The organism is Mameliella sp. MMSF_3455, from assembly GCF_030733205.1.
Lineage (GTDB): Bacteria > Pseudomonadota > Alphaproteobacteria > Rhodobacterales > Rhodobacteraceae > Antarctobacter.
Window position 1 is genome coordinate 110021 of sequence record NZ_JASHJL010000004.1, and the last position, 56717, is coordinate 166737.

Annotated in this window: 57 protein-coding genes (2 of these 57 running past the window's edge); 28 read left to right on the top strand and 29 right to left on the bottom strand. The window is 65.3% G+C overall.

Annotated features, from left to right (window positions below):
* Positions 1-247, top strand: the end of a protein-coding gene (gene lipA / locus RBB42_RS03885; protein ID WP_305968198.1) for a lipoyl synthase. 701 nt of this gene lie to the left of the window's left edge; 247 of the gene's 948 nt are visible here — the last part of the coding sequence; its start codon lies off the left edge, out of view; it ends in the stop codon at positions 245-247.
* A gap of 153 nt (positions 248-400) precedes the next feature.
* Here the strand turns inward: lipA and RBB42_RS03890 are convergent, their stop codons facing one another.
* Positions 401-1279 (bottom strand): cytochrome c, encoded by an 879-nt coding sequence (locus RBB42_RS03890; protein WP_305968199.1) that lies wholly within the window; start codon positions 1277-1279, stop codon positions 401-403.
* Positions 1280-1285: 6 nt separating this feature from the next.
* Complete coding sequence (locus RBB42_RS03895; RefSeq protein ID WP_305968200.1) at positions 1286-1738, bottom strand: c-type cytochrome; 453 nt, start codon at positions 1736-1738, stop codon at positions 1286-1288.
* Positions 1739-1937: 199 nt separating this feature from the next.
* Here RBB42_RS03895 and RBB42_RS03900 point away from each other — a divergent pair, with 199 nt between their 5' ends.
* Positions 1938-2882: a tetratricopeptide repeat protein gene (locus RBB42_RS03900; RefSeq protein WP_305968201.1), complete on the top strand. Its 945-nt coding sequence runs from the start codon at positions 1938-1940 to the stop codon at positions 2880-2882.
* A 24-nt stretch (positions 2883-2906) separates the two neighbouring features.
* On the opposite strand, the gene hpt is transcribed toward RBB42_RS03900, so the two are convergent.
* Positions 2907-3446, bottom strand: coding sequence for a hypoxanthine phosphoribosyltransferase (gene hpt, locus RBB42_RS03905; RefSeq protein WP_305968202.1), 540 nt, complete (start codon positions 3444-3446; stop codon positions 2907-2909).
* A gap of 70 nt (positions 3447-3516) precedes the next feature.
* On the opposite strand from hpt, the gene RBB42_RS03910 reads away from it, so the two are divergent.
* The 3 genes from RBB42_RS03910 (at position 3517) to RBB42_RS03920 (ending at position 5972) form a co-directional block, all read left to right on the top strand.
* Positions 3517-3960 (top strand): type II toxin-antitoxin system RatA family toxin, encoded by a 444-nt coding sequence (locus tag RBB42_RS03910; protein ID WP_305968203.1) that lies wholly within the window; start codon positions 3517-3519, stop codon positions 3958-3960.
* Positions 3961-4123: 163 nt separating this feature from the next.
* Positions 4124-4642, top strand: a complete 519-nt coding sequence (locus tag RBB42_RS03915; RefSeq protein WP_305968204.1) for a hypothetical protein — start codon at positions 4124-4126, stop codon at positions 4640-4642.
* A gap of 58 nt (positions 4643-4700) precedes the next feature.
* On the top strand, positions 4701-5972 hold the full coding sequence (locus RBB42_RS03920; RefSeq protein ID WP_305968205.1) for an MmgE/PrpD family protein: 1272 nt from the start codon (positions 4701-4703) through the stop codon (positions 5970-5972).
* An 89-nt stretch (positions 5973-6061) separates the two neighbouring features.
* Here RBB42_RS03920 and RBB42_RS03925 read toward each other — a convergent pair whose 3' ends face one another.
* From RBB42_RS03925 to RBB42_RS03940, 4 genes are all read right to left on the bottom strand, one after another.
* Positions 6062-7240: an ammonium transporter gene (locus tag RBB42_RS03925; protein WP_305968206.1), complete on the bottom strand. Its 1179-nt coding sequence runs from the start codon at positions 7238-7240 to the stop codon at positions 6062-6064.
* Between the two features lie 391 nt (positions 7241-7631).
* Positions 7632-8096 carry a CinA family protein gene (locus tag RBB42_RS03930; protein WP_306043600.1) on the bottom strand — a complete coding sequence of 155 codons (465 nt, stop codon included), beginning with the start codon at positions 8094-8096 and terminating at the stop codon, positions 7632-7634.
* The gene (locus tag RBB42_RS03935) at positions 8093-8578 is read right to left on the bottom strand and encodes a phosphatidylglycerophosphatase A family protein (protein WP_305968208.1); all 486 of its coding nucleotides are present in this window, start codon (positions 8576-8578) and stop codon (positions 8093-8095) included. Before RBB42_RS03935 ends, RBB42_RS03930 begins: the two co-directional genes overlap by 4 nt.
* The gene (locus tag RBB42_RS03940) at positions 8575-9705 is read right to left on the bottom strand and encodes a bifunctional 2-C-methyl-D-erythritol 4-phosphate cytidylyltransferase/2-C-methyl-D-erythritol 2,4-cyclodiphosphate synthase (protein ID WP_305968302.1); all 1131 of its coding nucleotides are present in this window, start codon (positions 9703-9705) and stop codon (positions 8575-8577) included. The genes RBB42_RS03935 and RBB42_RS03940 overlap by 4 nt, the downstream gene beginning before the upstream one ends.
* Positions 9706-9901: 196 nt before the next feature.
* Between RBB42_RS03940 and dusB the strand changes: the two genes are divergently transcribed.
* The 11 genes from dusB to RBB42_RS03995 all read left to right on the top strand — a co-directional run bounded on the left by dusB (position 9902) and on the right by RBB42_RS03995 (position 23279).
* The gene (gene dusB, locus RBB42_RS03945) at positions 9902-10882 is read left to right on the top strand and encodes a tRNA dihydrouridine synthase DusB (protein ID WP_305968209.1); all 981 of its coding nucleotides are present in this window, start codon (positions 9902-9904) and stop codon (positions 10880-10882) included.
* Positions 10882-11964, top strand: coding sequence for a two-component system sensor histidine kinase NtrB (locus RBB42_RS03950; RefSeq protein ID WP_305968210.1), 1083 nt, complete (start codon positions 10882-10884; stop codon positions 11962-11964). The genes dusB and RBB42_RS03950 overlap by 1 nt, the downstream gene beginning before the upstream one ends.
* Complete coding sequence (locus RBB42_RS03955; RefSeq protein WP_305968211.1) at positions 11965-13335, top strand: response regulator; 1371 nt, start codon at positions 11965-11967, stop codon at positions 13333-13335. It abuts the gene before it with no gap.
* 110 nt (positions 13336-13445) lie between these two features.
* Positions 13446-15719 (top strand): sensor histidine kinase NtrY-like, encoded by a 2274-nt coding sequence (locus tag RBB42_RS03960; RefSeq protein WP_500862272.1) that lies wholly within the window; start codon positions 13446-13448, stop codon positions 15717-15719.
* Between the two features lie 27 nt (positions 15720-15746).
* Positions 15747-17162 (top strand): nitrogen assimilation response regulator NtrX, encoded by a 1416-nt coding sequence (ntrX, locus tag RBB42_RS03965; RefSeq protein WP_305968212.1) that lies wholly within the window; start codon positions 15747-15749, stop codon positions 17160-17162.
* 13 nt (positions 17163-17175) lie between these two features.
* A complete protein-coding gene (locus RBB42_RS03970; protein ID WP_305968213.1) occupies positions 17176-17781 on the top strand; it encodes a hypothetical protein in 606 nt (201 codons plus the stop codon).
* Positions 17782-17998: 217 nt separating this feature from the next.
* Positions 17999-19375 (top strand): Trk system potassium transporter TrkA, encoded by a 1377-nt coding sequence (gene trkA, locus RBB42_RS03975; RefSeq protein ID WP_305968214.1) that lies wholly within the window; start codon positions 17999-18001, stop codon positions 19373-19375.
* 66 nt (positions 19376-19441) lie between these two features.
* Positions 19442-20944, top strand: a complete 1503-nt coding sequence (locus RBB42_RS03980) for a TrkH family potassium uptake protein (RefSeq protein WP_305968215.1) — start codon at positions 19442-19444, stop codon at positions 20942-20944.
* A 136-nt stretch (positions 20945-21080) separates the two neighbouring features.
* Complete coding sequence (gene hfq, locus RBB42_RS03985; RefSeq protein WP_023849333.1) at positions 21081-21320, top strand: RNA chaperone Hfq; 240 nt, start codon at positions 21081-21083, stop codon at positions 21318-21320.
* Positions 21321-21337: 17 nt separating this feature from the next.
* Positions 21338-22594, top strand: coding sequence for a GTPase HflX (gene hflX / locus RBB42_RS03990; RefSeq protein WP_305968304.1), 1257 nt, complete (start codon positions 21338-21340; stop codon positions 22592-22594).
* 193 nt (positions 22595-22787) lie between these two features.
* The gene (locus tag RBB42_RS03995) at positions 22788-23279 is read left to right on the top strand and encodes a P-loop nucleotide/nucleoside kinase family protein (RefSeq protein WP_305968216.1); all 492 of its coding nucleotides are present in this window, start codon (positions 22788-22790) and stop codon (positions 23277-23279) included.
* Positions 23280-23289: 10 nt separating this feature from the next.
* On the opposite strand, the gene RBB42_RS04000 is transcribed toward RBB42_RS03995, so the two are convergent.
* The gene (locus RBB42_RS04000) at positions 23290-24168 is read right to left on the bottom strand and encodes an aminoglycoside phosphotransferase family protein (RefSeq protein ID WP_305968217.1); all 879 of its coding nucleotides are present in this window, start codon (positions 24166-24168) and stop codon (positions 23290-23292) included.
* Positions 24165-26630 (bottom strand): penicillin acylase family protein, encoded by a 2466-nt coding sequence (locus RBB42_RS04005; RefSeq protein WP_305968218.1) that lies wholly within the window; start codon positions 26628-26630, stop codon positions 24165-24167. The genes RBB42_RS04000 and RBB42_RS04005 overlap by 4 nt, the downstream gene beginning before the upstream one ends.
* Positions 26631-26733: 103 nt before the next feature.
* On the opposite strand from RBB42_RS04005, the gene RBB42_RS04010 reads away from it, so the two are divergent.
* Both RBB42_RS04010 and RBB42_RS04015 read left to right on the top strand, forming a co-directional pair.
* Positions 26734-27606, top strand: a complete 873-nt coding sequence (locus tag RBB42_RS04010; protein WP_305968219.1) for an NAD(P)-dependent oxidoreductase — start codon at positions 26734-26736, stop codon at positions 27604-27606.
* A gap of 795 nt (positions 27607-28401) precedes the next feature.
* Positions 28402-31680: an Rne/Rng family ribonuclease gene (locus tag RBB42_RS04015; RefSeq protein ID WP_305968220.1), complete on the top strand. Its 3279-nt coding sequence runs from the start codon at positions 28402-28404 to the stop codon at positions 31678-31680.
* Between the two features lie 72 nt (positions 31681-31752).
* Here the strand turns inward: RBB42_RS04015 and RBB42_RS04020 are convergent, their stop codons facing one another.
* Positions 31753-32634, bottom strand: a complete 882-nt coding sequence (locus RBB42_RS04020; protein ID WP_305968221.1) for a Hint domain-containing protein — start codon at positions 32632-32634, stop codon at positions 31753-31755.
* Between the two features lie 139 nt (positions 32635-32773).
* On the bottom strand, positions 32774-32995 hold the full coding sequence (locus RBB42_RS04025) for a sulfurtransferase TusA family protein (RefSeq protein WP_305968222.1): 222 nt from the start codon (positions 32993-32995) through the stop codon (positions 32774-32776).
* Positions 32996-33105: 110 nt separating this feature from the next.
* Between RBB42_RS04025 and RBB42_RS04030 the strand changes: the two genes are divergently transcribed.
* The 5 genes from RBB42_RS04030 (at position 33106) to RBB42_RS04050 (ending at position 38327) form a co-directional block, all read left to right on the top strand.
* The gene (locus RBB42_RS04030; RefSeq protein WP_305968305.1) at positions 33106-33861 is read left to right on the top strand and encodes a cytochrome c biogenesis CcdA family protein; all 756 of its coding nucleotides are present in this window, start codon (positions 33106-33108) and stop codon (positions 33859-33861) included.
* Positions 33862-33928: 67 nt separating this feature from the next.
* On the top strand, positions 33929-35170 hold the full coding sequence (locus tag RBB42_RS04035; protein WP_305968223.1) for a hypothetical protein: 1242 nt from the start codon (positions 33929-33931) through the stop codon (positions 35168-35170).
* Positions 35167-36516 (top strand): cytochrome P450, encoded by a 1350-nt coding sequence (locus RBB42_RS04040; RefSeq protein WP_305968224.1) that lies wholly within the window; start codon positions 35167-35169, stop codon positions 36514-36516. The genes RBB42_RS04035 and RBB42_RS04040 overlap by 4 nt, the downstream gene beginning before the upstream one ends.
* Before the next feature lie 131 nt (positions 36517-36647).
* Complete coding sequence (locus RBB42_RS04045; RefSeq protein WP_305968225.1) at positions 36648-37550, top strand: fructose bisphosphate aldolase; 903 nt, start codon at positions 36648-36650, stop codon at positions 37548-37550.
* Positions 37551-37814: 264 nt separating this feature from the next.
* A complete protein-coding gene (locus RBB42_RS04050) occupies positions 37815-38327 on the top strand; it encodes a hypothetical protein (protein ID WP_305968226.1) in 513 nt (170 codons plus the stop codon).
* A gap of 103 nt (positions 38328-38430) precedes the next feature.
* Here the strand turns inward: RBB42_RS04050 and RBB42_RS04055 are convergent, their stop codons facing one another.
* Positions 38431-39093 carry a helix-turn-helix transcriptional regulator gene (locus RBB42_RS04055; protein WP_305968227.1) on the bottom strand — a complete coding sequence of 221 codons (663 nt, stop codon included), beginning with the start codon at positions 39091-39093 and terminating at the stop codon, positions 38431-38433.
* A 258-nt stretch (positions 39094-39351) separates the two neighbouring features.
* Here RBB42_RS04055 and tatA point away from each other — a divergent pair, with 258 nt between their 5' ends.
* Genes tatA through RBB42_RS04075 form a run of 4 tightly spaced genes read left to right on the top strand, consistent with a single transcriptional unit; the run spans position 39352 to position 41896 of the window.
* Positions 39352-39579 carry a twin-arginine translocase TatA/TatE family subunit gene (tatA, locus tag RBB42_RS04060; RefSeq protein WP_305968228.1) on the top strand — a complete coding sequence of 76 codons (228 nt, stop codon included), beginning with the start codon at positions 39352-39354 and terminating at the stop codon, positions 39577-39579.
* Positions 39580-39585: 6 nt separating this feature from the next.
* Positions 39586-40068: a Sec-independent protein translocase protein TatB gene (gene tatB, locus RBB42_RS04065; protein WP_305968229.1), complete on the top strand. Its 483-nt coding sequence runs from the start codon at positions 39586-39588 to the stop codon at positions 40066-40068.
* Positions 40065-41039, top strand: a complete 975-nt coding sequence (tatC, locus tag RBB42_RS04070) for a twin-arginine translocase subunit TatC (protein ID WP_305968230.1) — start codon at positions 40065-40067, stop codon at positions 41037-41039. Before tatB ends, tatC begins: the two co-directional genes overlap by 4 nt.
* A gap of 5 nt (positions 41040-41044) precedes the next feature.
* A complete protein-coding gene (locus RBB42_RS04075) occupies positions 41045-41896 on the top strand; it encodes an ATP-binding protein (protein ID WP_305968231.1) in 852 nt (283 codons plus the stop codon).
* On the opposite strand, the gene RBB42_RS04080 is transcribed toward RBB42_RS04075, so the two are convergent.
* Positions 41856-42593: a winged helix-turn-helix transcriptional regulator gene (locus RBB42_RS04080; protein ID WP_305968232.1), complete on the bottom strand. Its 738-nt coding sequence runs from the start codon at positions 42591-42593 to the stop codon at positions 41856-41858. The genes RBB42_RS04075 and RBB42_RS04080 overlap by 41 nt on opposite strands.
* 93 nt (positions 42594-42686) lie before the next feature.
* On the opposite strand from RBB42_RS04080, the gene RBB42_RS04085 reads away from it, so the two are divergent.
* Entirely contained in the window at positions 42687-43505 is an 819-nt protein-coding gene (locus RBB42_RS04085) for a methyltransferase domain-containing protein (protein WP_305968233.1), read from the top strand.
* A gap of 66 nt (positions 43506-43571) precedes the next feature.
* On the opposite strand, the gene RBB42_RS04090 is transcribed toward RBB42_RS04085, so the two are convergent.
* The 16 genes from RBB42_RS04090 to alr form a co-directional block, all read right to left on the bottom strand.
* A complete protein-coding gene (locus RBB42_RS04090; RefSeq protein ID WP_305968234.1) occupies positions 43572-44738 on the bottom strand; it encodes a peptidoglycan DD-metalloendopeptidase family protein in 1167 nt (388 codons plus the stop codon).
* 77 nt (positions 44739-44815) lie between these two features.
* On the bottom strand, positions 44816-45457 hold the full coding sequence (locus RBB42_RS04095) for a protein-L-isoaspartate(D-aspartate) O-methyltransferase (protein WP_305968235.1): 642 nt from the start codon (positions 45455-45457) through the stop codon (positions 44816-44818).
* Positions 45454-46239, bottom strand: coding sequence for a 5'/3'-nucleotidase SurE (gene surE / locus RBB42_RS04100; protein WP_305968236.1), 786 nt, complete (start codon positions 46237-46239; stop codon positions 45454-45456). The genes RBB42_RS04095 and surE overlap by 4 nt, the downstream gene beginning before the upstream one ends.
* A 117-nt stretch (positions 46240-46356) precedes the next feature.
* Positions 46357-47019, bottom strand: coding sequence for an SDR family NAD(P)-dependent oxidoreductase (locus RBB42_RS04105; RefSeq protein WP_305968237.1), 663 nt, complete (start codon positions 47017-47019; stop codon positions 46357-46359).
* Between the two features lie 51 nt (positions 47020-47070).
* The gene (locus RBB42_RS04110; RefSeq protein WP_305968238.1) at positions 47071-47634 is read right to left on the bottom strand and encodes a DUF2199 domain-containing protein; all 564 of its coding nucleotides are present in this window, start codon (positions 47632-47634) and stop codon (positions 47071-47073) included.
* Positions 47635-47687: 53 nt separating this feature from the next.
* Positions 47688-47954, bottom strand: a complete 267-nt coding sequence (locus RBB42_RS04115; protein ID WP_305968239.1) for an amidophosphoribosyltransferase — start codon at positions 47952-47954, stop codon at positions 47688-47690.
* A 149-nt stretch (positions 47955-48103) separates the two neighbouring features.
* A complete protein-coding gene (locus RBB42_RS04120; protein ID WP_305968240.1) occupies positions 48104-48715 on the bottom strand; it encodes a hypothetical protein in 612 nt (203 codons plus the stop codon).
* A gap of 100 nt (positions 48716-48815) precedes the next feature.
* The gene (locus tag RBB42_RS04125; protein WP_305968241.1) at positions 48816-49397 is read right to left on the bottom strand and encodes an SMI1/KNR4 family protein; all 582 of its coding nucleotides are present in this window, start codon (positions 49395-49397) and stop codon (positions 48816-48818) included.
* Positions 49394-50896 (bottom strand): amidophosphoribosyltransferase, encoded by a 1503-nt coding sequence (purF, locus tag RBB42_RS04130; protein WP_305968242.1) that lies wholly within the window; start codon positions 50894-50896, stop codon positions 49394-49396. Before purF ends, RBB42_RS04125 begins: the two co-directional genes overlap by 4 nt.
* A 324-nt stretch (positions 50897-51220) precedes the next feature.
* Entirely contained in the window at positions 51221-51778 is a 558-nt protein-coding gene (locus RBB42_RS04135) for a CvpA family protein (protein WP_305968243.1), read from the bottom strand.
* A 75-nt stretch (positions 51779-51853) separates the two neighbouring features.
* Positions 51854-53221, bottom strand: a complete 1368-nt coding sequence (gene radA, locus RBB42_RS04140; RefSeq protein ID WP_305968244.1) for a DNA repair protein RadA — start codon at positions 53219-53221, stop codon at positions 51854-51856.
* Between the two features lie 166 nt (positions 53222-53387).
* Entirely contained in the window at positions 53388-53858 is a 471-nt protein-coding gene (locus RBB42_RS04145; protein WP_305968245.1) for a paraquat-inducible protein A, read from the bottom strand.
* Complete coding sequence (locus RBB42_RS04150; protein WP_305968246.1) at positions 53855-54241, bottom strand: hypothetical protein; 387 nt, start codon at positions 54239-54241, stop codon at positions 53855-53857. The genes RBB42_RS04145 and RBB42_RS04150 overlap by 4 nt, the downstream gene beginning before the upstream one ends.
* Positions 54238-54984 carry an ABC transporter ATP-binding protein gene (locus RBB42_RS04155; protein WP_305968247.1) on the bottom strand — a complete coding sequence of 249 codons (747 nt, stop codon included), beginning with the start codon at positions 54982-54984 and terminating at the stop codon, positions 54238-54240. Before RBB42_RS04155 ends, RBB42_RS04150 begins: the two co-directional genes overlap by 4 nt.
* A gap of 100 nt (positions 54985-55084) precedes the next feature.
* Positions 55085-55816, bottom strand: a complete 732-nt coding sequence (locus tag RBB42_RS04160) for an MlaE family ABC transporter permease (RefSeq protein ID WP_305968306.1) — start codon at positions 55814-55816, stop codon at positions 55085-55087.
* A 47-nt stretch (positions 55817-55863) separates the two neighbouring features.
* Positions 55864-56717: the 3' portion of an alanine racemase gene (gene alr / locus RBB42_RS04165; protein WP_305968248.1), read on the bottom strand. 184 nt of this gene lie beyond the right edge of the window; only the last 854 of its 1038 coding nucleotides appear in the window; its start codon lies beyond the right edge, outside the window; it ends in the stop codon at positions 55864-55866.

The following is a 56717-nucleotide window of genomic DNA, read 5'->3' on the forward strand; positions in this document are numbered from 1 at the left end:
GATCATGGACGATATGCGCGCGGCGGACGTCGACTTCCTGACCATCGGGCAATACCTGCAGCCGACGCCGAAACACCACCGCGTCGACCGGTTCGTGACGCCCGAGGAATTCGCCTCTTACGAGAAAACCGCCTATGGCAAGGGGTTCCTCATGGTCTCGGCCACGCCCCTGACGCGGTCGTCCTACCACGCGGGGGATGATTTCGCGCGGCTGCGCGCGGCCCGCGAAGCAAAGCTGGCGAACTGAGACGCGCGCTAGGTTGACGGGGATCTGAAAGGAAAAGCACCGGCCGAAACGTCCGGTCCGGTGCGGGTTCGCGGCAATATCAGCGCGGCAATGTCAGCACCGGGGGCGGCTGAACCCGGCACGCGGGTTCAGCCGAGGCTCAGATTACCGGCATCACTCACCCAAGGGCGGCAGGGCCTTGATGTAGGAGGCGACCGCCTCGCGGTCTTCCGCCGGAAGGGCGGCGAAATTCTCGACCACTTCGGCCATGTGGCCGCCCACCGCGTCGAAGGTCGGCGTGAAGCCCGATTCGAGGTAATAGGCCACGTCGGCGGCGGACCAGTCCAACTTGTCCGGTGTCAGCGCGGGAATCGTGCCGCTTCCCGAGGGATTCGGCGCGCCGCCCATCCACCGGGCCGTGTCCAGCGCACCCAGCGGGTTGCGCGGGGTGTGGCATTCGGCGCAATGCGCCAGCGTTTCCACCAGATAGCGGCCACGCTCGTTGTCGGCGGCCTCCATCACGTAGTCATCCGACATGAAGAGGAACTTCCAGCCGCCGACGGAGCGGCGGATGTTGAAGGGAAAGCCCACGTCATGCGGTTTGCTGGCCACGTCGCTGGGCTCCAGCGTCTGCATGTAGGCCCAGAGATCGCTCAGGTCCTGGTCCTGCATCTTGGTGTAGGCGGTATAGGGGAAGGCCGGGTAATAGTGCTGACCTTCCGGGGACACGCCGCGCGTCACCGCGTTGGCGAAATCCTCGAAGCTCCAGCCGCCGATGCCCGCCTCCGGATGAGGCGAGATGTTGGGCGCGTAGAAAGTGCCGAAATCCGACACGAATTCCATTCCGCCGGTCAGCAGCAGCTTGTCCTCGGCCCCCTTGGCATGGTGGCACGAGGCACAGCCCGCCGCGGTAAACACAGTCTCGCCGCGCGCGGCATCGCCGGTCAGCCCGTCGAAACGGGCCGCGTCCACGCGGCTGGGGGCCGTCACCCAAAGACCGATCCCGGCGCCGACAATCGCCGCCAGGACCAGAAGTTTCAGAAAGCTGCGCACCGCGGCTTACTCGGGCACGCGGTAGCTGTCGTGGCAGGCCTTGCAGGCATTGCCGAGCGCGCCCATGTTCGGGCCCAGTGCGTCGCGGCCGGTGCCAGCGGCGGCTGCCATCGCGGTGGCTGCTTCGCCGAAGTCGGCCCACTTGGACGTGAAGTCATCCATGTTGCCCCAGATGTCGGCCTTGGCGCGGGTGCCTGCGATCGACCCTTCGTCGGTGCCGTCCGGCCACATGGCGCCCTGCGACAGCGTCGAAACGGCCACCAGCGAATCGGCTGCGGCCTGCGCCGCCTCGGCGTCATACTCGACCGTGCCACGCGCCATGCCACCCAGAACACCCAGGTTCAGCGCCATGATGTTGAACTGGCCCTGGCGCGCCTTGACCGGCTGCGGAAGGTCCTGTGCGAGGGCGGGGGTGCCTAGAACGGCCAGAAGCGCCAGTGCGGCAAATGGAGTTTTCATGGGTATCTCCCTGTGTTGAATACCTGCAGCATAATATCGCAGGCCAATGTGACAATCACATTCTTGCCTGCCGGGTACCATGTGCTCTCGCGCAGGTGTGATCTGCAAGCTTGCGCAGCGCCCTTGGCGTTTGACCGGCGGACAACCGCCTGACTATCCTTGCAACAGATAACGTCTTTTTTAAACGGAGCCCTTTGCCATGTCCCGATTCCTTGCCGCGCTGATCGCGCTCTGGCCGTTGGCCGTATCCGCCCAGGGCACTCTTGACCGAGAGATATCTCCGGCGCTGGCCGAGGCGCGCGAAGCCTGGCTGAACGGGCGCTACGAGGGGATCTGGGACACCGTGCGCGCGGCGGCAGAGGCCGGCGATCCGGTGGCGCAGAACATCCTTGGCGCCAGCCTGACCGAAAAGGACGGCGGCAAGGGGCTGGCCTATGACCCCGCCGCCGGGCTGGACTGGTACCGGCGTGCCGCCGACCAGGGATTCGCCCGGGCGCATTTCAACATGGCGCTGTTCTGGCAGAACGACCACGATGGATTCGGCATCGATCATGACAAGACCCGCGCCCTGGCCGAAGAGGCCATCGCGCTGGACTATCCGCAGGGCTGGAACCTGCTGGGCGACATGTATTTCCACGGTCGCGGCGTCGAGGCGGACAAGGTCAGGGCGCTGGAAATGTACCGCAAGGGCGCGGATGCGGGCACGTTCAACGGGCTGCGCGAGGTCGGCTATGCCTATTACCACGGCAATGGCGTGGCGCGGGACGTGGACCTCAGCCGCGTCTACCTGGAACGGGCCGTGGCCGCCGGCGACAAGAAATCGATTCCCGACCTCGCCTGGCTGTACGAGGGCAACGACGGCATCGCGCAGGATCTGCTGAAATCCTACCTTCTCTACAGCATGGGCGTCGAAAAGGGCGTGGCCAAGGCGGCCTTTGAACTGGGCCTGTTTGTCGCCTGGGAGGACTACGAGGGCTTCTGGCACGACCCGGTCAAGGGCTACGGCTATTGCCTGCTGGGCCTCGACTGGGGGCACAGCCTTGAAGAGGGCGATGCCACCGCCGATTGCGAGGAGATCGCCCAGGACTTTGACCAAGGCCAGCGCGCCGCGGCCCGCGCCTTTGCCGACAGCCACAAGCGCTGAGAACGGCGCGCCGCCCGTGCTCGATCAGTCGGTGAAGCGCACCTTGCCGATATAGGGCAGGTTGCGATTGCGCTGAGCAAAGTCGATGCCGTAGCCCACGACGAATTCGTCCGGGATCTCGAAGCCGGTCCAGTCCGCCTTGATCTCCACCTCGCGCCGCGTGGGCTTGTCCAATAGGGCAATCACCTTCAGTTTGCGCGGCTCGCGCCCGCGCAGCATGTGAAGGACGTGGCTCATGGTGAACCCGGTGTCGATGATGTCCTCGACCACCAGCACGTCGCGCCCCTCGATCCCCGACCGCAGGTCCTTGAGGATGCGCACCTCGCGGCTCGATTCCATGCCGTCGCCGTAGGACGAGGCCTCGAGGAAATCCACCTCGACCGGCAGGTGCAATTCCCGCACCAGATCGGCGATGAACACGAAACTGCCGCGCAACAGGCCGACAACCACCAGCTTGTCGGTATCGGCGAACTCGCGGTCGATCTCCTGCGCCAGGGCCTCGATCCGTGCGGCGATGGACTTGGCCGATATCATCTCGTCTACGACATAAGGACGCTTTGTCATGGCTTTCCCTTGAAATTCCCGCCCGACAATACGAAATCCCGCCGCATTGTTCAGTCCCGAAAAGAGCGACATGCCGACCCACTCAGAAACCCGCAAGCTGCCCTATACCGCCCAGCAGATGTATGACCTGGTGGGGGACGTGGCCTCCTACCCGAAATTCCTGCCCTGGACGGCGGCGGCGCGCATCCGCTCGCGCCACGACGAAGGCGATCACGAGGTGATGCTTGCGGACCTGGTGATCTCGTTCAAGGTCTTCCGCGAAAAGTTCGGCAGCCGGGTCACGCTCTGGCCCGACGACATGCGCATCGACACGGAATACCTCGACGGGCCCTTTCACCACATGGTGTCCAAATGGGGGTTCAAGGATGTCGAGGGCGGCTGCGAGGTTTCCTTCTTCGTCGATTTCGAGTTCCGAAACCGCATCCTGCAGGGGGCGGCGGGCATGTTCTTCTACGACGCGATGCAGCGCATCGTGCGCGCCTTCGAACGCCGCGCCGCAGAACTGTACGGTTGACCCCGTCCCGGGGCATTGCAGAGACCTGACCCGGGTCGCCGCGCCCCTTGCGCAGGGTTAACCAGATTGCGCGTTTCCCCCTTTGGCGGCGGGCTTTGCCCGCAAATCGCCCGATTTCGGGCGTATCTCCGAACAGGCCGTTACCCCTGTTTCGGAGCCGCTGATGCCAGCAATCTTCAACATTGCCGCGCTTAAACTGCCTTTGGTGCAGCTGATCGGCCTGCCGCAGGCGGCCAAGAACGCGGCCCAAAAAGTGCCGCCCGGACAGGCGCCACAGTCCGTCGCCCAGGGCGCGCCCTCTGGGGCCGCGCCGAATGGCGCCGGGGCGCCGATGGCCACCGGTGCCGTTCTGCCCCCCTCGGCGCAGCTGCCGGTTCCCGCACCGCCGCCTGTCGTCTCGACCAGCCAGACCGGCAGGCTTGCGGCGGCGGCGATCAACGGGCTGGACCGGTATCCAGAGGACCGCCAGGGCAGGGACCAGCAGGGCGACCGGCGCCGCCGCGACCCGTCATCGCAACAGGCGCCCGACCAGACCGCCGCGGAAGGCCCGTCCCCCACCGCCGCCCCGGCGCCGCCGGAGGGCTTGCCCGGCGGTCCGGCCCCTGCGCCCGCTGCCCGGCACAGGGCCGCCCCGGCCTATGCCGCCGCCCGCAGCGTGACCGGGGCCGACCCGGCAGAGTGACTTTACCTCGCCCGGCATCCGGCTAGTCTGCGCCGCGGACCACAGCCGGAGGCGCCTCATGACATCCCCGTTTACCCCGATCATCGAGGCCGCCCGCGCCGCCGACACCGAGACCGCGCGCGCCATCATGGCGCTCTCGGCGCTCGACTGGGCCGCCTGCGGCATCGCGGGGCAGGGGGAACCGGTGGCGCAACTGACCCGCGCCCTGGCCGAGGACGAGGGCGGCGCGCCGCAGGCCACGCTAATCGGCGGTGGGCGGGCCCCGATGCGAACCGCCGCGCTGGTCAATGGCGCCGCCTCGCACGCGCTGGATTATGACGACACGCATTTCGCCCATATCGGCCACCCTTCCGTGGCCGTCCTGCCCGCGGCGCTTGCGGTGGCCGAGAGGTTGGACAAGCCCCTGTCGGACATTTTGGCCGCCGCGCGCCTGGGGGCAGAGGCCTCTGTCCGCTTCGGCCTGCGTTTTGGCCGGTCGCACTACCAGGCGGGTTATCACCAGACCGCGACCGCCGGGGCCTTTGGCGCCTGTCTTGCCGCCGCCGAGCTGATGGACCTGACCGGGGACCAGGTCCTGCATGCGCTCGGCCTCACCGCCACCCGCGCCTCCGGGCTAAAGTCGCAATTCGGCACGATGGGCAAACCCTTCAATGCCGGGATTGCCGCCGCCAACGGGGTCGAGTCGGCCTTCCTCGCCGCGCGTGGCTTCATCTCCAACCCCGACGCGCTCGACTGTACCAACGGTTTTGTCCAGACCCATGTCTGCGACGGCACTGCCGAGCAGCCCGCCGGCGCCCTGCTGGAAACGCTCAGCCACAAGTTCCACGCCTGCTGCCACGGGCTGCACGCCACGCTCGAGGCGCTGGCAACGCTGCCCGACCTGGACGCCGACCGGATCACCGAGATCACGGTCTTCACCCATCCGCGCTGGCTGACCGTCTGCCATCAGCTGGCGCCGACCACGGGCCTCGGCGCCAAGTTCAGCTATCGCACCGCCGTCGCGCTTGCCCTGCTGGGCCATGACACTGCCGCCCTCGACACCTACAGCGATGCGCTTTGTGCCGATCCGGCGGTGATCGCCCTGCGCGAGCGGGTCAAGGTGGTGGGCAAGGACGACCTGAAAGAGACCGAGGCGCTGGTCACGATCGACGGGCCCGGGAATGGCCGCAGCGCCAGTTTCGACCTCGAAAGCCCGATGACGCTGGAAACACGCCGGGACCGGCTGCACGCCAAGGCCGCGGCCCTTGTCGGAGAGACCCGCGCACGCGCCCTGTGGCAGGCCGTAGACCGTGGCGACCGCGCGGGATTCTGCGCCCAACTGGCCGCCTGAGCGACCCGGTCCCGGGCCAGCTCCGGCCCCTTGTCGCAAACGAAAACGGGCCCCGCCGGGGCCCGTTCGTCGTTACTTGTCAGCCGTCCTTAGCTGGCGTGGTCATAGGCCCGTTCACCGTGCACCGAGATGTCCAGCCCATTGACCTCGCTTTCCTCGTCGACACGCAGCGGCACCACCGCCTTGACCACGAAGATCAGCACCACCGTCACGACCGTGGTAAAGACGCCGACCACCACCAGCGACCCCAGCTGCGCCGCCCAGGACCCCAGGCCAAAGACCGCGATCATCACCGTGCCGAAGATCCCGCCGACCCCGTGCACCGCAAAGACGTCCAGCGTGTCGTCGATCCGCAGCTTGTTGCGGATCAGGTTCACCGCCTCCTGGCAGAGGATGCCCGCCACCGCGCCGATGATCAGCGCCTGCACCGGCCCGACAAAGCCCGACGCCGGGGTGATCGAGGCCAGGCCCGCGATCGTGCCTGTCACCATGCCCACCATCGAGGCCTTGCCGAACTTGACCTTCTCCCAGAGCGCCCAGGTCAGCGAGGCCGCCGCCGCGCTCAGATGCGTGACCGTCAATGCCATCGCCGCGCCCCCGTCCGCCGCCAGCTGCGAACCGCCGTTGAAGCCGAACCAGCCCACCCAGAGCATCGCCGCCCCGATCATGACATAGCCCGGGTTGTGCGGCGGGTGGGTCTGCGTCCGGCGCGGCCCCAGGAAGACCGCCAGCAGCAGCGCCGCCAGGCCGGCGGTCTCATGCACCACGATGCCGCCCGCGAAATCCTTGACCGCCTCGCCGAACAGCGGCGCATCACTCGCCAGTAGTCCGCCGCCCCAGACCCAGTGCACCACCGGCGCATAGCACAGCAGCATCCAAAGCCCCGAGAAGAGCAGCACAAAGCCAAAGCCCACGCGTTCCACGTAGGCGCCCACGATCAGCGCCGGGGTGATGATGGCAAAGGTCATCTGGAAGGCAAAGAAGAGCGCCTCGGGCAGGGTGCCCGCCAGCGTGTCCGCGTCGATGCCGTTCAGAAAGGCCTTGTCCAGCCCGCCCCAGAACGCGTTGCCCTCGCCGAAGGCGATGGAATAGCCCAAGGCAAACCACAGCACGCTCATCAGGCAGGCGATGGCATAGCAATGCATGAAGACGCTCAGCACGTTCCGTGCCCGCACGAGGCCGCCGTAAAACAGCGCCAGCCCCGGCAGCGTCATGAACAGCACCAGGGCTGTTGCCACGATGATCCAGGCGGTATCCGCTCCGTTCATGTCTCTTGTCCCTCCTCTTGGATTGCGGGGCAGAAAGACGAATTCGGATGCGGAAAAAAGCGGCATCAGGGCTGAGGGGCGCGCAAAACAGGCGCTCTTTGCAAAGAGCCTCAAGAATGGGCTTAAAATTTGGATAATGCCCGAAAAACGGGCAAGTTAAGGAGGCTTCAAACACGGTGCATGATGGCTTACCCGGGCGCACGGTCATGGGCGACGGATTCGTTAAAATGCCTGTTTTCTGAGCAAATCGTGACGTCTTCGGGCCAGACAAGGCGGGATGCGCCCCCGGAACGGCTTGGTCAGCGGCTCTGTCAGGCCTCCGGGGGCACTTTGTACAAAATGCTGGAATCGACGTACGTTTCGTACGTTTTGTACAAACTGAAAGGCCCCGTCACAGTGCCGAAAGGATCAATTCCAACGCGTGTTGGGTGGCCGCGGCGCGCACCTCTGCGCGGCCTATGGCGCCATGTTCGATGGTCTGAGTGGTCACGCCATTGGCGTTGGCCAGTCCGTAGCAGACGCGGCCTTCGGGCTTGAACTCGGATCCGCCGGGCCCGGCGATCCCGCTGATCGCCACTGCCACATCCGCCCGCGCCGCGGTGCGCGCACCCAAGGCCATCTCGCGCACGACCTCCTCGGACACCGCGCCATGCACGTCCAGAGTGGCGGGAAGGACCCCCAGCATTTCGGCCTTGGCGTCGTTGGAATAGGTGACAAAGCCGCGTTCGAAGGCCGCCGAAGATCCGGCAATATCGGTGAGCGCGGCTGACACCATGCCCCCGGTGCAGCTTTCGGCGGTCGTGATCTTGAGATTTCTTTCAGCAGCTTTTTCAATGATTTGCTTGGCAGTGCTCACATCAGGACTCCATGTGACAGGCCGGCCAGGGCAATTGCGACAACTGCGGCGAAAAGGCCCGCCAGCACATCGTCCAGCATCACGCCCAGGGGCGTACCCATCCGGTCGATGCGGCCGATCACCCAGGGCTTCCAGATGTCAAAAAGACGGAACAGCACAAAACCCGCAACCCAGCCGGGCCACAGCCGCCAGATGTCCACGCCCATGAACATGGCGCCATAACTCACTGGAAAAATTGCAATCCATTGCCCGGCCAGCTCGTCGATCACGACCCAGGACGGGTCTTCTCCGTGGCCCTGCGCGGTCAGGCTCTGCACGGCCCACCAGCCAAGGCCGAAGGCCAGCAGCGTCAGCACCAGCAAGAGCCAGAACCCGCCCAGCTGGTGAATCCCGTAGGCCATCGGCAGGGCCGCCAGGGATCCCCAGGTGCCCGACGCGGGGCGCAGGTAGCCGACCCCACCGACAGAGGCCAGCCACCTCATGCCGACACCAGTGTCGCGGTGGCCAATGCCGCGATCCCTTCTTCGCGGCCAGTAAACCCCAGCCGTTCCGAGGTGGTGGCCTTGATCGAGATCCGTCCTGCATCCAATCTCATGATATCCGCCATTTTCTCTGTCATTTCAGCAGCATGCGGGCCCACCTTCGGGCGTTCACAGATCAGGGTCAGGTCGATGTTGCCGATCGCGAAACCGCGTGATCGGGCAAGCTCGACCGCATGGCGTAGAAATATCTCGCTGGCGGCGCCTTTCCACTGCGGGTCCGACGGCGGGAAATGCCGCCCGATGTCGCCCTCGGCCAGCGCACCATAGAGGGCGTCGGTCACGGCATGCATGCCCACGTCCGCATCGGAATGGCCTTTCAGCTTGCGGCTGTGGGGAATCCTGATGCCGCAAAGGACGACGTGATCGCCCTCTTCAAAGGCGTGAACGTCAAAACCATTGCCCAGGCGAATATCCATTTGTCCTCGCAAGTAACTGTCTGCACGGGAGAAATCCCCGGGCGTGGTGATCTTCAGGTTGGCCTCGTCACCCTGTGTGATGGCCACGTGCAACCCGGCGGCGCGGGCCACGGCCACATCGTCGGCGGCTCCGCCCGGATGCGCGCGATGGGCGGCCAGGATCTCGGCAAAGCGGAACCCTTGCGGCGTCTGTGCGCGGTACAGCCCCTCGCGCTCGCGGGTGCCGGTCACGCGGGTTCCGTCGCCAGTCCAGAGCGCATCGGTCACGGGCAAGGCCGGCGCCGCGCCGGGGTGATCCTCCAGCGCCGCCAGGACCGCGTCGATGACGGCGGGCGTCACGCAGGGGCGGGCAACGTCATGGATCAGCACCCGTTCCGGCGCCAGCTGCGCCAGCGCCTCCAGCCCCGCACGGACAGAGGCGGCACGGTCCGCGCCGCCGGTCACGATCCGCAGGTCCAGCCCTGCGGCGACAGCCTGCGCCTGTGGCATGTCGTCTGGGTGCACGACCAAAACCAGCGGTCCGCGCCCGGCAAAGGCCTCGAGCGTCCAGCGCGCCACCGGTTTGCCCGCCACGCGCCGCCACTGTTTTGCCAGCCCGCCGCCGGCCCGCGTCCCGCGACCGGCCGCAACGATGATGATCCCTGTCTGCATGGTCCGTCCGATCATTGCCGTTCTCTCATAGGCGCAGGCATCGCGTTGCGCAATCAGGCGGGAGTTTTGATTAAAAAATAGGCGTGCGGCTGTGGTGCGCCCTAGAATTGGGCCGGATAGATTGAAGAAAACAAAGCTCTCCCATAAATCTCGGTCCAAGAGGTTACTTCCACGCCATCGCACAAGGACTGGGCAATTGGGCTTTGATCTTGGAGACCGGCGGATCACCGTACCCGTTTTGCTGGCTCCGCTTGCGGGAATCACCGATCTGCCTTTTCGCACGCTTGTTTCGCGCTTTGGCGCGGGTCTGGTCGTGTCCGAGATGATCGCCAGCGGCGAGTTCCTGACCGAACGTCCGGGAACCCGCGAAAAGGCGGAACTGGGAGCGCAGATCGAGAATACCAGCGTGCAGATCGCAGGGCGCGAACCCGAGCCGATGGCCGAGGCGGCGCGCATGGTCGCCGACATGGGCGCACGGGTTATCGACATCAACATGGGCTGCCCGGCCAAGAAGGTGACGGGTGGGTGGTCAGGGTCGGCCCTGATGCGGGCGCCGGACCATGCCTTGCGCCTGGTCGAGGCGGTGGTGGAGGCGGTCGATCTGCCGGTGACGCTGAAAACGCGCTTGGGCTGGGATGACGACCACCTGAACGCACCGCAGATCGCCCGAAGTGCCGAGGCGGCGGGAGTGAAGATGATCGTCATTCATGGCCGCACACGCTGCCAGTTTTACAAGGGCAAGGCCAATTGGGACGCGATTTCGGAGGTAAAGAGCGCGGTGCAAGTACCTGTAATCGCTAATGGAGACATTGTTGACGCTGAAACCGCACGTCAGGCGCTGGATCGCTCTGGCGCAGATGGTGTCATGATCGGGCGCGGGGCGCAGGGTGCCCCCTGGCGGCTGGCCGAGGTGGCTCACGCGCTTTATGGCACGCCGGCGCCGAAGGTGCCCGAGGGCGCGGCGCTGATCGACATGGTGTCGGGACACTACGAGGCCATGCTGGATTTCTACGGCAAGGCGCTGGGTAATCGCGTCGCGCGCAAGCATCTGGGCTGGTATATGGATGCGGCCAACACGCCGGCGGCGCTGCGCAAGCGTCTGTTGACCGAAAGGGACACGCAGAAGGTGCTGGATCTTCTGCCAGAGGCGCTGAGCGCCGAGGCGGAGGCCGCGTGATGAGTGAAGCGGATCCCAACATCTGGTCCTCCTTGCCCGTGCCGGCCATCCTGATCGACGAGAAAGACCGGATCGCCGACCTGAACCCGGCCGCCGAAGGGTTCATGAACAACTCTTCCAAGTGGCTGACAGGCCAACCGATCTGGGATCGGCTGGCCGTGGATGCCCCTTTGGAAGAGAGCTTTGTCCGCGCCCGTAGCCAAGGCACGCCGCTCTTCGTCAATGATGTCGACGTGGGCACGGGCGCGCGTCCGCCACTGGTCTGCAACCTGCAGATCGCGCCGTTGTCCGGTCGATCTGGCTGGATGGTGATGTTGATCTCGCCACGCGAACTGGCCGGGCGCATGACGCAGAGCCATTCGGTGAAATCCGCCGCGAAATCGGCCATCGGCATGGCCGAGATGCTGGCGCACGAGATCAAGAATCCGCTGGCCGGGATCGCCGGTGCGGCCCAGCTTCTCAGCATGAGCATCGGTCAGGATGATCTTGAATTTACTGATCTAATCGTGGCCGAGACCCGTCGCATCGTGAAGCTGCTGGAGCAGGTCGAACAGTTCGGCAATCTCTCGGCGCCGGAATTGCGCGAGGTCAATATACACGATGTCTTGGACAGGGCGCGGCGGTCGTCGCTGTTGGGCTTTGGCGCCCATATGAAGATCATCGAGGATTACGACCCATCGTTGCCGATGGCGCTGGGGGATCCGGATCAGCTGCTGCAGGTGGTGCTGAACCTGATCAAGAACGCCTCGGAGGCGGCTGATCCCAAGGAAGGCGGGACGATCCGCCTGCACACATTCTACGAACACAGCTTCCGGCTGCGGCGCGCGGATGGATCCGGCCAGACGCTGCCGCTGCAGGTCGAGATCATCGACGACGGTCCGGGTCTGCCGCCGGATATCAAGGGCGACATCTTCGATCCCTTCGTGTCCGGCAAGGAGAACGGCACCGGCCTTGGACTGGCGCTCGTCAGCAAGATCATCTCGGACCATGACGGTTGGATTTCCGTCGACAGCGTTCCGGGCAAGACGGTTTTTCGCATTTCGCTGCCGCGGGCACCTGCGGCGCCAAAGGAGAGCACGTAAATGGATGGCACAATTCTGGTCGCCGATGACGACCGCACGATCCGCACGGTTCTGACGCAGGCGCTGACGCGCGCGGGCTGCAAGGTGCATGCCACGTCCAGCCTGACCACGCTGATGCGCTGGGTGAGCGAGGGCAAGGGCGACGTTGTGATTTCCGACGTCGTCATGCCCGATGGCAACGGGCTGGAGATGCTGCCCAAGATCTCCGAGGATCGGCCCGGGCTGCCGGTCATCGTGATTTCGGCGCAGAACACGATCATGACCGCCATCCAGGCGGCCGAGGCCGAGGCCTATGATTATCTGCCCAAGCCCTTTGACCTGCCGGACCTGATGAAGCGTACGGCTCGGGCGCTGGAAAACCGCAACAAGACGCCCAAGCGCGAAGAGCCGGTGGTGGGCGCGGATGAACCGGACGAACTGCCGCTGGTGGGCAAGACACCGGCGATGCAGGGGCTGTACCGTCTGGTCGCACGGGTCATGAACACGGACCTGCCGGTGCTGATCACCGGCGAAAGCGGCACCGGAAAGTCCCTGATCGCCCGCGCGCTGCATGATTTCAGCGATCGGCGCACGCTTCCCTTCATAACCGTGACCGGATCGGACCTGTCTGATCTGGACGGTCCGGCGCGGGTGCTGGCACGGGTCAAGGGCGGGACGCTCCTGATCGATGAAATCGCCGACATCAGCGACGAGATACAGGCCCGCGTGGTTCGGATGATGGATGTGCCGGGCGACCACGTTCCGCGCTTCCTCGCCTCGTCCCAGCATGATCCGCAGTCCCTGATCGAGGACGGCAAGGTGCGGCAGGACCTGTTCTATCGCCTAGACGGCGCGGCCATCGCGGTGCCTTCCCTGCGTGAACGGGTAGAGGACATCCCGCTTCTTGCGGAACACTTTCTGAACCGGGCCGAACGCGAAGGCGCTCCGAAACGCTGGCTGTCGGAAGGGGCGGCGGACCTGTTTCGCGTCTATTCCTGGCCCGGCAACGTGCGGCAGTTGGAAAACGCCGTGCGGCGTCTGAGCCTGACCAGTCGGGCCGAAGAGATCACGCGCAGCGAGGTCGAGGCGGTGCTGGGCAATCAGCCGGAAACCGGACCCGTGCTGCGGGGGGGCGACAGCGACAAGCTGGGCGAAAGCGTGGGTCGTCACTTGCGGCGCTATTTCGACCTGCATGGCGCCATGCTGCCGCCGCCGGGGCTTTATGGCCGGATCATTCGCGAGGTCGAGGCCCCGCTGATCGAGATTGCGCTGGAAGCGACAGGCGGCAATCAGGCCAAATGCGCGGATTTGCTTGGCATCAATCGCAATACTTTGCGCAAGAAGATCACCGACCTGGATATTCGCGTGACACGCCGCCGCAAGTTGATGTAAAAGGGCCACATAAGTGTGGCCCCGCCGCCTCGGCGTGGTGAGAAGGCCACAAAATATGGCGGTCGCCGGTCTCCGGGCATCCAGAGTCGGCACATTGGCGAGGGTAGGCTGTGGCCACGCGGGCACGCTCATTGTATTGGTTGCCGACTTGGGGGTCGTTCACACGCCTGCGTCGGACAAGACTTTTCCAGAATATCGTTGCGCTGTTCCTGGTCGCCCTGGGACCGGTCCTGGCCTTTGCCACCTTCATGGTGCTGGGGCCGCTGGACCAGGGGGCCGGCGCGCTGTCGCTGCGGCTCGTCCTGCTGGCCGACCTTGTCTACGTCCTGCTTCTGGCGGCTCTGCTGCTGGCCCGGGTGGCCCGGATGGTGGCCGACCGGCGGGCGCAATCGGCGGGGTCTCGCCTGCACCTGCGGCTGACCGCGGCTTTTGCGCTGATGGCGCTTTTGCCAACGGTCACGGTGGCCGTGTTTGCCGTGCTGACCATCAACATCGGTCTGGAAACCTGGTTCTCGAGCAGGGTGCAGAACGTGGTTGGCGCCTCGCTCTCGGCCGCCGAAGCCTACGAGGAAGAAAGCCGTGCCGGTCTGGTCCAGGATGCGCGCGCCCTTGGGGCCTTTCTCGATGCCAACCGGCGGCGCAACTTCGTGATGGACGACGGTGAGCTGCGCCAGGTTCTCAGCCAGGGGCAGGCCCAGATCCAGCGCGGACTGCGCGAGGCCTTTGTGATCGACAGCGCGGGCAGCATCCGCGCCCGCGGTGAACGCTCCTACCTGTTCGATTTCGAGGAGCCGTCAGAGGCGGATTTCCTGCGTGCCGATGCCGAGGGCGTGACCGTGATCCCGGACTGGGACAACAACGAGTTCCGAGCCTTGTTGCCGCTGGAGGCCTTTGCCGATCGTTACCTTTACGTCAGCCGCGAGGTCGACGGTCAGATCCTCAACCTGCTGGACGAAACGCAGGAAACCGCCCGTTTCTACCAGCAACAGGAAAGCGAACGGGGCCGGCGTTTGTTCGACTTTGCACTGCTGTACCTGGGGTTTGCCCTGCTGCTGATCCTTGCGGCGACATGGGCGGGGCTGTGGTTCGCCGAACGGCTCAGCCGCCCGGTAGGGCGCCTGACCGGGGCGGCGCAGCGGGTCGGGTCGGGCGATCTGGACGTGCAGGTGCCCGAGGAAGAGGGCGACGACGAGATTTCCATGCTGGGGCGCTATTTCAACCAGATGACCCGCCAGCTGAAGGGGCAGCGCGAAACCCTGCTGGAAAACACCCGGCAGATCGAACGCCGCCAGCGGCTGTTCGACTCCGTCCTGTCCTCTGTCACTTCAGGGGTGGTGGGCCTTGATGCCGAGGGCAAGGTGACGTTCGTCAACCGTTCGGCCGAGCGGCTGCTGGGCTGGCACGAAACACATCGGGCCGTGCCGCTGGGGGTTGCCGTGCCGGAGTTCGGGGCGCTGTTTCAGCGGCTGCGGACCGAGGCGCTGGAAACAGCGCAGGAAGAGGTCAAGGTCAGCCGGGAAGGGCGTCTGGAACACCTGCTGGTCCGCTTGTCCACGCGGCGGCGTCAGGATCGCTCTCTGGAAGGCTACGTTGTGGCCTTTGACGACGTGACCAACCTGGTCAGCGCACAGAGGATGGCCGCCTGGGGCGACGTGGCCCGCCGCATCGCGCATGAGATCAAGAACCCGCTGACGCCGATCAAGCTGTCTGCGGAACGCATCCAGCGCAGCTTTGCCAAGCGGCTGGACGGGCCGGACGCGGAAAAGGTGGCGGACCTGACCGAACGGATCGTGCGCCGCACCGACGATCTGCGCCGTATCGTCGACGAGTTTTCCAAGTTCGCGCGGATGCCGGAACCGGAGCGCCGCCCCGAGGACCTCTGCGAGATCCTGCGCGGCGAGGTGCTGATGCAGGAAACCGGCCAGCCCGGTGTACGCTTTGTCACCGACCTGCCGGAGGAGCCGATGCCCGCGGAACTGGATTCCACCATGATCGGGCAGGCGCTGACCAACCTGATCAAGAACGCAGGGGAGGCGGTCGAAAGCCTGCAGGAAAAAGGCGCGCCCGAGGACTATCAGGCGGAAATCCGCGTGATGGCGGAGGCGCAGGACGGCCGGGCCGAGATCCGCATCATGGACAATGGCATCGGTCTGCCGGAGGACCGCGCGCGGCTGTTCGAGCCCTACGTCACGACACGCGACAAGGGCACGGGGCTTGGCTTGCCGATCGTCAAGAAGATCATCGAGGAACATGGCGGGACGCTGGTGCTGGAAGATGCACCCGCCTTCGCCGAAGGCGCCCATCAGGGCGCGATGGCAGTTGTGCGGCTGCCGCTGAACCGTGCGGCAGACCTGCCGCGGGCGGCGGCCCTGGAAGATGTTTGAGCACGAAGGAATGAGAGGGCAGAGACAATGAGCGACATCCTGATCGTCGACGACGAACGCGATATCCGGGAACTGATCGGCGACATCCTCGAGGACGAGGGCTTTGCCACCCGGCTTGCCGGCAACAGCCAGGAGGCAATGAACGAGATCAACTCCGAACCGCCGGCGCTGCTGATTCTCGACATCTGGCTGAAAGACAGCAAGATGGACGGGATCGACATCCTCAAGACCGTCAAACGCGACAACCCCGATATTCCCGTGGTCATCATTTCCGGCCACGGCAATATCGAGATCGCCGTGGCCGCCATCAAGCAGGGCGCCTACGACTTCATCGAGAAGCCTTTCAATATCGACCAGTTGCTGGTGGTGATCCGGCGCGCGATGGAAACCTCCAACCTGCGGCGCGAGAACGTGCAGCTGAAACGCGGCGAGGTGAAGTCCGCCGAGATGATCGGCGAAAGTGCCGCCTTCCGTGCGTTGTTGGGGCAGTTGGAGAAGGTGACCAAGTCCAATGGTCGGGTGATGCTGACCGGTCCGGCCGGGGCGGGCAAGGAAGTGGCCGCGCGCTATATCCACGCCCAGTCGAACCGGGCCAAGGCGCCCTTTGTGACCGTCAACTGCGCGGGCGTGGAACCCGAGATGATGGAAGCGATGCTCTTTGGCCGCGAAACCGCCAAACGCGGGATCGAGCCCGGCTTGTTGGAGCAGGCACATGGAGGCGTGGTCTACTTCGACGAGGTTGCCGATATGCCCACGGGCACCCAGTCCAAGATCCTGCGCGTGCTGGTGGACCAGCAATTCACCCGGGTCGGCGGCAACGACAAGGTGCGCGTCGACCTGCGCGTGATCTCCTCGACCAACCGCGACCTGCAGGACGAGATCGCAGCTGGCCGTTTCCGTGAGGAACTGTACCACCGGCTGAACGTGGTGCCGATCGCGGTGCCCTCGCTGGCCGAGCGGCGCGAGGACATCCCGGTCCTGGCGGGCCATTTCATCAAGCAGTGCAACCAAGCCCAGGGCCTGCCGGTGCGCGAACTGACAGAAGAGGCGGTGGCGCTGATGCAGACCATGACCTGGCCGGGCAACGTGCGCCAGCTCAAGAACCTCGTCGAGCGTGTGCTGATCCTGGGTGACGGCACCGGGCCGATCGAGGCGCGGGAACTGCCGCAGGAAACTGCCCCGGGCGAAGATGCCGAGGGGCGCGTTGTCCTGTCGGGCACGCTGGCGACCCTGCCGCTGCGCGAGGCGCGTGAGGCCTTTGAACGGGAATATCTGCTGACGCAGATCAACCGGTTCGGCGGCAACATCTCTCGGACCGCGTCTTTCGTGGGGATGGAGCGTTCGGCCCTGCACCGCAAGCTGAAGTCGCTGGGCGTGGTCACCTCGGCCAAGTCCGGCGCGCGGGTGGCGCGCGTGGACGAACAGATCACGGAAGCCTCCTGAGCGGCAGGCCGATATGGAACTGACACGACGGGCAGCCATCGGGGTGGGGGCGCTGGCCTTGGCGGGCTGTGCCGCACCGCCGGGTGCCAGGGCGCCGGACGAGGGGGCGGCCCTTGTCGAGGTTCCGGAGACCCCCGCCGAAAAGATCGCGGTTCTGGAACGGGCCGTGCTTGCCCTGGGACCGGGGGTGGACCCGGCAGAGGCGGCGGCTGTGGCGCGGATTGCGGTGCGTGAGCCGCTGATATGGGCCGAACGCTGGGACGCCGTGGACCCGCCGCTGATCCACAACATCCAGGTGAACACCGGGCGCAAGCCGCGCGGGCTTTGCAAGGACTGGGCCGATGATCTTGAGGCGCGATTGAAGAACGAAGGTCTGCGCAGCCTGTCCCTGCATCGGGCCATTGCCAATGCGGACAACCTGCGGATCGAACATTCGACGGTGATCGTCTCTACCCGGGGCGCGCCGATGGACCAGGGGCTGGTGCTGGACCCGTGGCGGCTGGGGCAGGGGCGGCTGTGGTTCGGCCCGGTTGCCAGCGACCCGAGATACCGCTGGGTGCCACGGGCCGAGGTCTTTGCCATGAAACGGGCCCGCCGGGCGCGCCGCGAGGGCCGATAGGGCCTCAGGACGTCGTCGGGACGGGACTGTTTGCGGCTTTGCCGCAAAGGCGCCCGCCCGCCGACCCCGTTGCGCGCCTTGCGGCACGCTTCTGTGCGAGCAGTCGTTAGGGAACGGCGGTGTGGGCCCCGGGACGCACCCCATTGACGGCGCTGCCCCCGCGTGCGAGGCAAAGAGGTCAGAGCCGGGACGCGGTGCAGATCGGGGCGCAGGGCGCATGAAGGTCATCATTTGCGGGGCGGGCCAGGTTGGCTGGCAGATCGCCCGCCATCTTGCCGGAGAGCGCAACGACGTCACGGTGGTGGACAACAATCCCGATCTCGTGCGCCGCGCCACCGATACGCTGGACGTGCAGGGGATCGCGGGCTTTGCCTCTTACCCCGACGTGCTGGACAAGGCAGGCGCGCGCGACGCCGACATGGTGATCGCCGCCACCTATTCCGACGAGGTCAACATGGTCACCTGCCAGGTGGCGCATTCGGTCTTTGCGGTGCCGCGCAAAATCGCGCGGCTGCGCGCGGAAAGCTACCTGACCGCGATCTATTCGGACCTTTACCGGCGCGATCACATGCCCATCGACGTGGTGATTTCGCCCGAACGCGAGGTGGCGGACGCGGCCCTGCAACGGCTGGCGGCGCCGGCCGCCTTCGATACCGAGAGTTTTCTGGACGGCAAAACCCAGCTGATGGGGCTGACGATCGACGCGGGCTGTCCGATCGTGAATACGCCCCTGCGGCAATTGACCGATCTGTTTTCCACCCTGCGATCCGTGGTGGTGGGGGTGAGGCGCGACGGGGTGCTCTTTGCGCCGGAATCCGGGGACCAGCTGTTCGAGGGCGACAGCTGTTACGTCATGGTGCACGCGGATGACGTGCAGCGCACGCTGGAGATCTTTGGCAAGTCGCTGCGCAAGCAGGAACGCGTGGTGATCGTCGGCGGCGGCAATGTTGGCTTGTCGGTGGCGCGGCGGCTGGAGACGGGCAAGATCCGCGTGCGCGCCAAGATGATCGAGCGCAACCGGAAGAACGCCGAACGAGCCGCCGAGGAACTGGAGCGCACCATCGTGTTGCACGGCGACGGGCTGGACGCGGGGCTCTTGGTCGAGGCCGGGGTGGCCCGGGCGGATGCGGCGCTGTGCGTGACCGATGACGACAAGGTCAACATGCTGGCCGCCGTGCGCGCCAAGGCCGCAGGTTGCCCGATGGTGATTGCGTTGATCAACGACCCGACGCTGGTGCCGCTGATGGAACCGCTGGGGATCGATGCCTACATCAACCCGCGCTCGACCACGGTCAGTTCGATCCTGCGCCACATCCGTCATGGCCGCGTGAGCCAAGTCTATTCCATCGGCGATGCCGAGGCCGAAGTGATCGAGGCCGAGGTCTTGTCGACATCGCCGATCTCGGGCAGCCGGATTCGTGAGATCGACTTTCCCGAAGGCGTTCTGGTGGGCGCTGTGCGCAAGGGAGACAAGGTGGTCAAGCCCACCGGCTCGCTCAGGATCGACGAAGGCGACAAGATCGTCATCTTTGCACTCGCGGGCGATGTCCCGGAGGTCGAGCGCCTGTTGCAGGTCTCGATCGATTACTTCTAGGCGCGGTGCTGTGAGGCGCTTGGGGGGCAATGCCGGTTGTGGCGGTCGGAAAGGGGGCGTCAGCCGATGAAGGCCATCGCGCGATTGCCACTGTTCCTGCTTCTGACCGGGCTCGGGTCATTCTCGATGCTATTGCCGGCGATCTTTGCCTACCTGATCGAGGAGCACCACGATGCGCGTACCTTTTTCTACGGGGCGCTGTTGGGGCTGATCCTGACGGCCCTCGTGGCCTTGGCCCTGGGCAACCGGCACCACAACCAGAGCGCGCTGCGCCAACTGGTGGCACTGGCGGCGGGCTTTGTCGTGTTGCCGTTGATCTTTGCCGTGCCCTTCCACGAGGCGGTGCGGACCACCGGATTCGGCAATGCCTATTTCGAGATGGTGTCGAGCTTTACCACCACCGGCGCCACGATGTTCGATGCGGCGCGCCTGTCGGGGCCGGAACACCTGTGGCGGGCGCAGGTCGGTTGGATGGGCGGCCTGGTGATGTGGATCGCCGCCTCGGCGATCCTGGCGCCGCTTGCGCTGGGGGGATTCGAGGTCACGGCCAGCGGAGAGCCCGGGCAATCCTTTGCCCAGGGGGCCATGAACACCGGCCCGACAAGCCCGGCGGAACGGTTGATGCGCAGCACCCACGTCCTGTTCCCGATCTATAGCGGGCTGACCCTCGCGCTTACGGTGATGCTGCTGGTTGCGGGCGATCCCCCGCTTGTGGCGGTCAGTCACGCCATGTCGGTCATGGCGACCTCTGGGATCACGCCGCTGGCCGACCTGGGGGCTGCACCCAGTGGCCTTGCGGGAGAGATGATCCTCTTCTGCTTTCTCTTTTTCGCCCTGTCGCGGCTGACCTTTTCCGCCGATACCCGTCAGGAACGGGGCCTGTACTACGATCCGGAATTCCGCCTGGGCCTGCTGATCGTGGTGGCCGTGCCGCTGGCCATGTTCCTGCGCCACTGGGTCGCCTCGTTCGATGTGGGCGAGGAGCAGAACTGGGTCGCGGGGCTTCGGGCGCTCTGGGGTGGGCTGTTCACGGCGGCCTCGTTCCTGACCACGACGGGTTTCGTCAGTGGCGACTGGGATACGGCGCAGGACTGGTCGGGTCTGCCGACACCCGGGATCATCCTGATGGGGCTGGCGCTGGTGGGAGGCGGCGTGGCGACAACCGCAGGCGGGGTCAAGCTGTTGCGTGTCTATGCCCTGTACCTCAACGGAAAACGCGAGATCGAGCGCCTGGTACATCCGCATTCGGTGGGCCGCGCCGGGCTGCTGGGGCGCCGGATCCGGCGCGAAGGGGCCTTTATCGCCTGGGTCTTCTTCATGTTCTTCGCCCTGACCCTGGCGGCAATGACGATGATCCTGGGGGCTTACGGGGTGGATTTCGAGCGGGCCACAGTGCTGACCATTGCCACGCTGTCGAACACCGGGCCACTTGTCGACACTGCCGCTGCGATCGACCTGACGATGATCCCCTGGGACGCGCAATTGATCCTGTGCCTGGCGATGGTGCTGGGCCGGCTTGAACTGCTGGCAATCATCGTCATGATAAGCCCCGAGGTCTGGCGCGAATAGTTGCGCAGAGACATCCACCGGGGGCCGGCTGCGCGGATTCGGGGATTTTCGGCTGGAAACTCCCGTCTCCGCATACCATACTCTCCCAGACGAGGGCAGCCCGGCGCGCGGGCACGGCAAGAATAAAGGCAATTCAATGGCTTCTGATAGACAGAACCTGCAGGACGCGTTTCTCAACCACGTCCGCAAGACAAAGGTCCCGGTGACGGTCTTCCTGATCAACGGGGTCAAGCTGCAGGGTGTCATCACCTGGTTCGACAATTTCTGCGTTCTGCTGCGCCGCGACGGCCAGTCGCAGCTTGTCTACAAACATGCAATTTCGACCATCATGCCCAGCCAGCCGATCAACCTGTATGACGGCGAAGGGGACGCGTGAGAGAACACGCGCCGCCTGTGACCCGGGCGTGGGTCCTGCATCCTGACATCAAGAGCGACCCAGAGCGCCGCGATGCTCAAATGGCCCTCGAAGAGGCCGTGTCCCTGGCTCATGCGCTGCCGGGGCTTGAGGTCGTGGGGGCACAGATCGTGCCGCTCCCGCGGCCGCATCCCGGTGCGCTGTTCGGGTCCGGCAAGATCGATGAACTGCGCGCCAAGCTGAAAGCCGAGGAAATCGACCTTGTCCTGGTCGATGGGCCGGTGACGCCGGTACAGCAGCGCAACCTTGAACGCGACTGGAAGGTCAAGCTGCTGGATCGGACCGGGCTGATCCTCGAGATCTTCTCGGATCGCGCGGCCACCCGCGAAGGTGTGCTGCAGGTGGAAATGGCGCACTTGAACTACCAGCGTACGCGGCTTGTGCGGGCCTGGACCCACCTGGAACGCCAGCGGGGCGGGCTGGGCTTTGTCGGGGGCCCCGGCGAAACCCAGATCGAGGCCGACCGCCGGGCCATCGACGAACAGTTGGTGCGCCTGCGTCGGCAACTCGACAAGGTCGTCAAGACGCGCGAATTGCACCGCAAGGCGCGCGCCCAGGTGCCTTATCCGATCGTGGCGCTGGTGGGCTATACCAACGCGGGCAAATCGACGCTGTTCAACCGGCTGACGGGCGCCGAGGTCATGGCCAAGGACATGCTCTTTGCCACGCTGGACCCGACGATGCGGGCGGTGCGCCTGCCGACGGGGGCGGACGTGATCCTGTCGGACACGGTGGGCTTCATCAGCGATCTGCCGACCGAACTGGTCGCCGCCTTCCGTGCAACGCTCGAAGAGGTGCTGGCCGCGGATGTGATCGTGCATGTGCGGGACATCTCCCACCCCGAAACGGAAGAGCAGGCCGAGGACGTGCGCAGCATTCTCGACAGCTTGGGCGTGGCAGAGGACACCGCGCAGATCGAGCTGTGGAACAAGCTGGACCAATTGGGGCCGGAAGAGCTGGAAACCGTGCGCATCCGCGCCGCGCGCAACCCGGATGTCCATGTCACCTCTGCCCTGACGGGTGAGGGGCTGGACGCATTCCTGGAGGCCGTGACAGAGGCGCTTGGCGCGGAACGTGTCGAAGAGGATCTTGTCCTCGGCTTTGCAGAGGGCAAGCGCCGGGCGTGGCTCTTTGAAAAGGGGCTGGTCGAGGAAGAGCGCCAGGACGAGGACGGTTTTCATCTGCGCGTCCTCTGGTCGGCGCGCGACAAGGCGCGGTTCCAGACCCTGGGGTGATCCGACGCCTGGTCGATGGAACCAAGTGGACATGCGCCCCGATTCATGCGATCCAGCGCGCATGATGATCCATGTTCAGACCAACGGCGCCCTGCGCCGCTTCCGAATTACGGTCCCGGCCTGAACAGCCGGGCCGGGTAGTTCCTGTTCTGAACGTCAATGGCGCGGGACGCGCCGCACAAGGATCTCTGTCATGTCTCCTGAATTGCCGACCCTGCACATGATGTGCGGGAAAATTGCCGCTGGAAAATCGACGCTTGCGGCGCAACTGGCCCGACCCAAGGGCACAGTGCTGATCACCGAAGATGCCTGGCTTGACGGTTTGTTCGCGGATCAGCTGGCCACCCCGCGCGACTATCTGCGCTGCACGGCGAAACTGCGGGCCGTCATGGGGCCGCATGTTGCGGCGCTGCTGGATGCCGGGGTTTCTGTAGTGCTGGATTTCGCCGCCAATACCGTGGACCAGCGCGCCTGGATGCGCGGCATACTCGAGGCGACGGGTGCGGCGCATCGGCTGCACCTTCTGGCACCGCCGGACGAGGTCTGCCTCGACCGGCTGCACGGGCGCAACACCTCGGGCACGCATCCCTTTGTCGTGACGGACGAGCAGTTCCACCAATTCTCGCGCCACTTCGTGCCACCAGGGCCGGAGGAAGGGTTCAACGTGGTGAGGCACGAGTCATGAGGGAACCGGGTCAGATCACGGCGCTCTCGCGTTCCAGCAACGCGCGGGCAATCTCCCAGCGCCGACGCTGCCTCTTCGAGGGCGCCTCCGGCGTATTGGCCCAGACGCTGATCGCAAAACAGCGCTGAAGGAACAGTCTGACCTCGGGCGCGGTGACATCGTCGCCATAGCCTGCGCGCAGCGTTGCCAGAGCGGTTTCGTCCCCGGCGAAGTCAAGAACGTCCAGGGCGAGCGAAAAGACGTCACGCAGCGGCTCGTCCTCTCTCGCGTTCTCGAAGTCGATCCCCCAGACCGAACCCTCGGGGCCGCTGACGAGGTTGGAGAGCGTCAGGTCGCGGTGCGTGATGGCACGGGTGGCGGGCAGGCCGCGCACCGTGGCGCGTGTCTCCTTGAGCGCGCGCGCGGCAGAGACCAGCCCCTTGGCCTCTAGCGGGCTGCGCTCGCCTGCCTCGACCGCATCCACCAGCCGGGTCAGCCAGTTGACCTGTCCCTTGGGCAGGAATTTGCGTTCACGCAGGCTGAGCCCGTGGTAGGCGGCCAGCCATTCCCCGGCGGCCCGCAACAGCGGACCGGGGGCTTCGCTTTCCAGCCGGTCGCGGAAATCCGGCCCGCCCGCGTCTTGCATGACCAGCGCCCCCTTGCCGAACCACAGAACGCGCGGCACGCGGTAGGGGCCATGTGACAATACCGCCGCCAGCTCGGCCTGCCGCAAAGCCTGACGCGAGGCCTTGGCCTCGGCCTTGCGTGGCCAAAGCTTGACCACCGCCGGCACACGTCCGCGCGACGGCCGGTAAACCCATGTGTCCGGCCCGTCACGCAAGACTTCCAGCCGCCCCGACCATTCAGGCCAGAGCTTTTTAAGCACCTCGGTCGCGCGCTCTTCGCTCATGGTTTGACCAGCCGGGTGATCCCGACAGAGGCAGCGCGTGCTAGGCCCACGTCCAGCGACATGGGTATGTATTCCCCGCGCCGCCACAGCTGGCCGAGATCGTCGTAGTGGCGGGACAGCGGGTGACCCGACTGGCCGGTCGCCGAGACAAAAACCGAACTGTCGGGATCGGCAAAATCATAGACGCCGCGATAGCCTGCGCCATGCACGTTGGCGAAGGGATCGGGATCGCGCCCGGAGGTCACACCCCGTTGCAGCGTATGATCCCCTCCCGAGGTGGTTTGCCGGATGTTGACGAAGTACCGAAGGATGGGCACCTGACCCAGGACCGGGTGTTCGTGCGTCGCCAAGTGTTCGTCCCCCCAGCGCAGCGATTCCAGCGCCTTGCCGGAATGTTCCTCGATCCAGATCAGCGCGTCATCCAGCGCCAGCCGCGCGATGTCGGTGCAGCTTTCCACCGCCGCTGACCGGATCACGTCGCACCAGGCGCTGGCCCCGTCCACGTCGCGAAAGACGCGTTCGATGAACAGCGGTTCCACATGGTCGAACTCTTCGGCCAGCGGGCCCAGGTCGTCGCGGATCAGTCGGGTCTGCAACGCCCTCAGCCAGGCGGAATAGAGCAGCGGTTCGGGCAGGTGCTCGTTCATTTCGCCGTTCCAGTTGGCCAGCAGGTCCAGCGCGCGCTGGCGGCGGCGTTCCGGCGTGCCTTCGGGCGCGGCCTCGGAGGTATACCAGAGATCCCTCCCGATCAGCGGCAACAGGGTGCGCGCGGCAGGCGATACCGTGTCCAGCTGGGCCTCGACGAAACTGTCGCGGGTATGGACCTTGCGCCCCTGCATCATGGTCTGCCAACGCTGCACCCGCTGGCTGTCACCCCAGTGAAAGCTGACGTGATCGGGAAAGGCCCGGTCGACCAGCTTGTTGTTGGTGTTGCCGACGATACCGCCCTGGGGCGCCAGGAATTCGGGGTTTGCCGAAAAGGGAAAGATCCCCTGCCAACGGTTCGCCGCGATCCAGCCGCGCGCGGGCAGGCGGCCCAGGCTTTCATGCGCGGGGTCGCGGCGTGGCATGGCGCCGACCAGCTTCATCGCGACGGTCTCTTCGTCGATCAGGGTCAGGTTCTGCGACGGTGCGACGTAGAGGCGCGAGACTTCCATCGCCTCTTCGACCGATTGCGACATCATCAACCCGATGGCGGCCGAGGCCGATGTGTCCTCGTGGCTGAGCGCGGTCCAGGCCAGCGACACGAGGTGCCCGGGCGGCGTGATCTTGTCCAGGTCGAACTGCGAGGCGGGCAGGATCGGGCCGTTGTCCGTCCACAGCAGGTTCAGCGTGACGGGTGCCTCGTCCTTGATGCGGATGATCGACTGGCGGCTCTCGAAGGGCTTGAAACCGTCGGGCGTGCGGTACTCGCCGGGCGCATCGGGGTTCAGTTCCTCGAAATACAGATCCTGATCGTCGAGGTAGGACGAGGTGATTCCCCAGGCCAGTTGCTCCGACCGGCCCACCATCAGCGCGGGAATGCCGGGAATCGAGGCGCCGATCACGCTGCCGGATTTCAACTGCATCCGGGCGAGATACCAGTAGGTCGGCGCGGTGAAACCAAGATGCGGGTCATTGGCCAAAAGCGTCCCGCCCGAGGCCGACCGGTCCGGCGCGGCGGCCCATACGTTGGACGCACCCGCCAGTCCGCGCCGCGGTACCGGCCAGAGGAAATCGCCCCCCACGGGCGCGGCGTTGGCTTGGCGCGTGCCGCTGCCCTGCGGCAGTTGCGCGACGCGGGGCAGGGCGGCGACACCCTTGCCGGGCATGTCGGGCAGGATGTCTGCCAGGCGTTTTTCATCGCCCAGCAGCAGCGAGGTCCGGGCGCGCAGCACCTCCTCGCCGATCTGACCCGAGAGTTGCAGCGCCATCAGCTTGATCACCGCCAGCGAATCCGCCGGTTGCCAGGGCGCGATCTCGGCGTTGAAAAGGAAAAACTCGGGCGCACCGCGCCCAAGGCTGTTGGCGTTGATCTCAGCAATGCGCGCGTTGATGCCCGCGGCATAGGCCTCCAGCGCGTCGAGCGTTCGGGGGTCCTGATGTTCGACAGAGGCCTTGGCGGCAGTGTAGATGTCCAGCCGGCGCAGCAGCGTATCGGTGCGCAGGGTGCGACGGCCAAAGAGTTCCGACAGGCGGCCCTGCGCGGTGCGACGCATCATCATCAGCTGCCACAGCCGGTCCTGCGCGTGCACATACCCCAGCCCGAAGAACGCATCCCGGTCCGATAGGGCCATGATATGCGGCACGGCGGAATTGTCGCGCACGATCTCGATATCCGCGGTGATCCCGGCAACGGGCAGGGTCTTGTCGTAGTCCGGCAAGGAGCGGGACCCAAGGTAGTAGACCAGCGCCACGCCGATGACGATCAGGGCGACCGCCAGGCTGGCCAGCCGCAACAGCCATCGGAACACAACCGCCATTTCGTTCTCCGTCCATATGGGCTAGGTCAGATCGCAACGGGATTAACTTGCCAGCCCGGGCTTGCCAAGGGCAGGCTGGCTGGCGCGACGAGGGGAGAAGACGATGGCGAAAACGGCATTTCTGGGCCTTGGGGTGATGGGCTACCCGATGGCGGGCCACATGGCGAAGGCCGGGCACGAGGTCACGGTCTACAACCGGACCGCCGCCAAGGCCGACAAATGGGTGTCCGAATTCGGTGGTACGGCGGCGGCGACCCCGCGTGAGGCCGCGCAGGGCGCGGATTTCGTCATGGCCTGCGTCGGCAACGACGATGACCTGCGCGGGATCTGCACGGGCGAGGACGGCGCTTTTGCCGGCATGTCCTCGGGCGCGACCTTTGTCGATCATACAACCGTGTCCCAGCAGGTGACGTTGGAACTGTCCTCTCTCGCCGCCGAGCGCGGCCTGGGATTCGTCGATGCGCCGGTGTCCGGCGGGCAGGCGGGGGCCGAGAACGGCCAGCTTGTCATCATGTGCGGCGGCGATCAGGCAAAATACGACGCTGCAGAGCCGGTCATGCAATCCTATGCCAAGCTGTGCAAACGCCTGGGCGAAAGCGGCGCCGGGCAACTGTGCAAGATGGTCAACCAGATCTGTATCGCCGGCCTCGTGCAGGGCCTGTCCGAAGGGCTGCACTTTGCCGAGAAGGCGGGGCTGGACGGCGCGGCAGTGGTCGATGTGATCGGCGGCGGCGCGGCCGGGTCGTGGCAGATGGTCAACCGCTACCAGACCATGCTCGCCGACGAATTCGAGCATGGCTTTGCTGTCGACTGGATGCGCAAGGATCTGGATATTTGCCTGCGCACCGCGAACGAAAATGGCGCCTCGTTGCCTGTGACCGCGCTTGTGGACCAATTCTACAAGGACGTGCAGAAAATGGGCGGGGGGCGCTGGGACACCTCGTCTTTGATCAAGCGTCTGCGGGCGATGGGGTAAGGCCGAAAGCCCGTTACGCCACCCTGCAAACTGCCCGGCAGCCCTTGGAGAAACGAAACCGTCCTGTGATCGAAAGTGATAGCAGGCGTGATGCCGGGGCCGTTGCCGGGCGGTAAGGTGAATGATGGCATCCACTTGAAGGCCACACTTCTGATTTTGATGGAACTTGCGCTGCTTGAAAGACAGTGCCTGCGCGCCGGACCGCTGCCGAGTGTTGCCATCAGCTTCGGTTGAGCCGGTGTCGGACCGTCGGGCCGCAAGGCCTGTCGGCACAGGTGAGCCGGATCCGCTCGATCTCGATCGTGGTCGTTTGCTGCGGCAGAGGTGCAAGGCATCACCGCGCTCACGGGCCAAGCGGCCTGACGCTGCGAGAGGCCTTTGAAACGCGCCGAGAGCGGTGCGTGGGGCTGCGCGCGTCGCAATCGCTATTGTCATTCCCATCCCGCTGGCCTTATGTTAGCGGTTAGGTCGCGCGCAGAACATGCCGCGCCGAAGATTTCGCTGACCGTGGACCCTGACATATCGGACCCGGCCAGACCGATCGGGCCGCAAGGCCATAGTCCCTGCCCGGACCGCCACAAGCGACGGGCGCAATGAATGGGCGCCGTCCCGGCCCAATGCCGTAGACGCGCGTCGGAGAAGAACCGCGATGAAGCGCGCGACTGACATGAGGCATGAGGCAGGGACATCGGTTTCCCGCCATGCCATCGCGCACCATCTCGCCCAGACAAGACACGCTTCAACCGCCGCGCGCCCCCCGGGGCCGGCGGTGCGTTGGGTGTGCAAACGGATAACATGGCAAAGAAAATGCTCATCGATGCCACCCACGCGGAAGAGACCCGCGTCGTGGTGGTGGACGGAAACAAGGTCGAGGAATTCGACTTCGAGTCCGAGAACAAGCGGCAGCTCGCCGGCAACATCTATCTAGCCAAGGTCACGCGGGTCGAACCCTCGCTGCAGGCGGCGTTCGTCGATTACGGCGGCAACCGTCACGGTTTCCTGGCCTTCTCGGAAATCCACCCCGACTATTACCAGATCCCCATCGCCGACCGTCAGGCGCTGATGGAAGAAGAGGAAGAGGCCGCGCGCGCCGCTGCCGAGGAAGAGGATAAACCCAAGAAGTCCCGCTCGCGCTCGCGCAAGCGGTCGACGAAGGCATCCGACAAGACGGACAAGGCAGAAAAGGCTGACAAGCCGGCCGAAACCGCCAAGGAGACCAAGCCGCGCGAACCCAGCGGCATGGAAACCATCGACCTGAACGACGACCTTGAAACCGGTGCGCCGGGTGAGGGCCTGTCGCCGATGGAAACCGTGCACGAGACCCCGGTCGAAGAACCGGACGCTGCTGATCCGGCCCCTCAGGAAACGCCGGTCGAACCCGATCCGGCGCCGGAACCCGCGCCCGTGGAGACCCCGGTGCAGCCTGATCCCGAGGCCGATCCGGCCCCGGCCGAGGTGCCCGCACCCGCTGAGACCCCCGAGGTGCCCGGCTCCGAAACCGCCGCGGACCCCGCTCCGGCGACCGAGGCGCTGACGCCGCTGGACACCGACCCTGCCGCAGAGCCTGTGCCGAGCCCGGAAAGCGAAGACACCGCCGAAGCTGCGGAGCCCGAGGACGCACCCGACGGCGAAACGCCGCCGCGTCCCATTGCCGAAGGCACCAAGGACGAGGCCGCCGTTGTCTCGCAGGACCCGGAAACCGGTGACGATCCTGTGGCGCCGGAAGAGAGCGAAACACCGGAAGCCGCCGAAGTGGCCGAGACCGATGCCGCCCCGGTGGCTGCAGAGACCGCCGAGGACGACGGTGCTGACGAGGCCTCTGAGGAGCTTGACGACGAGGATGAGGCGGACGCCAAGGACGATGCCGCGGCGCGTGACGCCTCGATCGAGTCCGTGGCTGACGACGACACCGAAGAGGACATCCGCCCGGTCCGCAAGCCGCGCCCGCGCCGCTACAAGATCCAGGAGGTCATCAAGGTCCGCCAGATCATGCTGGTGCAGGTCGTCAAGGAAGAGCGCGGCAACAAGGGCGCCGCGCTGACCACCTACCTGTCGCTGGCAGGCCGCTACTGTGTGCTCATGCCGAACACCGCGCGTGGCGGCGGCATCAGCCGCAAGATCACCAATGCGACCGACCGATCCAAGCTCAAGGAAATCGCGCAGTCGATCGACGTGCCCAAGGGCGCGGGCCTGATCATCCGGACGGCAGGGGCCAAGCGCACCAAGACCGAGATCAAGCGTGACTACGAGTACCTTCAGCGTTTGTGGGAACAGATCCGCGAACTGACGCTGAAGAGCATCGCGCCGGCCAAGATCTACGAGGAAGGCGACCTCATCAAGCGCTCGATCCGGGATCTTTATTCGCGCGAAATCGACGAAGTCCATGTGGAAGGCGAACGGGGATACCGGGTCGCGAAGGACTTCATGAAGATGATCATGCCGTCCCACGCCAAGAACGTGAAGCATTACACTGACCAGATGCCGCTGTTCGCGCGCTATCAGGTGGAAAGCTACCTTGGCGGTATGTTCAACCCGACGGTGCAACTGAAATCCGGTGGTTACATCGTGATCGGCGTGACCGAGGCGCTGGTGGCCATCGACGTGAACTCGGGCCGTGCGACCAAGGAAGGTTCCATCGAGGAGACCGCGCTCAAGACGAACCTGGAGGCCGCCGAGGAGGTGGCGCGCCAGCTGCGCCTGCGCGACCTCGCGGGCCTGATCGTCATCGACTTCATCGACATGGACGAGCGCAAGAACAACGCCGCCGTCGAGAAGAAGCTGAAGGACAAGCTGAAGACCGATCGCGCCCGCATCCAGGTGGGCCGCATTTCCGGCTTTGGTCTGTTGGAAATGTCGCGCCAGCGTCTGCGCCCCGGTATGATCGAGGCGACGACCCAGCCCTGCGCGGCCTGCCACGGGACCGGTCTGATCCGCTCGGATGACAACATGGCGCTGCAGATCCTGCGCCAGATCGAGGAAGAAGGTGTGCGTCGCCGCTCGCGCGAGGTGCTGGTGAAATGCCCCATCGGCATCGCCAACTACCTGATGAACCAGAAGCGCGAGCACGTTGCCATGATCGAGGCGCGTTACGGCATGTCCGTACGTGTCGAGGGGGACCCGCACCTGGTCGCGCCCGACTTTTCGATGGAGAAGTTCAAGACCGCGACCCGCGTCGTGCCCGAGGCCACCGCGCCCGTGGTGTCGGTTGACACCTCGTTGATGGACCAGGTGGACGAGGACACCGAGGCCGAACCGGAAGAAGAGGCAGAGACGCCCCAGGCCGAAAAGCCGGAGACGCCCTCTGACGAGAACGGCGACGAGGGCAAGCCCAAGAAGCGCCGCCGCCGCCGCCGCCGCAAGTCGAAGTCCAAGGACAATGGCGAGGGGGCGGACACGGGCGCCGAGGGGAGCACCGACAAGGACGACGCGCCGAAGGAGGCCGAGAAGCCTGCCGAAGTTGCCGAGGCAGCGGATGAGGCCAAGACCTCTGAGGCCGTAGAGGCGGATGCGCCCAAGGCCGACGAGGGTGAGGAAGCTGCCAAGCCCAAGCGGACCCGCACACGGTCGCGCCGCTCGCGCAGCAAGCCTGCCGAAACCCAGAGCGAGCCCGAACAGGACAAGGCGGCAGACGCCGAAGCTGAAACGGCCAAGCCCGAAGCGACTCCGGAGCCGACGCCGGAAGTGACCGAAGCGCCCGTCGCCGAAGCGGCGGAACCGGCTGCCGAGGTCGCGCCCGTGGCAGAGACAGCGAAAGCGCCCGAGGCCGAAGTAAGCGAAGCCCCGGCCGAGGCCGCAGCCGAAACGGTCGAGGACAAGCCCAAGCCCGCGCGCACCCGTCGCAAGGCGTCTGACGTGATTGCCGCCGTGGTCGGGACTCCGGTCGCGGAAACCACTGCGGCTCCGGCCGCGGCATCCGAGGACGCCGTCGAGGACGCCCCGGAAGCAGAGGCCGCGTCGGAAACCGCCGAAGCGCCAGCGGAGCCTGTGGCCGAGGAGGCGCCCGAACCCGTGACGGAAACCGCCGAGGCCGAGGACAAGCCCAAGCGGCGCGGTTGGTGGTCCCTGGGTCGCTGATCCGGACTTGCTGAAACAGAAAAGGCCCCGCCGAACCGGCGGGGCCTTCTTCGTTCTGGAGGGGGCTGCGGCTCAGGCGCTCAGACGGCGCGCCTCGATCGCGCGGTCCAGCCGGTCGCGGATATCGGCGGGCACCATGCGCCGTGACGAGACGCGGGGCCGGCGCATTTCGGGAATGACCCGCTCGGCCGCGTAGAGATCTAGATATTCCTGGAAATTGTCGAACTGGCTGCGGGCGACCGCGTCCACGAGTGTTTCGGCCGGGGCGCCGTTGGCCAGGATGACCTCATGTGCCGCGGTCTCGACATGGTAATAGGTCACATGCTCGGGCAGCTGCGAGAGCGGCACAAATGCGATGCTGTCGCCGTTCACCAACGCCGCCGCGTTGATCACATGGCCGTCCACGATCAGCCCGTGATCGGCGGTGACGGTCAGATCGTTGTGGGGCAGGCCGCCGCCAAGGGCTCCGGCTTGGACGCAGACGGCCTGCAGGGCGTTGCCCGCGACCGCCGTTGGCCGTGTCACGACACCGATCCAGACGACCTCTGTTGTGCCTTTTTCCTCTGTCGCGATCCGGTCGCCGATCTTCAGTTGCTCCACAGCGGTCTCGCCTTCGGGCGTTGCGATCAGCGTGCCGGGGGCAAAGCAGGCGCCGGTGAAGGTCGCGCCATTGTCAGTGTAGGTGGGCGGTGGGCCAACAGGGACCTCGTCCATGAAGACGACGTCATAGGTCGGATCGAAGTCCCAGTTGAACACCGGCCAGACCTTGCCGTTCACGACCGCCGTACCGACGTAGGTATAGTCATATGAGAACGCGTTGACGCTGTCGCCGATCTCGAAACTGGTGTCGGCGTCACCATCCGTCAAGACCGTGTTGAACGGCCCCTGGACCGCGGCGCCCGTTAGGGCACCGTTCTGATAGGTGACGGAGTATGTAGCCGTGAAGCTGCCCATGATCGTATCCTTTGAAACAAACTGAAGAGTGGCCAACCACACGCGGGCAACCAAATAGTTCATTCGTTATACAGGCAATCTCTTTCTCACCAAGCGAGATGTCCGCCCGAGCAGCACTGAAACCGACGCAAAGGGCGGATTATCCCTTGCGAATGCGCCAGGTTATGCTCCCGGCCTCTTCCTCGTGCCCCTCAAGGACATGCCCGGCCTCGGCACAGAAATGCGGCACGTCCACCACTGCCGCCGGATCGTCGGTCATCAGAACCAGCACCTCGCCAGCGGCGATGCCCTGCAGACGTTTGCGGGCCTTCAGAACGGGCAGGGGGCAGAGCAGGCCGAGGGCGTCTAGTTCATGGGTCATGCACCTGATCTAGCGGCTTGTCCCGGCAAAGAAAAGCGCCCGCGCGCCATGCCGAAGATGTGACAGAGAGGTCAGGTGACGCCGTCGCGCCGATGGCCTATGTCGGGCACATGTTCGGAATCGAGATCATCGACGCATCGCTTTTGCCCGCCATGTTCGTGGCGCTTCTGGCCGGTGTCATTTCCTTTCTCAGCCCCTGCGTTCTGCCGGTCGTGCCCCCTTACCTCGCCTACATGAGTGGCGTATCCCTGACAGATCTTGGCGACCGCGAGGGTGAGACGCGAAACAAGGCACTGATGCCGGCGCTATTCTTCGTGCTGGGCCTGTCGACGGTCTTTCTGCTGATGGGGTTCGCCGCTTCGGCGGTGGGGGCAGCCTTTCTGCAGTACCAGGAGTGGTTCAACACCGCTGCGGGCATCACCGTCATGGTCTTTGGGGCCCATTTCGTCGGCGTCTACCGGATCGGGTTTCTAGACCGCGAGGCGCGGCTGGATGCGGGCGACCGGGGCGGTTCGGCCTTTGGCGCCTATATCCTGGGTCTTGCCTTCGCTTTTGGCTGGACGCCCTGCATAGGCCCGCAACTGGGCGCGATCCTGAGCCTTGCGGCCTCCGAGGCTTCGGTGACGCGCGGCACGCTTCTGCTGGCGGTCTACGCGGCGGGTCTGGGCATTCCCTTTCTTCTGGTCGCGGCGTTCCTGCCGCGTCTGGGCGGTGTCATGGGCTGGATGAAACGGCACATGGAACAGATCGAACGGGCGATGGGCCTGCTTCTGTGGACCATCGGTCTGCTGATGCTGACGGGCGGGTTCTCGGCACTGTCCTTCTGGCTGCTGGAAACCTTCCCGGCACTGGCGACCCTGGGCTGAGGCGGGTAGCTGCCTTACTCTTGCCGGAAAGCCTCGTTACCATTGTCGCAACAATGAGGTGCGGACGATGGGCATTGACCAGGCCGAAACATCGCAGGACGTCAGAAGTCGCCGGGTCTTCTACATTCCGGGCTATGACCCGATTCACCCTCGCCGTTACCGCGAACTCTACCGCAAGGAGGGCGCCGCGCAGGCGGCGATCTCCGGGTATGAGATCGCGCTGAATCCCAAGCGCACCGGCGGTCTCTATGGCTGGCACGTCGCATGCGATACGGCAGGCCAGCGGGTCACGACAGATGTCGAGGTTCTGGTCTGGTCCGACATCGTGCGGGACAGCATGTCGACCTCCATCCTCGCTACCTATGGTCAGCTTGTCCGCACCGCATGGGAGTACATTGCCACCGGGGCGCTGTTCCGGTTGATGCGGCTGCGAAAGGGGCCGGTGATTGCCGCGCTTTACCCGATTGGAATGCTCTTGCTGCAGTTGGTAATGACCCTGTTGGCGGGGTGGGCGGTTTTTGCGCTTTTCGGATTGCTGTCGCCCTGGCTGGGCATCGGCGCAACCGTTCCGGGCCTTGTCGCCTGGATCGGAACCGCCTGGGGCCTTTTGCGCTGGTTCAAAGCGAAGGACGGCAAGCTATTCGCCTACTACCTGATGCATGACTACGCCTTTTCGGCCCGTTTCCGGGGGGCAAACCCGCCCGAGCTGGAGGCGCGCATGGGCGAATTTGCCACGATTATTGCCGCCGCGCTGCGTGATGACGTGGACGAGGTGCTGGTGGTCGGCCATTCCTCCGGTGCACATCTTGCGGTTTCGATCCTGGCCGACCTGATCCGCGACGGACGCGTGCCCGCCAACGGGCCGGAACTGGCCTTTCTCAGCCTTGGACAGGTTGTGCCGATGGTGTCCTTCCTGCGCGACGCGCACCGGCTTCGGGCGGACCTGCGCTTTCTCAGCGCGCGCGAGGATGTGACCTGGGTCGATGTGACGGCGCCGGGTGACGGCTGTGCCTTTGCGCTTTGCGATCCGGTCAGCGTTTCTGGCGTGGCGCCAGAGGACAAACGCTGGCCGCTGGTCTTTTCGGCGCAGTTCACCCGTTCGCTGTCGCCAGAGCGGTGGCAGGAACTGCGGTGGAAGTTCTTCCGCCTGCATTTCCAGTACCTTTGTGCCTTCGACCGGCCGCTGGACTACGATTATTTCCAGATCACCGCCGGACCGATCAGCCTGGGCGCCCGTTATACAGGGCGTCCGCCTTCAGCCAGCCGGATCGACGTGGCGGTGTCGAAATACACGAGCATTGCCGCATGACCCCACCGAAACCGGCGGCGCGGCCTGACAGGGTCTCGCTCTGGCGCTACGTCAAACTCTTTCGGCAGGACATCCTCTCGGCCCAGCCCTCGCGACTGTACCGTGCCAAGATGGCCGAGTTCCGCACGCCCTTCTTCCGGTCCTACCTGCTGAACCAGCCGGACCTGGTGAAGACGGTGCTCAAGGACCGCCCGATGGACTTCCCCAAGTCCGACCGCATCGGCGAGGGGCTGCGGCCGCTGCTGGGCGAGTCCGTCTTCCTGACCAACGGTGACACCTGGCAGCGGCAAAGACGCATCATCGACCCGGCCTTCGAGGGCGGGCGCCTGCGCGAGACCTATCCTGCCATGTGGGACGCTGCGCAGTCGGCGCTGGCGCGTTTGACGGCGCGAGCCGGGGAAGAGGTGGAAATCGAAGAGATCGCCAGTCACGCGGCGGCGGACGTGATCTTTCGCACCCTGTTTTCCATCCCGATCGAGGATGAGATCGCGCAGGAGGTCTTTCACGAGTTCCGTGCCTACCAGCGCAGCCAGCCGATCCTGAACCTGGCCGCCTTTGTCCCCGTGCCGCGCTGGATGCCAAGGTTTTTCCGGCGCGATACCAAGGCCGCCGCGCTGCGGATTCGCACTCTCATCACCCGCCTGACCGAAGACCGGCAAAGGGCCATCGCCGCCGGGACCGCGCCCGACGATCTGGCCACCAAGATCATGACGACACGCGATCCCGAGACGGGCCAGACCTTCAGCGCAGAAGAGATGGTCGACCAGGTGGCGATCTTTTTCCTTGCCGGTCATGAGACCAGCGCCTCGGCCCTGGGGTGGGCGCTGTACCTCTTGGCCACGCATCCCGACTGGCAGGATCGCGTCGCCGCAGAGGCACAGGTTCTGAACAGTTGCGATTTCGCCGACATCTCGAAATTGCGCATGTCGCGCGACGTGTTCCGCGAGGCGCTGCGTCTCTATCCGCCGGTCCCGATGATGGTGCGCGAAACCACCTGTCCGGAACGGTTCCGCGACCGCGACATTGCCAAGGGATCGCAAATGGTGCTCAGCCCTTGGCATCTGCACCGCCACGAGGCGTTGTGGGACAACCCGGACGGGTTCGATCCTGCCCGCTGGCAGACCGAGAACGGCAAGCGTTGCGGGCGCGTGGCCTACATGCCCTTTTCCGCCGGGCCGCGTGTCTGCACCGGGGCGGGGTTCGCGATGGTCGAAGGTGTCTTGCTGCTTTCGCTGATCCTACGTGACCTCCGGGTGGATCCTGTCGATGGGTGCGAACCGGTGCCAGAGGCGCACCTGACCGTTCGGTCGCGCGACGGGATCTGGCTGCGGGTGACGCGTCGTTGAGGCGAAAAAACCGCGAAAAACCGTCTGTGGGTCGCAGTTAGCGATAACCATTGTCGTGGCCACTATACCCATCGCACCGCCTGCGCTATCGAAGCAAATAAACGCCTTTCTTCTCATCACACGAGGATTTCATGGGACAGGACGCCGCCACCTTTGCCAAACAGGTCGAACAGATGCGCACCGGAGCGGGATTCATCGCCGCGCTGGATCAGTCCGGGGGGTCGACGCCCAAGGCGCTGCGCCTCTATGGCGTGACCGAAGACATGTATGACGGCGAAGACGCCATGTTCGGCGAGATCCACAAGATGCGCAGCCGAATCATCACGGCCCCGGATTTCACCAATGCCAAGGTCATCGGTGCCATCCTGTTCGAGCGTACAATGCGCGGCGAGGTCGAAGGCCGGCCGACGCCGCAGGCGCTCTGGGACGTGCGCGGCATCGTGCCTTTCCTCAAGATCGACAAGGGGCTGGAGGACAAGGCAAACGGCGTCCAGATGATGAAGCCGATCCCGGGGATTAAGGAAACCCTGGAAGAGGCGGCCGAGTTCGGTATCTTCGGCACCAAGGAGCGCTCTGTCATTCACGAGGCGAACCCCGAAGGCATCAAGGCGATCGTCGCGCAGCAGTTCGAACTGGGCAAGACCGTCGTTGCGGCGGGTCTGGTGCCGATCCTGGAACCCGAAGTCGACATCAACTCGGCGACCAAGGCCGAGGCAGAGGCGCTGCTCAAGGCCGAGATCAAGGCGCATCTTGATCAGCTGGCCGAGGGTCAAAACGTGATGTTGAAACTGACGATCCCCTCCGAGGATGGTCTTTACGACGAGCTGGCCGACCATCCCCGCGTGATCCGCGTGGTGGCCCTGTCCGGGGGGTATTCCACCGAGGAAGCCTGTGAGCGCCTTGCGCGCCAGCCCAAGATGATTGCCTCGTTCAGCCGCGCCTTGGCCGAGGGGCTGACCAAGCAGATGTCGGATGCGGAATTCAACGCGGCGCTGGCGGCGAACATCGACAATATCTACCGGGCCTCCGCCTGATCCACGGCAAGGCCAGACGGTCAAGATCAGCCCCGCGTCCACACCGGACGCGGGGCTTTTTTCTGTTCGATCGCGATTTATTTTGGGGATCTTCTAAGCGATTTCAGGGGCTTGTCGGAGAGCGGGGGTTTTCCACACCTGCGCGCCCCAAGGATCACCGCCTATCTTGCGTCTCATATTCGACGTTCGGACCAAGGCAGGACGCAACCGCCCCGGACGGACCAAGGACCCAGGACCAAGCACTTTATTCAAAGGAACAGACCCGTGAAAAACTTTGCCAAGATCGCCTTCGCCGCCCTCGCCCTGACCGCCACCTCCGCTGCCGCAGGGCAGGGGGACAAGATCACCGCGATGGGCTATGGCCATTCCCAGCAGCAAGCCAAGATCGTGACCATCCAGACATGGACCGCCGCGGCGCATGAAAGCTACGGCTATGCCGACTGGAACACCGCCTATGTCGGGCAGATGGAGTGCGTGCAGAATTACGCCAAGACCACCAACGAGTTCTCGACCTTCTCCCGCGAGATCATCAAGATCGGCGGCGACCAGAGCGCGCCCTGGACCTGCATCGTCAGTGGCTACCAGGACGTCAAGACCGGCTACAACGGCGGCCATGACAGCTACAAGCCGGCCAAGGGCCACGGCTACAAGGCGCCCGCTTTTGGCAGCCACAAGAAGGTGCCGACCCTGGGCTATGGCGGTGGCTATGCCGGTCACAGCGGCGGCTATACCGGGGGCTACTCGGGCGGCTACGGCGGTTCGGCCTACAAGTACTGATTTCGGGCTGGTCCAAGCGCGGTCATCCCCATTTTCTCCCGACCGCGCCTGACCAGAAGACCCCGGTGCCGTTCCACGGCACCGGGGTCGCTTCATGTCCGGCTCACCTGGATGTGCCGCGCCGCCAGTCGGCCAGCGTCTTGCCCGGTTCGTCCACGAACAAGCCGGGCAGCGGCGTGAGATCGTCGATCCGGTCGACGCGGAGGCTGAGGAAGCGCGCCTCGGTTTCGTCCCAGCCGACACAGGTCCAGACACGGCCGAAGTAGTCCAGGTGCAGGGGGCGGATGTCGTGGCTCTTGCCAGCGGTGTTCACCCGCAGGCGCTGACGTGCGCGGATCGCGGCGCGGATCACCGGCATATGGACGAAACCGCGCGCCGCCTCGGCAAAGGATTCCGTGGCAAATCCGAAAGGGGCGGGCGCGGGGCCCGCATCCTCGGGCAGGACCGCCTCGATCTTGGCCGCCAGGGAGCGCGCCGCCCCGGCCTGTTCCGGCAGGTCGGAGGCTCCCAGCGCGGCCAATGCGAGGTGCAGCGCCTCCAGCTCATCTTCGGTCAGGTTCAGCGGTGGCAGGGTGATCGCCGCTTGCACCGTGTAGCCGTATCCGCGCGCGCCCTCGACCGGCACCCCGGAGGCGGCCAGTACCTCCATGTCGCGGTAGATCGTGCGCACCGAGACGCCAAGATCCTGTGCCATCGCCTCGGCGGTGTGCAGCTTGCCGTCGCGCAGGCGCTGGGTCAGCGCGTAGAGCCGGTCCTTGCGGTTCATCCGCCTGCGTCCTTTCGCTTGTCCAACCGGTCGGAGACGCCGGCACACGGGCCTGTCGGCCCGTATCCGGGCACCCGATTCCGGGCAAATTCCTACGGACATACTGACAAAATCCTGACAACTGACAAGCTCATGACAAAACGAGTGCGCGAGCACTGCGCTTTGGCCCTTTTTCGGGGCTGAAAGTCCCTTTAGATAGCCGCAGTGGCATTGATGCGCGGAGCCGGTGCGGCCTCCGCCGACCTGAGGAGAGATATCATGGGTATCGGAAACATCGGCCTTCCCGGCCTTCTGCTGATCGCCGTTGTCGTGCTGGTGCTGTTCGGCCGCGGCAAGATCTCGTCGCTGATGGGCGAGGTGGGCAAAGGCATCACCGCCTTCAAGAAGGGCGTGAGCGACGGCCAGCAGGAGCTGGAAGACCAGAAGGCCGAAGAGGCCAAGGACGTCACGCCCGAAGAGGAAGCCAAAGACAAGGACAAGGTGTAAGTCACCATGTTCGATCTCGGCTTCGGCGAACTGCTGGTCATCGGCATCGTTGCGCTGATCATCGTCGGTCCCAAGGACCTGCCGGTGCTCTTTCGCAACGTCGGCCGGTTCATGGGCAAGGCGCGCGGCATGGCGCGCGAGTTCAGCCGCGCGATGAACGATGCGGCGGATGAAACCGGCGTGCGCGACGTGGCCAAGACTTTCAAGACGGCCACGAACCCGGTCAGCAGCGCGATGGACGGCGTCAAGGACGCCGCCAAGTCCATGACCAACCTGGACCCGGACAGCGAGACCGGCAAACTGGCCAAGGAACGCGACGAGGCCAAGAAGAAGATCGAGGCCAACGCCGCGCGCAAGGCCGCTGAGCGCAAGCAGCGCGAGGCCGAAGAGGCCGCGCGCCGGGCCGAGGAACTGGAGGCTTCTCTGCAGGCCTCCGATGAGGCGGCCGCGCCCAAGGCGGCCCCGGACGAAGGGGACAAGACGGCATGAACAATGCCCAGGACGAGATCGAGGACAGCTCGGCCCCGCTGATCGAGCATCTGGCAGAACTGCGCACGCGGTTGATCCGGTCGGTGGTGGCACTGCTGATCGGTATCTGCATCTGTTTCATCCCGCTGGGCGGCGATTTCATCGCCGAACACATCCTGCGGTTCCTGCTGGTCCCCATCGAGACGACGCTGCGCGCGCTGGGGGACCCCTCGCCGACGTTGCAATACACAAGCCCGCAGGAGTACCTGTTCGTGCTGTTCCGCATCGGCCTGGTCTTTGGCTTCGCGATGGCCTTTCCAGTCATCGCGCACCAGATGTGGCGTTTCGTGGCGCCGGGCCTCTACCGGTCCGAGAAAAGCGCCTTTCTGCCCTTCCTCGTTGCCTCGCCGGTCATGTTCCTGCTGGGGGCGAGCTTTGCGCATTTCGTTGTGACGCCGCTGGCGATGGCCTTTTTCCTGGGCTTCACAGATGCGCCGTCGGTCTTTGCCAATCTCATGTCGGGCACGGTCGACCCGGACGGGATCGCGGCCGCCGTGGTGCCAGAGACCACCGAGGGGCTGAAGATCACCTTCTTCGGCAAGGTCAACGAAAGCCTGCAGACATCGCTTGTTTTCATCATGGCCTTTGGTCTTTGCTTCCAGTTGCCGGTCCTGCTGACGCTGATGGGCAAGGCCGGGCTTGTCTCGGCCGATGGCCTGGGCAGCGTGCGAAAATACGCGATGGTCGGCATCCTGGTGCTGGCCGCGCTGGTGACACCGCCGGACGTGGTCACGCAGGTGATCCTTTTCACGGTGGTCTACGGTCTCTACGAGATCTCGATCATCCTGGTGCGCCGGGTCGAGAAAAAGCGCGAGGCCGATCTCAAGGCGCAGGGCCTGTGGTTCGAGGAAGAACCGGACACCGAGAACGACCCGCTGATGGACGAGTTCGACGAGGAAGAATTCGAAGAAGGCGAGGGCCGCCAGAAATGAGCGGTATGAAAGGCAAGAGAACCGCGGCGCTGGAACGCATCGCCGCGGCACTGGAACGGATGTCGCCCGCACCGCAGGCGGAGCCTGAATTCGACGGGGCTGAGGCCTTTGTCTGGCATGTTGAACCCGACCGGCTGGTGCCGGTGCCACAGGTCAACCGCATCCCGCTGGAACTGCTGGTCGGGATCGATCGGTCGCGGGATACGCTGCTGGAAAACACCCGCCAGTTCGCGCGCGGTCTGCCGGCCAACAACGCGCTCCTCTGGGGGGCGCGGGGCATGGGCAAGTCGAGCATCGTCAAGGCGATCCACGCCGCCGTGCGCGCCGAGGGGCATGACCTGAAACTGGTCGAGCTGCAGCGCGAGGATCTGGCCTCTGTCGGTCGGCTGCTGAACGTGCTGCGGGTCACCGAGCATCGCTTTGTTCTGTTCTGTGACGACCTGTCGTTCAGCCACGATGACGAGCACTACAAGAGCCTCAAGGCGGTGCTGGACGGCGGGATCGAAGGGCGGCCCGAGAACGTGCTGTTCTATGCCACCTCCAACCGCCGCCACCTGATGCCGCGCGACATGATCGAGAACGAACGGTCCACGGCCATCAACCCGTCAGAGGCGGTCGAGGAGAAGGTCTCTCTCTCGGATCGTTTCGGATTGTGGCTGGGCTTTCACCCCTGTTCGCAGGACGAGTACCTGGAGATGATCCGGGGCTATTGCGATGCCTATGGTGTCAGCGTGGCCGAGGAAGAGCTGCGCGCCGAGGCGGTCGAATGGCAGGCGACGCGCGGGGCGCGGTCGGGCAGGGTGGCCTGGCAGTTCTTTACGGATCTGGCGGGTCGGAAGGGCGTGTCTCTGGGCTGAGGTTCCGGGCCTCGTCGTCGTGGCGTGATCGGATCTGTGTCAGCGGACCAAGGTTGAGCCAGTCGGTGAAATGCGCCCGGGCCCAGCCGTCCCCGAGCACCTCCAGCCGCTGGGTGTCGATTGCCTTGCCGGGGGTGATGTCTCCGCGCAGGAGGTATATTGCATCCGGCAGGGTACAGGCCAGGTAGAGGTTCACCTCGCCGCCCGGGTCCTCGACGCAGAGTTCGCAGGTGCCTTTCTGGTTCAGGAACCACCAGTAGCGCTTGGCAGTGATCTGGTCGGTCAGGTCGAGCCGGATCAGGCAGCGCCTGCCGCCGAATGCACCGGGATCGGTCCCGCTTTCGAGCCCCCAGACAAGCAGGCCAAGGTCGATTTCGTGTTCCTCGAGCGCCCGGCGGGTCCAGCGCTGGCCCCAGATGCCAAGGGCCTCGACCAGCGGTATGAACTCGGCCCCGGCTTCGGTCAGGCGGTAGCCGGCGTGCTTGTCTCCCAGCTCGCAGCGTTCGATGACGCCTTCCTCGATGAGCCATTTCAGGCGGGAGGACAGCAAGGAAGGGGACATCAGCGGCACACCGCGTTGCAGCGCGCTGAAGCGGCGCGGGCCGGCGGCAAGATCGCGAATGATCAGCGCATTCCAACGCTCGCAAAAGAGCTCTGCCGCCTTGGCGACCGGACAGAACTGGCCGTAGGTTTTCACGCCGGCCCTCCTTGCTACAGATCTTGGACTATACCGGACAGGGGCGTCTACGTCACCTTAGGGATGTGTTCCAACAGCCTCGGAGGGGGAGCCATGACCACATCCACTGCAACAGCCGGGCAATTGTCGACCTCGGCTGCCGAAATCTATGACGCCTTCTTTGTGCCGGCCCTGTTCGGCGCCTGGGCCGGGCCATTGTGTGATGCGGCCGGGATCGCGAAGGGCAATCGCGTTCTGGACGTTGCCTGCGGAACAGGGGCCACGACCCGAGAGGCGGCGCGCCGGGCCGGTGACGCGGGACATGTAACAGGGATCGACCGCAACGACGGCATGATTTCCGTGGCCCGCTCTCATGGAGATGGCATCACCTGGGAGGAAGGCGGGGCCGAAGAACTGCCCTTTCCGCCGGAGAGCTTTGACATCGTGCTGTGCCAGTTCGGCCTGATGTTCTTTGACGATCGCGTCGCGGCGCTTGGCGAAATGCGGCGCGTGCTGCGGCCCGGCGGCAGGATTGCCCTGTCGGTCTGGGACCGCGCAGCGAATTCGCCGGGTTATGCCGCCATGATCGCGCTGATCGAAGAGATGTTCGGCGCCGACGCCGCCGGGGCGCTGCGCGCGCCCTTTGTTCTGGGCGACCTGACGGCCTTTTCAGAGGTGCTTGAGGCGGGCGGCTTGGGCGGAGCGCGTGTCACGACCCCGACCGGGACGGCGCGCTTTGCCTCGATCCGGGATTGGGTACGCACGGATGTACGCGGATGGACCCTGTCGGAGTTCATCGATGACGCAGGATTCGAGGCGCTGGTCGCGGCTGCGGAGCAGCGGTTGAGCCGGTTCGTCGACGCGGATGGCAGCGTGCGTTTCCCGGCACCCGCGCATGTCGCGCTTTGGTCCAAAGGACCAGATCCGGATTGAAACCGTCGGGCTGTGAATAGACGGGCCCCGTCGCTGAGCAGCGGGGCCTGCCTATCCATTGCGAAATCAGCGCAGGTAGGACATCGGGTCTGCGCTGTCGAGGCCCTGGCGCACCTCGAAGTGCAGGAAGCCGACCTCGCCCGGGGCGACGCGGGCGATCTGTTGCCCTCGGCTGACGGAGTCGCCGACACTGACGCTGATGTCGGCCACGTTCAGGTAGACGGTGTTCACGTTGTCCGGGTGACGGACGATGATGAAGCTGGACCCGTTGGTCTTTTTCGACACGCTGATGACCGACCCGGCGGCTGCGGCCGAAACCGGCGTGCCGGGCGATGCGCTGATGTCGATGCCGGGGTTCGAGCCGGGGTTGTATTCGCGGATGATCGCTCCCTGTACCGGCATGGTCATGCTGGCCTTGGCCTTGGCCTTGTTCTGGCCGATGTCGGCCACGGGTTCCTCGGGCTTGGGCGTCGGATCTGCTGTGCCGCGGGGTTCCGGTGTCTCGGCAGGCAGGGGCGCGGCCGCCGAGGGGGGCACCGGCGTGGGCGAACCCGACCCCGGGGGCGTGGTTGCGGGTTCGCTGCTGCGCGGCTCCGTCGGCTTGGCGACGGGGATCAGCAGGAACTGGCCCTCCCGGATCGAGAAATCCCGGTCCAACCCGTTCCACTCGGACAGGGCGCGTGGCGACACGTTGTAGAGCCGGGCGATGGTAAAGGCGGTCTCGCCGCGGGCGACCTTGTGACGGACGGGTTCGACGCCGGTCTGCGGGTCGGCGGAGCGGCGCGAGGTGTCCGGCGCGCCGTCGATGGCGTTGGAGGCCAGGGTGGTCACGTCCACGCTGGACGGCGGGCGGATCGGGCCGGTGGTCGTCGCGCCGGTAGAGGGCGAGGGTTCGGCCACGCGACGAGGCAGGGCGACGATTTCGCCCTGGCGCAGCGGATCGTTCGGGCGGATGCCGTTGTAACGGCCCAGCTCGTCCGCGGGCAGACCGATGCGCGCGGCCACGTCGGCCAGCGTGTCACCCCGCTGGGCGACGGCGACCTGGTAGCTGGGGTAGGAAATGATGCCGCGGTTGTCCGGCTCGGGCCGGTCTGTGGTGGCCTTGAGCGCGGCATCGGTCGTGTCGACGCCGCCACCGATCCCGCCGCGCAGGTCGAAATCGAGCCCGTCGGAACAGGCGGAAAGCATGGCAACAAGGGCAAGCGCCGTCATGGGGCGGGAGGCAAGTCTCATCTCGATATCCTCACATGCACCCCTTGTCTCCGGGGCGTCACAGGTTGGCGGCGCCTGTCCGACACCGCGCCACGCGGTCAGTCCTTGCCAAGCCCTTCGACCAGCGGAACGAAACGCACCGGGCGCATCTCGTGATACTCGTACCCGCTGTCCGTCCGCGTCACGCGGATCAGGCTTTGCACGGCGTCGGACTGGCCCACCGGCACGACCATGATACCGCCAATCTTCAGTTGCGCCAATAGGGGGCCGGGCGGGTCTTCGGCGGCTGCAGTCACAATAATGCGGTCAAAGGGCGCCTGGTCGGGCAATCCGAAGGACCCATCGGCGGTGAAGGCGGTGATATTGGACAGTTCCAGCGCGTCGAAAACTGCCCGCGCCGCATGGACCAGCCGTCGGTGCCGGTCGACCGTGTAGACCCGCCGTGCCAGCTGGGACAGGATCGCCGCCTGGTAGCCGGAGCCGGTGCCCACCTCCAGCACCTTGTCGCGCGGTCCGATCTTCAGTGCCTGGGTCATCAGGCCCACGACCGAGGGCTGAGAGATGGTCTGCCCACAGGCAATGGGCAAGGGCATGTCGTCATAGGCGCGGTCGGTGAAATAGCCCTGGATGAACCGCCCGCGGTCGACGCGTTCCATTGCGTTCAGCACGGCTTTGTCCGTCACGCCCTTGGAGCGCAGCGCAAACAGGAATTGCATCTTGGCTTCGGCGTCGAAGCTCATGAAAAGGCGTCTTTCAGGCTGTTCAGCGCGGCGTGGTCGGTCAGGTCGGCCAGCATCGGCGTGACCGTGATCCAACCCTTGAGGTTCATGTTCGCGTCGGTGCCGCTGTCGGTCGGGGCCCGTTGGTCGCCGCCGCGCACCCAGAGGAATCGCCGGCCGGACGGGGAATGTGTCGCCTCGACCGAAAAGCGAGTGTCGCGGCGCAGGCCCTGTGGCGCGACGGTGGTGCCTGCCACGTCGGCGGCCGGAACCGGCGGGAAGTTCACGTTGTAGAAACGGCGGTAGCCACCCGCGTGGGCCGGATCGGCGGCCAGAATGGCACGCACCGTGGCGGCGCCATGCTTCGCCGAGGCCTCGAAAGGATTGTTGGCCTGGGCGTTTGCGGGGCCGTAGTATTGTGACAGCGCAATGGCGGGCAGACCCTGCAGTGCGGCCTCCATCGCGCCGCCCAGCGTGCCGGAATAAAGCGCGTTTTCGGCAGAGTTGTTGCCCCGGTTCACGCCCGACAGTACCAGGTCCGGCGGATTGTCCTTCAGCACGTCGTGCAACCCGGCCAGCACGCAGTCCGCGGGGCTGCCCTCGGCGGCATAGGTGCGTTCGCCCAACTGGGCGATCATCGTCGGGTGGCTGTAGGAGATGCAATGCGCCACGCCCGATTGTTCAAAGGCGGGGGCGACGGTCCAGACCTCGCCCGAAGGTCCGGCCAGGTCGGCGGCGATGTCGGAAAGAACCTTGAGACCCGGCGCGTTGATGCCGTCGTCGTTGGTGATGAGAATGCGCATGAAAGGCGTGCCCGTGCTGGTTTGTTCTTCTCTAGGGGCTGGGGCGCCTGCGTTGCAACCCTATGATGGCCGGTTGCGTCCGGCACCTCACGGGCGAGGTGCCGAAGCCACGAATTGTCAGGCCAGTGTGGCCAGCAGGCGCGCCGCCTCTGCCTCTGGCGTGGCCAGGGCGTCGCGGTTTTCACCCGGATGAAAGCGGGCCCGGACGGCGGTGGCCATCGGGCGCGGTTCCAGCACATGAACCCGGGGGCCGGTGCGTTCGGATTCCGCGGCCCAGCTGCGGGCCAGGGCGATCTGCGCGGCCTTTGTGGTGCCGTAGAGACCGTAGAATTTCTGCCCCTTCACGGGATCGTCGAAGAACAGCGCCTGCCCGGTGGCGCCCAGCAGGGGCGCGACGAAGGGCACCAGGTGGCCCATTGCGTCGGCATTTGTGGCCAGCGACTTCTGCCATTCCTTCGGATCGATATGAATGGCAGGGGTCAGTGCGCTGGCATGGACCGCCGTATGTGCCCAGAGCGCCAGCGTGCCCTCGCCCTCGGGCGTCTGGGGCGACCACCGGTCGTGGATCGAACGGCACAGGTGGGCCATCGCGTCGCGATCGGTGACATCCATCGGCGCCAGGGTGGCTTGTCCGCCCTTTGCCTTGATGCGGTCGTCGAGCTCTTCGAGCCCGCCAACGGTACGGGCCACGGCGATGATGTGATGATCGGGCGCAAGGGCCTCGGCCAGGGCAAAGCCCAGGCCACGAGAGGCGCCGGTTATGAGGGCGAGCTTGGTCATGGCAGGGCATGTGCCGGGCTTTCGCGGGCGCGTCAAGCGCGGCGCGTTGCCTCAATCTGCGGCGAGATGGGGGCGGATGTCGTCGCCGCAGGCGGCGTAGATCTCCAACAGGTCGTCAAAGGAGAGTCCCATCGCCTGCGCTTCGGCCAGCGGCCCGTCTGTCGCCGTCACCTGCGGGCGCTGCGCTGGATCGGGCAGGGCCAGCGTGACCGCACCTTCGGCGTCTTCTTCGAACAGGGGCAGGGCATTGGCCAGAAGCCCCTCGGCAGGACCGAAGGGCTGGGCCGGGTCGTCGACAGTTGCCAGATAGGTGCGAAACACCGGCTCGGGCACCTCGACCCAGGGACCGAAGGAAAACCCGTCATCACTGCCGCGCAGGGGCAGGGTCAGTACGCCACGCAGGAAATAGCGTTTGCCGATGCGGCAGAATTCCGGGCCCAGCCGGTCGTCGTCGATTTCCAGGTCGTCGTCACCGGGACGCGGTCCGTGCGGCCAGTCGTCCGGCGCGTCGAAACCGATGTCGTAGATGCCCGAGAAGTGCCGCCCGCAGCAGGGGCAGGCTCGGTCGGGATTGTTGAAACGGCGCCAGCGGCTGTCGAGGGCAAGGAGGCTCATGGGCTTGGTCTGCGGGGCATCTCGCTTGGGGTCAAGGGGCCATCCGCTTCCGGCTATTGCGCGACCGGCTGCGTCAGCCAGCGGGTCTCACCCTTTTGCAGCAGCGCGATGCGGCCATCCTCGATCGCGACAATCGGGGCGCGGCCAATCTTGTCGCCTGCTTTCAGCGTGACGATCTTGCCGCCCGCGGTGCGCACCAGCGCCTTGCGGGCCTCGCCGCCGCCGGTCGTCCCCAAGAGGATCAGCGTGTCGAGGTTGCCCGTCGCGGGTGTGGTGGCCGCCGCGATGACGGCCTGCGGGGTTGCGGTTTCCTGTGCCATGTCCTGGTTCCGTTTTGAACAGATCAGGGGTCATACTGCGGTGCAGCATCAGGTGGAAGCGGGCGTAAATGGCATTCGCCAAAGGCCGCCGAAAGCGCAGGTGTACCGGCAAAACATTGCCGGTTTTGATTGGCGGCGTGATACGCTGGTCAATCCACGCGTGAAAGCGCGAGGTTGGTCAGGCTCTGGATCGCCGCCTGCAAATGTTCGGGGGACGCCGGCCAACTGGCCTGATCCGAGACCTCGAACGAAGGCCCCCAAACTTGGTAGAACTGCATCACCAGAGTGTCCGACCCGGCCAGCCTATTCATGTCGACGATGGCGATCTCGCCTTTGTCCGGCATTTCCTTGAGGCTGGAACAGAACAGCAGTGCCATTGCCCGCGTCTCGGACTTGATGAGGTCCTGAAGGACGGCATCGGTGCACGCCGCGCCATACTTGTTTATCTCGCCGTTGAGATAGCCTTGGGGAGGACCCGAACGTTTGTCCTGACCCATGATTCTATATAGTTGCGAGGGATCAGAAAAACTGTCCTCTTCTGGGACAACATCATAGCCATACAGCGCGCTGCCGTCGCCCAGTTGGGTGTCGATGATCTGCGTTCTTGTCAGTGCCTGAAGTCGCTCTGGATCGGAAACCCCGGCGGCCCATGGGGGCGGCTGGTGGGTGGCATTGATGTCGAACAGGTTCAGGTCAAGGCCCGCATCCTGTGCGGCGCCAAGGCTGGGCCAAAGGGCCAATAGAACGATTATTTTTTTCATTTCCGCAGATTAGAGCGCGGGAAACCGGGTGTTCAAGGCGGAAAACGATGCGCGCTGCTGTACGAATCCGGCGGGGAAAGACCGGTTTCGTTTGGCGTGGTCATCCAGGCAGAGGTGACAGGCGGGGAAGCGCGTAGTCACCCGGCGCATCCGGGTCGAGCAAAAGAAAGGTGTCCTGCCCGCGTGACCAGCGGTCAAACCAGTCAAAGAGGGTCAGGCCGGTGTCGAAGAGCGCCGTGCCGATAACCAGATTCTCGTCCCAGGCACTGGGTTCCCAGGTGAGCATCCGGTCACGGGTGGTATCGATGCAATCGTACATCGCGCAGCCAAGGTGGCAGATGGGCAAGAGTCCCTGCGGCCAGAGCCAAGTCGGCCTCTGCGGATCACGCGCGCGGAGGGCATGGTAGCGTCGGTCGGCAGTGGCGTCCTGATCATCGGCAAAGCCATCGCCGATGCCAAGCAGAGCGTAGCCGGGACCGAAGCCTCCGTTGCCGATCTCTTGCCAGACGCGGACAAGCACGGGCGGCATCTCAAAGTCCAGTTTTGTCCGGACCTGCTCCAGCGTGGCCGGGTCAAGAGACGGGGCCGGATCCGGTTCCGGCAGGCGCATGTCGTGGAAGGCGTCGACCCGGGGCAGGCGGGCGCGCAGCCGATCCAGCAACGCGCCGACCGGATCGGTCACTCGGCGGCCTTCATCTGAAAGCCCTTCTCGATCATGTCCGCCGGTTCCACCGGGTATTCACCCGAGAAGCAGGCATCGCAATACTGCGGGCACTTGGTGTCGCGGCCCTCGGCCTCGCCCACGGCGCGGTACAGCCCGTCGAGTGAGATGAACTTCAGGCTGTCGACGCCAAGATGGGCACACATTTCGTCCTCGGACATGGTGGCGGCCAGCAGCTTTTCGCGCTGGGGCGTATCCACGCCGTAGAAACAGGGCCAGGCCGTCGGCGGGCTGGCGATGCGGAAATGCACCTCTGCCGCGCCGGCATCAAGGATCATTTCCTTGATCTTGCGGCTGGTGGTGCCGCGCACGACGGAGTCATCGACCAGGATCACCCGCTTGCCCTTGATCAGCGCGCGGTTGACGTTGAGTTTCAGGCGCACCCCCATATTGCGGATCTGCTCTGTCGGCTCGATGAAGGTGCGGCCCATGTACTGATTGCGCACGATGCCCATGCCGTAGGGGATGCCCGATTCATGGGCAAAGCCGATGGCGGCGGGGGTGCCGCTGTCGGGCACGGGGCAGACCAGGTCCGCGTCCACCGGGGCCTCTCGTGCGAGTTCCACGCCGATCTGGCGGCGGGTCTCGTAGACGGAGCGCCCGCCGATGATCGAATCCGGGCGCGAGAAATAGACATGTTCGAAGATGCAGAACCGGGATTTGGCCGGGCGGAAGGGATAGTGCGATTGCACGCCGCCCTCTGCGGTGATGACCACCATCTCACCCGGTTCGATCTCGCGGACGAATTCCGCGCCGATGATGTCCAGGGCGCAGGTCTCCGAACTCAGGCACCAGCCGTCGCCCACCTTGCCCAGCACCAACGGGCGCACGCCCAGCGGGTCGCGCACGCCGATCAGCTTGGTCCGGGTCATCGCGACGACGGAAAAGGCGCCTTCGACCCGGCGCAGCGCGTCTTCCATGCGGGCGGGAATGTCACGCTGCAGCGACCGCGCCATCAGGTGGATGATGCATTCGCTGTCCGAGGAGGACTGGAAGATCGAGCCGCGCTCGATCAACTCGCGCCGGAGCGCCTCGGCATTCGTGATGTTGCCGTTGTGCGCGATGGCCGCGCCACCCATGCTGAACTCGCCGAAGAACGGCTGAACATCGCGGATCTGGGTCTGGCCCTTCGATCCGGCGGTGGAGTAGCGCACATGCCCGATGGCCAGCGGGCCGGGCAGGGTGTCCATCAGCGATTGCCGGGTGAAGTTGTCGCGAACGTACCCGAAACGGCGGGCGGAGTTGAAACCGCCCTTGTCCGGGTGATGGGCGACGATACCGCCGGCCTCTTGTCCACGATGTTGCAGGGCGTGCAGGCCGAGTGCCACGAAGTTGGCGGCGTCGGTCACACCGACAACGCCGAAGATGCCGCATTCCTCCTTGAGCTTGTCGCCATCGTCCGGGTCGCGGACGGCGTCGAAATCAAAAGGATGGGCGGGCGGAAATTTTGGGTCGGACAAGAGGGGGGCTCCGAATCCGTGTGCAGACGCAGCATGGTTTAATCTGCCGGTCCCGGAATGTCACGAAACGATTACAAGCGATCCATGGCGGCCTATCCGGTCACACCCAAGCGTCAGGTCACGAGTCCCAGCGCCCACCCGTTGCGCCGCCGCCTTCGTTGACCGGGCGGCGATACGGGGCGGTCTACCTGCTGGATGAGGGAGGTCTTTGCAGGGCCGACCCGCGCCCGGGCCCAAGCGCCATGTGCACCGTTTCCGGTGGACTGGACCGCCAGGAAAGAGATGTTCACACCGCCTGCCACCGGACCGTAGGTGTGGCGAGGCTCAGGGGGCCGCGCAGACGCTGACCAGTTCTTCGTATTGCGCGGTGATCCAGCCGAGCGCCTGTTCGGGGTTCTGTTCCTCGATCTGGTCGGTGAACTGCGCGAACACCGCCGCCGACCGCGAGTCGTTGATCATTGGAATGTCCTGCGCGGTGATCACCACCTCGTAGACGAAGAAGGCGATGGCCACCAACAGGATGCCGCGCGCCACGCCGAAGAAAAAGCCAAGCGCCTGGTCCAGGCCGCCAAGCGCCGACCGCTTGATGATCGAGGAAAACAGAGGCGTGAACAGGGAAACGACCACCAGCGCCAAGGTGAAAATCGCGGCAAAGCTGGCAATGACCGCCAGTTCGCAGCTGTCGGCCAGGAATTCGCCGATGACCGGGATTTCCTTGACCAGCGGTTGCAGTTGATCGGCAAACAGAAAGGCCACGATGGCTGCGGCGACCCAGCCGAGGATGGCCATCGTCTCGCGCACCAGGCCACGGGAATAGGCCAGCAAGGCAGAGAGCAGGATGACGACGCCCACCACGCCATCGACGATTGTAAAACCTTCCATCTGCCGCGTCCGCCTCTTCCTGCTCGGACCCTCCGGCCCGTTGTCGTGTCTGTTACCGTGGTTTCATCCGGTCCGCTATCCCGCACCGAAGACATCGCCGACAAAAGCGGTCAGATCGGGCATCCGTGTCAGCGCCATGCCGCCGGATGCCGCGGCCTTTCCGCCATCCGGCAGAATCGCCTTGGAGAAACCAAGTTTGCGCGCCTCTTTCAATCGGTTTTCGGACTGCCCGACGGGGCGCAGGCTCCCTGATAGGCTGATTTCGCCGAAAACGACAGTATCGGGCGGCAGGGGGGCGTCCTCACGGGCGGAAAGTAGCGCAGCGGCCACAGCCAGATCCGCCGCCGGTTCGCCGACACGCATGCCTCCGGCCACGTTCAGGTAGACGTCGAGCCCGGCAAAGGGGATGCCACAGCGCGATTCGAGCACGGCCAGGATCGTCGCCAGCCGCCCCCCGTCCCAGCCCACGACCGTCCGGCGCGGCTGGCTGTGCGGGCTGGGGGCGACAAGCGCCTGGAATTCCACCAGAACGGGCCGCGTGCCCTCGATCCCGGCAAAAACCACCGAGCCGGGCGCCGGCTGGCCGCGTTCGGACAGGAACAGGGCCGAGGGGTTGGGCACCTCGGACAGGCCGCCGCCGGTCATCTCGAAGACACCGATTTCATCCGTGGGACCGAACCGGTTCTTGACCGAGCGCAGGATGCGGAACTGGTGCCCGCGCTCGCCTTCGAAGTAGATCACGCTGTCGACCATGTGTTCGACCACGCGGGGGCCCGCCAGCTGGCCCTCCTTGGTCACATGGCCGACCATCATGACGGCGCTCCCGGTGCGCTTGGCAAAGGTGGTCAGCTCATGCGCGGCGGCGCGCACCTGGCTGACGGATCCCGGCACGCTGTCGACATTGTCCGCCCACATGGTCTGGATCGAATCGATGATCGCCAGGTCGGGGCGGCTTTCGTCCAGCGTGGTCAGGATATCGCGCAGGTTGGTTTCCGTCGCCAGTTTCACCGGCGCCTGTTCAAGGCCCAGTCGCCGCGCGCGCAGCCGCACTTGCGCGCTGGCCTCTTCGCCCGAGATATAGACAACCTTCAACCCGGCATTGGCAAAGGACGCCGCCGCCTGCAACAGCAATGTCGACTTACCGATCCCCGGATCGCCGGCCATCAGCACGGCGCTTGCTGGCACCAGCCCGCCGCCCAGCACACGGTCGAACTCGTCAAGCCCGCTGGCGGTGCGTGGCGGCGGATCTTCCTTGGTGGAGAGGTCGCTCAGCGCCACGGCGCGGCCACGCGAGTTGCCCAGGCTCTTGCCCGACGGGCCCTGGCTCAGGGGCTTCTCCTCTGCGATGGTGTTCCATTCGCCGCAGGTTTCGCAGCGGCCGGCCCACTTGGTGCCGGTGGCGCCGCAGGACTGGCAGACGAAACGGGTCGAAGCTTTGGCCATGTGGTCTCCGCTGGCAGGTCACGGAGGGCTTATGCCGTATCCCGCCGCCGGGGCCAATGGGGCGGCGGATGCTTGCGCTGCGCCTTTGTTTCTTTGGGCCGAAAATACCTCCGAGGGTGAATGGACCGCAGGTCCAGAGGGGGCAGCGCCGCCTGCCTCGGATGGATCAACCCGCCGGCCGGGACTTTTCAACGAGGCCCAGCACGACCGACCCAAGGATGCAGCCGGTGAAAAGGTACAGCCCCCAAGCGGTTTCCACCCGGCCCACGCCCATGCCTTGTGCCAGCGTGATATAGAGCGCGATCAGAAAGACATCCGCCATTCCCAGCCGCCCGATCACGTTCAGCGCGGGCAGGGTGCGCCGGTCCAGGACATCGAACTGCACCAGCGCCAGCCCCAGCGTCTTGATCAGGGGCGCCACCAGCGCAAACAGCGTCACCAACAGCGCCAGGAACACATCGGTCTCCCAAAGCGCTTGGAGGCCCGAGACCAGGCTGATCTCGCTCATGCCGAAGAGCGGCAGCAGGCCGGCGCGCATCAGCGGCGCGAACCAGGATATCGGGTACAGCAGGAACAGCGCAAGGTTGAGCCAGCGCAGGTGGTGGCGCCAGCCCGCGGCCCCGGTGGCCTCTGTCACGAGGTCCACCACCACAAACCCAGAAGCGCGGCCAGCATCAGACCGTGCACCAGGTCGATCCAGCGCCAGCGCGCGCCGGGCGTGACGCTGCTGATCAGGAACAGGCCAGAGGGCACCAGAAGCGCGGTGATGCCTCCATTTTGCGCCATCGTGCGCGCGGCAGAGGCATAGACCATCCCGTCGTTCAGGCCGACGGCGGGCGCAAGCACGGTCGCGACACCGGCCAGCGACAATGCCAGCGCCGCCAGCGCGGGCCAGCGTGCCAGACCCTGCCCCTTGATCACGCGGATCGCCGCGAGGATCGCCAGGACTTCCAGGTAGAGGAATTTCTTGGCGAAGAGAAAGAATAGGACCACCGGGTCGGGCTGAAAGATACCGTTCATCGCACCGCCTCGATCGGGCCTTCGGCACGGCCCGAAATGAACTGGTCGACATAAGGATCGCCGCTGTCGTCCAGCTGCGACACGGGGCCGCTCCACTGGATGACGCCGTCATGCAGCATGGCCACGCGATCGGCGATGGCGCGCACACTGGTCATGTCATGGGTGATGGTCATGGCGGTGGCGCCCATCTCGGTCACGATCTCGCGGATCAACTCGTTGATGACGCCCGCCATGATCGGGTCCAGCCCGGTGGTCGGTTCATCGAAAAAGATGATCTCGGGCTCGGCGGCGATGGCGCGGGCCAGCCCGACGCGCTTCTGCATCCCGCCCGACAACTCTGCCGGAAAACGGTCGGCGACGTTGGATTTCAGGCCCACGCGGCGCAGTTTGTCGATGGCTATGGCGCGGGCCTCGTCGCGCGGTTTTTTCAGCGAACCGCGCAGCAGCCGAAAGGCCACGTTCTGCCAGACCGGCAGGCTGTCGAACAATGCCGCACCTTGAAAGAGCATCCCGAAGCGCGCCAGAAATGCATCACGGTCGGCTTTGGTGACGTCCTGCCCGTCCAGCGTGATGGTGCCGCTGTCCGGCGTGACAAGGCCAAGGATGCTTTTCAGCAGAACGGATTTTCCGGTGCCCGAGCCGCCGATGATGACCATCGAACTGCCCTTGTCGATCGTCAGGTTCACATCGCGCAAGACATGATTTTCGCCAAAGGATTTTGCCACGCGGGTCAGGTCGATCATGCGTCACCTCCGGATTTGGAGAGTGCGCCAACATGAGGCGTCAACGTATTGAGACCTTTGAGTGATTGCGGCCAGGACGGGGCGTGTTTCGTCATTCCTGTCATAGTGAGAAAAACGCCCCAGTCAGCAGGAAGTTCGCGGCCAAGATCAGCACCGCAGCCGCTTCGACCGAGCCCTTGGTTGCGCGGCCCACGCCCTGGGCACCGCGCCCCGAGGCCATGCCGAAATAGCAGCCCATCAGCGCCGCCAGCCCGCCAAAGGCGCAGCCCTTGACCAGCGAGGAAATCACGTCGAGCAGTTCGAGGAAATCCATCGTGTTCTTGAGATAGGCCGCCGGGTTGAACCCCAGAGAGCCGGTCGCCACCGCGTAGCCACCAAAGATGCCGATCACGTCGCCCACCGCCACCAGGAGCGGCACCACGATCAGCCCGGCCAGCACGCGCGGCGCGACGAGGTATTTCATCGGATCGGTGGATAGCGTGACCAGCGCGTCGATCTGTTCCGTCACCTTCATGGTGGCGATTTCTGCCGCGATGCTGGAGGTCACGCGGGCAGCGATCATGAGGCCCACCAGCACCGGGCCAAGCTCGCGTACCATGCCGATAGCGACGATCTGCGGTACCACGGCCTCTGCGTTGAAACGCGCGCCACCGGAATAGATCTGCAGGGCCAGGGCCGCGCCGGTAAAGATCGCGGTCAGGCCAACGACGGGCAGCGACAGCCAGCCGATGTTCAACAGCGCCAGGCCCAGTTCGCGGCCATAAAAGGGCGGGCGCAGCACATGGCTGAGCGCGGTCAGCGCAAAGAGCGCGACACGCCCGACGACGGCCATCAGCGCCAGCGTTGCCCGCCCCAGCGCCCCGAATGGCGACAGCAGGATCACGCGCCGGTGTAGGTGCGGGCGTAACGCGCACCAAGCGAGGTGAGGATCTCGTAGCCGATGCTGCCGGCCCACTCGGCCAGCGTGTCGACGCTCTGGTGACGGCCCAGCAATTCAAGACTCTCGGGCGTCTCGGACACGGCGGTAACATCGACGCCGATCAGGTCCATCGAGATGCGGCCCAGCACCTCGCACCGGGTTTCACCGGCCCAGAGATGGGCCTTGTGGCTCATGGTGCGCAGGATGCCGTCGGCGTAGCCGGCGGCGACGGTGGCGACCCGGGTCGGGCGTTCGGCGGTCCAGGTGTTGCCATAGCCCACGGTTTCCCCCGGTTCGACGTCGCGGACCTGGATCACCGGCAGGTCGACAAAGGCGACGGGCCGTGCATCGACGAAAGGCAACCCGCCATAGACGCCGATCCCGGGGCGGGTGACGTCGAAATGATAGTCCGGGCCCAGCAGCACGCCGCCGGTGGCTGCCAGCGAACGCGGCGCTTCTATCCCGTCGGTCATCTGGCGGAAGGCCCGCAGCTGGTGGGCATTCATCGGGTGATCGGGTTCATCGGCGCAGGCAAGGTGGCTCATGATGAGCGCGGGGTGCTGCGACAGCGCGATGTCGCGCAGCGCGCTCCATTCGGCGGGTTCCATGCCCAGCCGGTTCATGCCGCTGTCGAGCTGGATACCAAACCCGTGGCCCGGCAGGCTTTCCACATGGCGCAGCATCTGGTCGATGGAATTGATCATCGGGGTCAGCTGCGCGTCGCGGATCAGCTCGGCATCGCCTGTCATGTGACCGGAAAATATGCAGATTTCCGGACCCGGCCCAAGAATGCGGCGCAGTTCTGCGCCTTCCT

Bases quoted from the DNA above. Each gene is read 5' to 3' on its own strand.
- RBB42_RS03955 (WP_305968211.1), top strand. From the start codon at position 11,965: ATGGATGGCACAATTCTGGTCGCCGATGACGACCGCACGATCCGCACG.
- RBB42_RS04110 (WP_305968238.1), bottom strand. From the start codon at position 47,634: ATGAGCCTCCTTGCCCTCGACAGCCGCTGGCGCCGTTTCAACAATCCC.
- RBB42_RS04020 (WP_305968221.1), bottom strand. From the start codon at position 32,634: ATGGGCAGCTTCACGGCTACATACTCCGTCACCTATCAGAACGGTGCC.
- RBB42_RS03980 (WP_305968215.1), top strand. From the start codon at position 19,442: ATGAAGGCCATCGCGCGATTGCCACTGTTCCTGCTTCTGACCGGGCTC.
- RBB42_RS04010 (WP_305968219.1), top strand. From the start codon at position 26,734: ATGGCGAAAACGGCATTTCTGGGCCTTGGGGTGATGGGCTACCCGATG.
- RBB42_RS03950 (WP_305968210.1), top strand. From the start codon at position 10,882: ATGAGTGAAGCGGATCCCAACATCTGGTCCTCCTTGCCCGTGCCGGCC.
- tatB (WP_305968229.1), top strand. From the start codon at position 39,586: ATGTTCGATCTCGGCTTCGGCGAACTGCTGGTCATCGGCATCGTTGCG.
- hpt (WP_305968202.1), bottom strand. From the start codon at position 3,446: ATGACAAAGCGTCCTTATGTCGTAGACGAGATGATATCGGCCAAGTCC.
- RBB42_RS03940 (WP_305968302.1), bottom strand. From the start codon at position 9,705: ATGCAGACAGGGATCATCATCGTTGCGGCCGGTCGCGGGACGCGGGCC.
- tatC (WP_305968230.1), top strand. From the start codon at position 40,065: ATGAACAATGCCCAGGACGAGATCGAGGACAGCTCGGCCCCGCTGATC.
- trkA (WP_305968214.1), top strand. From the start codon at position 17,999: ATGAAGGTCATCATTTGCGGGGCGGGCCAGGTTGGCTGGCAGATCGCC.
- RBB42_RS04040 (WP_305968224.1), top strand. From the start codon at position 35,167: ATGACCCCACCGAAACCGGCGGCGCGGCCTGACAGGGTCTCGCTCTGG.
- RBB42_RS04030 (WP_305968305.1), top strand. From the start codon at position 33,106: ATGTTCGGAATCGAGATCATCGACGCATCGCTTTTGCCCGCCATGTTC.
- RBB42_RS04105 (WP_305968237.1), bottom strand. From the start codon at position 47,019: ATGACCAAGCTCGCCCTCATAACCGGCGCCTCTCGTGGCCTGGGCTTT.
- RBB42_RS04015 (WP_305968220.1), top strand. From the start codon at position 28,402: ATGGCAAAGAAAATGCTCATCGATGCCACCCACGCGGAAGAGACCCGC.
- RBB42_RS04075 (WP_305968231.1), top strand. From the start codon at position 41,045: ATGAAAGGCAAGAGAACCGCGGCGCTGGAACGCATCGCCGCGGCACTG.
- RBB42_RS03900 (WP_305968201.1), top strand. From the start codon at position 1,938: ATGTCCCGATTCCTTGCCGCGCTGATCGCGCTCTGGCCGTTGGCCGTA.
- RBB42_RS04055 (WP_305968227.1), bottom strand. From the start codon at position 39,093: ATGAACCGCAAGGACCGGCTCTACGCGCTGACCCAGCGCCTGCGCGAC.
- surE (WP_305968236.1), bottom strand. From the start codon at position 46,239: ATGCGCATTCTCATCACCAACGACGACGGCATCAACGCGCCGGGTCTC.
- RBB42_RS04090 (WP_305968234.1), bottom strand. From the start codon at position 44,738: ATGAGACTTGCCTCCCGCCCCATGACGGCGCTTGCCCTTGTTGCCATG.
- RBB42_RS03910 (WP_305968203.1), top strand. From the start codon at position 3,517: ATGCCGACCCACTCAGAAACCCGCAAGCTGCCCTATACCGCCCAGCAG.
- RBB42_RS04160 (WP_305968306.1), bottom strand. From the start codon at position 55,816: ATGGCCGTCGTCGGGCGTGTCGCGCTCTTTGCGCTGACCGCGCTCAGC.
- RBB42_RS03995 (WP_305968216.1), top strand. From the start codon at position 22,788: ATGTCTCCTGAATTGCCGACCCTGCACATGATGTGCGGGAAAATTGCC.
- RBB42_RS03920 (WP_305968205.1), top strand. From the start codon at position 4,701: ATGACATCCCCGTTTACCCCGATCATCGAGGCCGCCCGCGCCGCCGAC.
- RBB42_RS04135 (WP_305968243.1), bottom strand. From the start codon at position 51,778: ATGGAAGGTTTTACAATCGTCGATGGCGTGGTGGGCGTCGTCATCCTG.
- RBB42_RS04085 (WP_305968233.1), top strand. From the start codon at position 42,687: ATGACCACATCCACTGCAACAGCCGGGCAATTGTCGACCTCGGCTGCC.
- RBB42_RS03895 (WP_305968200.1), bottom strand. From the start codon at position 1,738: ATGAAAACTCCATTTGCCGCACTGGCGCTTCTGGCCGTTCTAGGCACC.
- RBB42_RS04035 (WP_305968223.1), top strand. From the start codon at position 33,929: ATGGGCATTGACCAGGCCGAAACATCGCAGGACGTCAGAAGTCGCCGG.
- ntrX (WP_305968212.1), top strand. From the start codon at position 15,747: ATGAGCGACATCCTGATCGTCGACGACGAACGCGATATCCGGGAACTG.
- RBB42_RS04150 (WP_305968246.1), bottom strand. From the start codon at position 54,241: ATGAACGGTATCTTTCAGCCCGACCCGGTGGTCCTATTCTTTCTCTTC.
- RBB42_RS04115 (WP_305968239.1), bottom strand. From the start codon at position 47,954: ATGGCACAGGAAACCGCAACCCCGCAGGCCGTCATCGCGGCGGCCACC.
- radA (WP_305968244.1), bottom strand. From the start codon at position 53,221: ATGGCCAAAGCTTCGACCCGTTTCGTCTGCCAGTCCTGCGGCGCCACC.
- RBB42_RS03925 (WP_305968206.1), bottom strand. From the start codon at position 7,240: ATGAACGGAGCGGATACCGCCTGGATCATCGTGGCAACAGCCCTGGTG.
- RBB42_RS03970 (WP_305968213.1), top strand. From the start codon at position 17,176: ATGGAACTGACACGACGGGCAGCCATCGGGGTGGGGGCGCTGGCCTTG.
- RBB42_RS04120 (WP_305968240.1), bottom strand. From the start codon at position 48,715: ATGAAAAAAATAATCGTTCTATTGGCCCTTTGGCCCAGCCTTGGCGCC.
- RBB42_RS04005 (WP_305968218.1), bottom strand. From the start codon at position 26,630: ATGGCGGTTGTGTTCCGATGGCTGTTGCGGCTGGCCAGCCTGGCGGTC.
- RBB42_RS03935 (WP_305968208.1), bottom strand. From the start codon at position 8,578: ATGAGGTGGCTGGCCTCTGTCGGTGGGGTCGGCTACCTGCGCCCCGCG.
- RBB42_RS03915 (WP_305968204.1), top strand. From the start codon at position 4,124: ATGCCAGCAATCTTCAACATTGCCGCGCTTAAACTGCCTTTGGTGCAG.
- RBB42_RS04000 (WP_305968217.1), bottom strand. From the start codon at position 24,168: ATGAGCGAAGAGCGCGCGACCGAGGTGCTTAAAAAGCTCTGGCCTGAA.
- RBB42_RS04025 (WP_305968222.1), bottom strand. From the start codon at position 32,995: ATGACCCATGAACTAGACGCCCTCGGCCTGCTCTGCCCCCTGCCCGTT.
- hfq (WP_023849333.1), top strand. From the start codon at position 21,081: ATGGCTTCTGATAGACAGAACCTGCAGGACGCGTTTCTCAACCACGTC.
- RBB42_RS04095 (WP_305968235.1), bottom strand. From the start codon at position 45,457: ATGAGCTTCGACGCCGAAGCCAAGATGCAATTCCTGTTTGCGCTGCGC.
- RBB42_RS04045 (WP_305968225.1), top strand. From the start codon at position 36,648: ATGGGACAGGACGCCGCCACCTTTGCCAAACAGGTCGAACAGATGCGC.
- RBB42_RS04155 (WP_305968247.1), bottom strand. From the start codon at position 54,984: ATGATCGACCTGACCCGCGTGGCAAAATCCTTTGGCGAAAATCATGTC.
- tatA (WP_305968228.1), top strand. From the start codon at position 39,352: ATGGGTATCGGAAACATCGGCCTTCCCGGCCTTCTGCTGATCGCCGTT.